The sequence below is a fragment of the Nesterenkonia sp. K-15-9-6 genome, from assembly GCF_052656005.1.
The window spans coordinates 1-56,372 of the sequence record NZ_JBQYEY010000021.1; the positions used below are offsets into that span (position 1 = coordinate 1).

49 protein-coding genes and 2 tRNA genes are annotated in these 56,372 nt (G+C 67.8%); 23 read left to right on the forward strand and 28 right to left on the reverse strand.

Features of this window, described 5'->3' with window-relative positions; translation table 11 throughout:
• Positions 1 to 288: 288 nt before the first annotated feature.
• The 5 genes from rplI to SD455_RS12625 form a co-directional block, all read right to left on the reverse strand.
• Positions 289 to 741 carry a 50S ribosomal protein L9 gene (gene rplI, locus SD455_RS12605; RefSeq protein ID WP_070159043.1) on the reverse strand — a complete coding sequence of 151 codons (453 nt, stop codon included), beginning with the start codon at positions 739 to 741 and terminating at the stop codon, positions 289 to 291.
• A gap of 33 nt (positions 742 to 774) precedes the next feature.
• The gene (gene rpsR / locus SD455_RS12610; protein ID WP_070159044.1) at positions 775 to 1,014 is read right to left on the reverse strand and encodes a 30S ribosomal protein S18; all 240 of its coding nucleotides are present in this window, start codon (positions 1,012 to 1,014) and stop codon (positions 775 to 777) included.
• Between the two features lie 78 nt (positions 1,015 to 1,092).
• On the reverse strand, positions 1,093 to 1,689 hold the full coding sequence (locus SD455_RS12615; protein ID WP_085437900.1) for a single-stranded DNA-binding protein: 597 nt from the start codon (positions 1,687 to 1,689) through the stop codon (positions 1,093 to 1,095).
• A gap of 63 nt (positions 1,690 to 1,752) precedes the next feature.
• Positions 1,753 to 2,052 (reverse strand): 30S ribosomal protein S6, encoded by a 300-nt coding sequence (rpsF, locus tag SD455_RS12620; RefSeq protein WP_070158535.1) that lies wholly within the window; start codon positions 2,050 to 2,052, stop codon positions 1,753 to 1,755.
• 217 nt (positions 2,053 to 2,269) lie between these two features.
• On the reverse strand, positions 2,270 to 3,616 hold the full coding sequence (locus SD455_RS12625) for a M18 family aminopeptidase (RefSeq protein WP_445508319.1): 1,347 nt from the start codon (positions 3,614 to 3,616) through the stop codon (positions 2,270 to 2,272).
• Between the two features lie 119 nt (positions 3,617 to 3,735).
• On the opposite strand from SD455_RS12625, the gene SD455_RS12630 reads away from it, so the two are divergent.
• Positions 3,736 to 5,211, forward strand: coding sequence for a sodium:solute symporter family protein (locus SD455_RS12630; protein WP_070158533.1), 1,476 nt, complete (start codon positions 3,736 to 3,738; stop codon positions 5,209 to 5,211).
• Positions 5,212 to 5,214: 3 nt separating this feature from the next.
• The gene (locus tag SD455_RS12635) at positions 5,215 to 6,468 is read left to right on the forward strand and encodes a metal-dependent hydrolase family protein (RefSeq protein WP_070158532.1); all 1,254 of its coding nucleotides are present in this window, start codon (positions 5,215 to 5,217) and stop codon (positions 6,466 to 6,468) included.
• A 7-nt stretch (positions 6,469 to 6,475) separates the two neighbouring features.
• Here SD455_RS12635 and SD455_RS12640 read toward each other — a convergent pair whose 3' ends face one another.
• The 6 genes from SD455_RS12640 to SD455_RS12665 all read right to left on the reverse strand — a co-directional run bounded on the left by SD455_RS12640 (position 6,476) and on the right by SD455_RS12665 (position 13,479).
• The gene (locus tag SD455_RS12640) at positions 6,476 to 7,348 is read right to left on the reverse strand and encodes a response regulator transcription factor (RefSeq protein WP_070158531.1); all 873 of its coding nucleotides are present in this window, start codon (positions 7,346 to 7,348) and stop codon (positions 6,476 to 6,478) included.
• Between the two features lie 103 nt (positions 7,349 to 7,451).
• On the reverse strand, positions 7,452 to 8,849 hold the full coding sequence (locus SD455_RS12645; protein ID WP_445508320.1) for a sensor histidine kinase: 1,398 nt from the start codon (positions 8,847 to 8,849) through the stop codon (positions 7,452 to 7,454).
• A gap of 47 nt (positions 8,850 to 8,896) precedes the next feature.
• The gene (locus SD455_RS12650; RefSeq protein ID WP_445508321.1) at positions 8,897 to 9,820 is read right to left on the reverse strand and encodes an ABC transporter permease subunit; all 924 of its coding nucleotides are present in this window, start codon (positions 9,818 to 9,820) and stop codon (positions 8,897 to 8,899) included.
• A gap of 1 nt (position 9,821) precedes the next feature.
• A complete protein-coding gene (locus SD455_RS12655; RefSeq protein ID WP_445508322.1) occupies positions 9,822 to 10,874 on the reverse strand; it encodes an ABC transporter ATP-binding protein in 1,053 nt (350 codons plus the stop codon).
• A gap of 157 nt (positions 10,875 to 11,031) precedes the next feature.
• Positions 11,032 to 12,339 carry a DUF418 domain-containing protein gene (locus tag SD455_RS12660; RefSeq protein WP_445508323.1) on the reverse strand — a complete coding sequence of 436 codons (1,308 nt, stop codon included), beginning with the start codon at positions 12,337 to 12,339 and terminating at the stop codon, positions 11,032 to 11,034.
• Between the two features lie 54 nt (positions 12,340 to 12,393).
• A complete protein-coding gene (locus SD455_RS12665) occupies positions 12,394 to 13,479 on the reverse strand; it encodes an inositol-3-phosphate synthase (protein WP_070161657.1) in 1,086 nt (361 codons plus the stop codon).
• Positions 13,480 to 13,614: 135 nt separating this feature from the next.
• On the opposite strand from SD455_RS12665, the gene SD455_RS12670 reads away from it, so the two are divergent.
• On the forward strand, positions 13,615 to 15,051 hold the full coding sequence (locus tag SD455_RS12670; protein ID WP_445508324.1) for a glycosyltransferase family 87 protein: 1,437 nt from the start codon (positions 13,615 to 13,617) through the stop codon (positions 15,049 to 15,051).
• A gap of 101 nt (positions 15,052 to 15,152) precedes the next feature.
• Here SD455_RS12670 and SD455_RS12675 read toward each other — a convergent pair whose 3' ends face one another.
• From SD455_RS12675 to SD455_RS12715, 9 genes are all read right to left on the reverse strand, one after another.
• On the reverse strand, positions 15,153 to 16,031 hold the full coding sequence (locus SD455_RS12675; protein ID WP_445508325.1) for a 5'-nucleotidase, lipoprotein e(P4) family: 879 nt from the start codon (positions 16,029 to 16,031) through the stop codon (positions 15,153 to 15,155).
• Between the two features lie 95 nt (positions 16,032 to 16,126).
• Positions 16,127 to 17,551: a CCA tRNA nucleotidyltransferase gene (locus tag SD455_RS12680; RefSeq protein ID WP_445508326.1), complete on the reverse strand. Its 1,425-nt coding sequence runs from the start codon at positions 17,549 to 17,551 to the stop codon at positions 16,127 to 16,129.
• A gap of 51 nt (positions 17,552 to 17,602) precedes the next feature.
• Entirely contained in the window at positions 17,603 to 17,812 is a 210-nt protein-coding gene (locus tag SD455_RS12685) for a tautomerase family protein (RefSeq protein WP_445508327.1), read from the reverse strand.
• Between the two features lie 11 nt (positions 17,813 to 17,823).
• Entirely contained in the window at positions 17,824 to 19,305 is a 1,482-nt protein-coding gene (locus SD455_RS12690; protein WP_445508328.1) for an aldehyde dehydrogenase, read from the reverse strand.
• Positions 19,298 to 20,056 (reverse strand): alpha/beta fold hydrolase, encoded by a 759-nt coding sequence (locus SD455_RS12695; RefSeq protein ID WP_445508329.1) that lies wholly within the window; start codon positions 20,054 to 20,056, stop codon positions 19,298 to 19,300. Before SD455_RS12695 ends, SD455_RS12690 begins: the two co-directional genes overlap by 8 nt.
• Positions 20,056 to 20,607 (reverse strand): amino acid synthesis family protein, encoded by a 552-nt coding sequence (locus SD455_RS12700; protein ID WP_445508330.1) that lies wholly within the window; start codon positions 20,605 to 20,607, stop codon positions 20,056 to 20,058. The genes SD455_RS12695 and SD455_RS12700 overlap by 1 nt, the downstream gene beginning before the upstream one ends.
• The gene (locus SD455_RS12705; protein ID WP_445508331.1) at positions 20,604 to 21,230 is read right to left on the reverse strand and encodes an amino acid synthesis family protein; all 627 of its coding nucleotides are present in this window, start codon (positions 21,228 to 21,230) and stop codon (positions 20,604 to 20,606) included. The genes SD455_RS12700 and SD455_RS12705 overlap by 4 nt, the downstream gene beginning before the upstream one ends.
• The gene (locus SD455_RS12710; RefSeq protein WP_445508332.1) at positions 21,227 to 22,378 is read right to left on the reverse strand and encodes an LLM class flavin-dependent oxidoreductase; all 1,152 of its coding nucleotides are present in this window, start codon (positions 22,376 to 22,378) and stop codon (positions 21,227 to 21,229) included. The genes SD455_RS12705 and SD455_RS12710 overlap by 4 nt, the downstream gene beginning before the upstream one ends.
• Positions 22,379 to 22,445: 67 nt before the next feature.
• The gene (locus SD455_RS12715; protein ID WP_445508333.1) at positions 22,446 to 23,129 is read right to left on the reverse strand and encodes a GntR family transcriptional regulator; all 684 of its coding nucleotides are present in this window, start codon (positions 23,127 to 23,129) and stop codon (positions 22,446 to 22,448) included.
• A 134-nt stretch (positions 23,130 to 23,263) separates the two neighbouring features.
• On the opposite strand from SD455_RS12715, the gene SD455_RS12720 reads away from it, so the two are divergent.
• From SD455_RS12720 to trxA, 7 genes are all read left to right on the forward strand, one after another.
• On the forward strand, positions 23,264 to 24,211 hold the full coding sequence (locus SD455_RS12720; RefSeq protein ID WP_445508334.1) for a flavin reductase: 948 nt from the start codon (positions 23,264 to 23,266) through the stop codon (positions 24,209 to 24,211).
• 57 nt (positions 24,212 to 24,268) lie between these two features.
• Positions 24,269 to 25,933, forward strand: a complete 1,665-nt coding sequence (locus SD455_RS12725) for a BCCT family transporter (protein ID WP_445508335.1) — start codon at positions 24,269 to 24,271, stop codon at positions 25,931 to 25,933.
• A gap of 138 nt (positions 25,934 to 26,071) precedes the next feature.
• Complete coding sequence (locus SD455_RS12730) at positions 26,072 to 26,617, forward strand: NUDIX hydrolase (RefSeq protein ID WP_442935366.1); 546 nt, start codon at positions 26,072 to 26,074, stop codon at positions 26,615 to 26,617.
• 9 nt (positions 26,618 to 26,626) lie between these two features.
• On the forward strand, positions 26,627 to 28,366 hold the full coding sequence (murJ, locus tag SD455_RS12735; RefSeq protein ID WP_445508336.1) for a murein biosynthesis integral membrane protein MurJ: 1,740 nt from the start codon (positions 26,627 to 26,629) through the stop codon (positions 28,364 to 28,366).
• Positions 28,367 to 28,487: 121 nt separating this feature from the next.
• Entirely contained in the window at positions 28,488 to 30,464 is a 1,977-nt protein-coding gene (locus SD455_RS12740) for a hypothetical protein (RefSeq protein ID WP_445508337.1), read from the forward strand.
• Positions 30,465 to 30,616: 152 nt separating this feature from the next.
• A complete protein-coding gene (gene trxB, locus SD455_RS12745; protein ID WP_311025573.1) occupies positions 30,617 to 31,621 on the forward strand; it encodes a thioredoxin-disulfide reductase in 1,005 nt (334 codons plus the stop codon).
• Positions 31,622 to 31,661: 40 nt separating this feature from the next.
• Complete coding sequence (trxA, locus tag SD455_RS12750; RefSeq protein ID WP_085437859.1) at positions 31,662 to 31,988, forward strand: thioredoxin; 327 nt, start codon at positions 31,662 to 31,664, stop codon at positions 31,986 to 31,988.
• 127 nt (positions 31,989 to 32,115) lie between these two features.
• On the opposite strand, the gene SD455_RS12755 is transcribed toward trxA, so the two are convergent.
• From SD455_RS12755 to rpmH, 8 genes are all read right to left on the reverse strand, one after another.
• A complete protein-coding gene (locus SD455_RS12755) occupies positions 32,116 to 33,735 on the reverse strand; it encodes a ParB/RepB/Spo0J family partition protein (protein ID WP_445508338.1) in 1,620 nt (539 codons plus the stop codon).
• A gap of 1,047 nt (positions 33,736 to 34,782) precedes the next feature.
• The gene (locus SD455_RS12760) at positions 34,783 to 35,676 is read right to left on the reverse strand and encodes a ParA family protein (protein ID WP_396954367.1); all 894 of its coding nucleotides are present in this window, start codon (positions 35,674 to 35,676) and stop codon (positions 34,783 to 34,785) included.
• A gap of 278 nt (positions 35,677 to 35,954) precedes the next feature.
• A complete protein-coding gene (rsmG, locus tag SD455_RS12765) occupies positions 35,955 to 36,725 on the reverse strand; it encodes a 16S rRNA (guanine(527)-N(7))-methyltransferase RsmG (RefSeq protein WP_445508339.1) in 771 nt (256 codons plus the stop codon).
• Positions 36,726 to 36,820: 95 nt separating this feature from the next.
• Positions 36,821 to 37,462, reverse strand: coding sequence for a Jag family protein (locus SD455_RS12770; protein WP_083277697.1), 642 nt, complete (start codon positions 37,460 to 37,462; stop codon positions 36,821 to 36,823).
• Positions 37,462 to 38,427, reverse strand: coding sequence for a membrane protein insertase YidC (yidC, locus tag SD455_RS12775; protein WP_311025569.1), 966 nt, complete (start codon positions 38,425 to 38,427; stop codon positions 37,462 to 37,464). The genes SD455_RS12770 and yidC overlap by 1 nt, the downstream gene beginning before the upstream one ends.
• Positions 38,428 to 38,457: 30 nt before the next feature.
• Positions 38,458 to 38,988 (reverse strand): membrane protein insertion efficiency factor YidD, encoded by a 531-nt coding sequence (gene yidD, locus SD455_RS12780; protein WP_070161644.1) that lies wholly within the window; start codon positions 38,986 to 38,988, stop codon positions 38,458 to 38,460.
• The gene (locus tag SD455_RS12785; RefSeq protein ID WP_070161642.1) at positions 38,978 to 39,415 is read right to left on the reverse strand and encodes a ribonuclease P protein component; all 438 of its coding nucleotides are present in this window, start codon (positions 39,413 to 39,415) and stop codon (positions 38,978 to 38,980) included. Before SD455_RS12785 ends, yidD begins: the two co-directional genes overlap by 11 nt.
• Positions 39,416 to 39,582: 167 nt before the next feature.
• Positions 39,583 to 39,720: a 50S ribosomal protein L34 gene (gene rpmH / locus SD455_RS12790; protein ID WP_083277696.1), complete on the reverse strand. Its 138-nt coding sequence runs from the start codon at positions 39,718 to 39,720 to the stop codon at positions 39,583 to 39,585.
• A gap of 510 nt (positions 39,721 to 40,230) precedes the next feature.
• Between rpmH and SD455_RS12795 the strand changes: the two genes are divergently transcribed.
• The 13 genes from SD455_RS12795 to SD455_RS12855 all read left to right on the forward strand — a co-directional run bounded on the left by SD455_RS12795 (position 40,231) and on the right by SD455_RS12855 (position 55,710).
• Entirely contained in the window at positions 40,231 to 41,049 is an 819-nt protein-coding gene (locus SD455_RS12795) for a TetR/AcrR family transcriptional regulator (RefSeq protein ID WP_445508340.1), read from the forward strand.
• Between the two features lie 95 nt (positions 41,050 to 41,144).
• Positions 41,145 to 42,077: an ABC transporter ATP-binding protein gene (locus tag SD455_RS12800; protein ID WP_070162338.1), complete on the forward strand. Its 933-nt coding sequence runs from the start codon at positions 41,145 to 41,147 to the stop codon at positions 42,075 to 42,077.
• Positions 42,078 to 42,083: 6 nt separating this feature from the next.
• Entirely contained in the window at positions 42,084 to 43,745 is a 1,662-nt protein-coding gene (locus SD455_RS12805; protein ID WP_445508341.1) for an ABC transporter permease, read from the forward strand.
• 390 nt (positions 43,746 to 44,135) lie between these two features.
• Positions 44,136 to 45,743, forward strand: coding sequence for a chromosomal replication initiator protein DnaA (gene dnaA, locus SD455_RS12810; RefSeq protein WP_070162334.1), 1,608 nt, complete (start codon positions 44,136 to 44,138; stop codon positions 45,741 to 45,743).
• A 737-nt stretch (positions 45,744 to 46,480) separates the two neighbouring features.
• A complete protein-coding gene (dnaN, locus tag SD455_RS12815; protein WP_070162332.1) occupies positions 46,481 to 47,608 on the forward strand; it encodes a DNA polymerase III subunit beta in 1,128 nt (375 codons plus the stop codon).
• 13 nt (positions 47,609 to 47,621) lie between these two features.
• A complete protein-coding gene (recF, locus tag SD455_RS12820) occupies positions 47,622 to 48,869 on the forward strand; it encodes a DNA replication/repair protein RecF (protein WP_445508342.1) in 1,248 nt (415 codons plus the stop codon).
• On the forward strand, positions 48,866 to 49,465 hold the full coding sequence (locus SD455_RS12825; protein ID WP_070162328.1) for a DUF721 domain-containing protein: 600 nt from the start codon (positions 48,866 to 48,868) through the stop codon (positions 49,463 to 49,465). Before recF ends, SD455_RS12825 begins: the two co-directional genes overlap by 4 nt.
• A 221-nt stretch (positions 49,466 to 49,686) precedes the next feature.
• Positions 49,687 to 51,891 carry a DNA topoisomerase (ATP-hydrolyzing) subunit B gene (gene gyrB, locus SD455_RS12830; protein ID WP_083277775.1) on the forward strand — a complete coding sequence of 735 codons (2,205 nt, stop codon included), beginning with the start codon at positions 49,687 to 49,689 and terminating at the stop codon, positions 51,889 to 51,891.
• Between the two features lie 38 nt (positions 51,892 to 51,929).
• Positions 51,930 to 54,590 (forward strand): DNA gyrase subunit A, encoded by a 2,661-nt coding sequence (gene gyrA / locus SD455_RS12835; RefSeq protein ID WP_070162324.1) that lies wholly within the window; start codon positions 51,930 to 51,932, stop codon positions 54,588 to 54,590.
• Entirely contained in the window at positions 54,587 to 55,237 is a 651-nt protein-coding gene (locus tag SD455_RS12840) for a DUF3566 domain-containing protein (protein WP_311025564.1), read from the forward strand. The genes gyrA and SD455_RS12840 overlap by 4 nt, the downstream gene beginning before the upstream one ends.
• 102 nt (positions 55,238 to 55,339) lie before the next feature.
• Positions 55,340 to 55,413, forward strand: a tRNA-Ile gene (locus SD455_RS12845).
• 62 nt (positions 55,414 to 55,475) lie between these two features.
• The gene (locus SD455_RS12850) at positions 55,476 to 55,589 is read left to right on the forward strand and encodes a DLW-39 family protein (RefSeq protein WP_237090258.1); all 114 of its coding nucleotides are present in this window, start codon (positions 55,476 to 55,478) and stop codon (positions 55,587 to 55,589) included.
• A 48-nt stretch (positions 55,590 to 55,637) separates the two neighbouring features.
• Positions 55,638 to 55,710, forward strand: a tRNA-Ala gene (locus SD455_RS12855).
• Positions 55,711 to 56,372 lie beyond the last annotated feature (662 nt).

Consider the following 56,372-nt stretch of genomic DNA (forward strand, 5'->3'; position numbering starts at 1 on the left):
GACTCGAGGACTAGGTTCAGTGGGCTCCACTGCGGCTCCTGATGAACAGGCCGGTGCAACCACCGATAGACCCCGCCGCGCGCAAGCGCTGCGAGATGTGCCGGAGAATGACCCCTCGATCCGAACACCCTGTGATCGGCGCGCCCCCAGGCTCGCGTGACCCCACCCCAGACACACGACAGGGCCCGGACACACGACAGGGCCCCGGGAGGATGTTCTCCCGGGGCCCTGTGGTGATGCGGTGTCCGTGGCTCGAGCCTCAGCGAGGCACGATGCGGACTGCGCGGGTCACTTGGCGGCGACGACCTGCAGGTCGAGCGCGGCGGTGACGTCAGCGTGCAGCTTCACCGTGGCGGAGTAGCTGCCCACGGCCTTGATCCGCTCGGGGATCTCGACGGTGCGCTTGTCGATGGAGCCCAGACCGGCGGCCTCGACGGCCTCGGCGATCTGCGCGGCACCCACGGTGCCGAACAGGCGACCGGACTCCCCGGTCTTCACGCCGATCTTCACCGGCTGCGACTGCAGCTTCTCAGCGATCGCCTGCGCCTCCTCGACGGTGGCGATCTCGCGAGCCTTGCGAGCGGCGCGGATACGCTCCACGTCCTTCTCGCCGCCCTTGGTCCACGTCAGCGCGTAGCCACGCGGCAGCAGGTAGTTGCGCGCGTAGCCGTCCTTGACCTCGACGATGTCGCCCGCGGCACCCAGACCGGACACTTCCTGCGTCAGGATGAGCTTTGCCATTGGTGTGTTCCTTTCCTTCCCAGACAGCCTGGATCAGCCGCGACCCGCGCCGGAGTACGGCAGCAGAGCCATCTCACGAGCATTCTTGATCGCCTGGGCGATCTTGCGCTGCTCCTGGACGGACACGCCGGTCACGCGGCGAGCACGGATCTTGCCTCGGTCGGAGATGAACTTCCGCAGCAGGGCGGTGTCCTTGTAGTCGATGACCTTGATGTCAGCAGCCTTCAGCGGGTTCGCCTTGGGCTTGGGCTTCTTGAGTTCAGCCTTTGCCATCGTGGTGCTCCTTCTCTAGATCGGAGCCCGCAGGTGCTTCCTGCGGGATGGTGAACAGGATTATGTGGTGGGCCTTCCTCAGAAGGGAGGCTCGTTGGTGTCAGGAGTGTCCCAGCCGCCGCCGGAGGGCTGTCCGCCCCACGGGTCGGAGGAGCCGCCGCCGGAGTCGCCGCCCCAGCCGCCGGAGCTCTGCTGGCCGCCGCCGCCACCGCCGAAGGAGTCTCCCCCTCCGCCGAAGCCGGCACCTGCCGCAGCACCGCCGCCGAAGCCGCCACCGCCGCCGCCATTGAATCCTCCGCCGCCGCCACCGCGGCCCTGACGCTGCACGCTCGCCGTGGCGAAGCGCAGCGACGGACCGATCTCGTCGACGTCGAGCTCCCAGGAGGTGCGACGCTCGCCCTCCTTGGTCTCGAAGGAGCGTGCCTTCAGGCGACCCTGGGCGATCACCCGGGTGCCTTTGGTCAGCGACTCGGCCGCATTCTCGGCCGCCTCACGCCACAGCGAGCAGCGGACGAAGAGAGTCTCTCCGTCCTTCCACTCGTTCGCCTGACGGTCGAAGAACCGGGGCGTGGACGCGATCACGAAGTTCGACACGGCCGCACCCGAGGGGGTGAAGCGCAGCTCCGGGTCAGCGGTCAGGTTCCCGACAACAGTGATGATGGTCTCGCCGGCCATGTACAGCTCCTCCTGGGTTCATGCCTGACAGGGTTCGGGCCTGACGGCCCGTCCACCGGAGGATCAGGCGATGCGCTGGTCCTCGGGGCGGATGATCTTGGTGCGCATGATCGTCTCGTTCAGGCGCAGCAGTCGGTCGAGCTCGGCAGCCGAGTCGGGCGTGGAGTGGAAGTTCACGACGGCGTAGATCGCCTCGTTCTTCTTCTTGATCTCGTAGGCCAGGCGACGACGTCCCCAGACGTCGATCTCCTCCACGGAGCCGCCGTCCTTCTTGACGATCTCCATGTACTTGCCGAGAGTCGGCTCCACAGTGCGCTCATCAACCTCGGGGTCGACGAGCACCATCAGTTCGTAGTGACGCATGTGTGAACCCACCTCCTTCGGTCTTGCGGTCACGGGCTTTCCGTAACAGGAGGTTCATTGCATCGTGCGTATCTGCGCGGCCCAGTTCCGACGACCGGGAGTCCCGGTGTCGACCCGCAGGCGGGCACACTGAACCAGCGTCAGACAACCTGCCCTATGCTACCGGCTTTGCGTCTCCGACACTAACCGACCCCTCCGACAGGAGGAACGGCCGCGTTCACACCGTCAGCTCGGCCGTGAAGAAGGCCGCCGCCGCGTCACGCAGATGAGCGACGTCGTCGACCCCGCACATCTCCCGGGCCGAGTGCATGGACAGCAGCGGGATCCCGACGTCGACGGTGCGGATCCCCAGCCGCGTGGCGGTGATGGGGCCGATCGTCGAGCCGCAGGGGACGTCGTTGTGGGAGACGAACTCCTGGCTGGGGATGTCCGCGGCCCGGCACACCTGCGCCCACATGGCCGCCCCCGGGGCGTCGGTGGTGTAGCGCTGGTTGGCGTTGATCTTCAGCAACGGACCGGCATCGGGCAGCGGGCGGTTGGCCGGGTCGTGACGCTCCGCATAGTTCGGGTGCACCGCATGGCCGGCATCCGAGGACAGGTGCCAAGAGGCGGCGAAGGCTCGGGCCCGCTGGCCCGCGCTCGCGCCCAGCCCTTCGTAGACGCGGTCCAGGACCTCCTCCAGGAACGGACCCGCGGCGCCGGAGCGGGAGGCGGATCCCAGCTCCTCATGGTCGAAGGCCGCGAGCATCGGGATCACCGCGCCGCCGTCGGCGGAGGACGCCACCTGCTCCAGCGCGACGAGCCCCGCGTGGACGGAGGAGAGGTTGTCCAGCCGGCCGGAGGCGAAGAACTCCCCGGCCCCGTCGCGCCCGGCGCCGAAACGCGCCGGTGCCTGGGCATCGGCGACGACGACGTCGTAGCCGTCGACCTCATCCGCCGCGACGCCTGCGGCCTCGGCCACCACGGCCAGCACGTCCGCCGCCGCGGCAGCCTCCGACGAGCCGGCCAGGCCCAGGATCGGAGCGGTGTGCTCCTGCCTGCCGAGCGTGAGCCCGTCATTGACCTTCCGATCCAGGTGGATGGCCAGCTGCGGGATGCGCGCCACCGGGCCCGTGGCGGCCAGATGGGTGGCGCCGTCGCGGGTGACGAGCCGCCCCGCCAGGCGCAGCTCCCGGTCCAGCCAGGAGTTCAGCAGGGGCCCCCCGTAGACCTCCATGCCGGCCTGCACCCAACCGTGGCTGACCACGGTGGACTTCGGCTTCAGCTTGAACCCCGGGGAGTCGGTGTGCGCACCGAGGATGCGCAGCGGCGTGGTGGCGTCCGCCCCCTCCGGGACCACCCAGGCCAGCACCGCGCCGTCGCGGACCACCACGTACCGGCCGGGGGCGGCGGGCCAGTCCTGGTGCTCGCCGAGCTGGGTGAATCCCGCCTGCACCAGGCGCCGGGCCGCCGTCACGGCGGCGTGATACGACGACGGCGAGGCGGTCACGTAGCCGGCGAGGTCGTCGAGGAGCGCGTCGCCGGTGAGGGCGGTGGTCTGCGGGGTGGAGGAGGTCTCAGGCATGACCTCATCCTACTGTTCGGTCGGGAAACCTGTCCGACCATCGGGGCGTGTGCTGTGCCCTTCGCCAGGAATGCTCGCCTACAGTCGGCAGTGACGACGACCACTGCTGAGGAGGGGCCGTGAACCTGGTCCACGTGAGCATCCTGATCCTGTACCTGCTGGGCCTCATCGCCACCGGCATCTGGTTCAGCCGATCCAAGAAGATCTCCACCGGGGATGACTTCATCTTCGCGGGACGCCAGCTGCCGACGGTGGTCATGGTGGGGACGCTGGTGGCCACCTGGGTCGGCTCCGGAACCATCATCGGCGGCGCCAGCTTCGTCTACAGCTACGGCCCGCTGGCCTCCCTGATCTTCTTCGCGGGCACCCCGCTGGGCATCCTGGTGCTCTACGTGCTGGCCCGCCGGATCAGGGTCGCCGGGTCCTACACGGTGCCGCAGATCCTGGAGATGCGCTTCGGGATCTCGGTGCGGATGCTCGCCGCGGCGATCACCATCCTCGCCTACATCGGGATCGTGGCCTATCAGTTCACCGGCGGCGGCAGCATCATCGCTCTGGTGACCGGGCTGACGCCCGGCCAGGGCGCGATCATCGCCACCTTGATCATCACCTTCCTGGCGCTCGGCGGCGGGCTGAAGTCCGTGGCCTGGTCCGACTTCTTCTCCGCGGCGATCATCGTCACCGGGCTGCTCATCGCCGTGCCCCTGGTGCTGGGGCACACCGACGGCTTCACCGGCTGGTGGGAGAACCTGCCCGAGGACGCCACCACGTTCTCCGGCGGGCTGAGTGCCCTGGCGCTGCTGGGCTACTTCCTGCCGACCTTCCTGCTCATCATCGCCGATCAGAACATGTATCAGCGGCTGGGTGCCTCCAAGGATCCGGCCGCGGCCCGGCACGCCATGGCGGGCATGTTCTTCGCCTCCTTCCTGATCTACTTCCCCGTGATCGTCCTGGCCACCGCGGCGATCACGCTGCTGCCCGACGGCGACCCGGGCGACGCGGTCCTCGGGCTCGCCTCGGCGGGGCTCATGCCGACCGTGCTGGGCGGGCTCATCCTCGCCAGCGCGCTGGCGTTCATCATCACCACCGGATCCAGCTTCCTGCTCTCCGTGGGCAGCAACATCGTCTACGACGGCTTCGCCCGCTTCTCCCGCGGCGAGCTCTCGGACCGGCGTCGGATCGTGACCCACCGGCTCACCATCTTGGTGATCGCCGTGCTGGCCTATGTGCTGGGGACGTTCTTCCCCACCGTGCTGGAGCTGCAGATGTACTCCTACACCGTCTACGGCGTGGCTCTGGTGCCCCCACTGATGGCGGCCTTCTTCTGGCGGCGGGCCACCACACCCGCGGTGCTGACCTCCATGGGTCTCGGGGTGCTGGTCACCATCGGCTGGGAGCAGCTGGCCGACAGCGAGCTCAACGCCGTCATCGTCTCGCTGCCGGCCGCCGTCGTCGCCCTGGTGGTGGTCAGCCTCGTGACCACGCCGCGCGCGGAGGCCCTGCCGGATGAGCTGGCCGACGCCGAACCCGGCGGCTCCGGCCCCGACGCCCCGGACTCCGGCACCACCGACCCGTCCACCCGCAAGGAGCCCTGACCGATGACCGATCTTCCCGCCGCCGCTCCCGGATCGACCCCGCTGGTCATCCGTGACGCCACCGTGGCCGACGTCGCGGCCGGGTCCCTCACGGAGAACCAGACGCTGGTGCTGGCCGAGGGACTCATCCAGGACATCGGCTCCGCCCCGGACCTGCCCTCCGACGCTCGGGAGGTCTCCGCCGGGGGCCGCATCGTCATCCCCGGCCTCATCGACGCCCACGTGCACGTGCTGGCCGGCACCGCCGACCTGTTCCGCCAGGCGGAGGAGTCGCCGTTCTACGTGGGCGCCCGAGGGTCGCAGATCATGCGCTCCATGCTGCGGCGCGGCTTCACCACGGTCCGCGACGTCGGCGGGGCCGACCACGGCGTCAGCCGTGCCGTGGCTGAAGGGCTCTGGGAAGGTCCCCGGGTGGTGTTCGGCGGCCGGGCGCTGTCACCCACCGGGGGACACGGCGACGGACGCGCTCCCAGCCGTTTCGCCTCGGACGACACCTGCTGCGACATCGGGCTGGTCTGCGACGGCGAGTCGGAGGTCCGCCGTGCGGCCCGCCACCAGCTCCGCACCGGAGCCCACCACGTGAAGATCATGCTCTCCGGAGGCGTGGCCTCCCCCACCGACCGAGTGGACTCCCTGCAGTTCAGCGACTCCGAGATCACGGCCGTGGTGGAGGAGGCCGAGGCCGCGAACCGCTATGTGGCCGGGCACGCCTACACCGCGCGCGCCGTGAACCGCGGGCTGCGGCTGGGCGTGCGCAGCATCGAACACGGCAACCTCATCGACGACGACTCCGTGGAGCTCTTCCGAGCCCATTCCGCCTTCCTGGTGCCCACGCTGGTGACCTACGACCGGCTGAAGGCCGAAGGCGCCGCGGCAGGGCTTCCCCCGGCGAGCCAGGAGAAGGTCGACGTCGTCCTCGAGGCGGGTCTGCGTGCCTTGGAGAGGGCGTGGCGCGGCGGTGTGGACGTCGTCTTCGGCACGGACCTGCTGGGGGCGATGCATCCGCATCAGTGCGCGGAGTTCCGCATCCGTGGGGAGGTGATGCCGGCTCGGGACGTGCTGCTCTCCGCCACCGAGACGGCGGCCCGCCTGCTGAACGCCGAAGGGCGCCTGGGCGTCCTGGCTCCCGGTGCGGCCGCCGACCTGCTGGTGGTCGACGGGGACCCCCTGCAGGACCCGGGCGTGCTCGCCGACCCGGACCGTCACCTGCGAGCGGTGGTGCAGGCCGGCCGGCTCGTCACCTCCTCGCTGCCCTGAGCCGGACTCAGCCCACCAGGCCGGTCTGGTACGCGTAGACCACGGCCTGGACCCGGTCGCGCAGCTGCAGCTTGGTGAGGATGCGGCGCACGTGGGTCTTCACCGTGGCCTCGGAGAGGAAGAACCGACCGGCGATCTCCGCGTTGGACAGCCCTTCCGCGACGGCGAAGAGCACCTCGGTCTCGCGCTGGGTGAGCGGCTCGCGCACCACGCCGTCGTCGAGGGCCGCGGCGATCTGCTCGCCGGTGGGTCGCTCACCGCCGGACTGCCCACCCCCGGACTGCTGAGTGGCGGACTGCTGGGTGCCGGACTGCTGGGGAGCCGCGCTCGACGAGGCGACGGGCGGGGAAGCCGGCCCCTGCTGGGACGCGGCCGGTGAGCCGTCGTCGGACCCAGCAGGCCGGCGCACGTAGGTCTCCAGCAGCCGCTGGGTGATGCGGGGCGCGACGACGGCGTCGCCTTCGGCCACCACCCGCACGGCGCCCACCAGGTCCTCCGGGGCGACGTCCTTGAGCAGGAAGGCGCTGGCGCCGGCCTGCAGCCCGGAGAAGGCGTACTCATCCAGGTCGAAGGTGGTCAGGATGATCACTCGGGCGCAGGGGTGGTCGGAGACGATCCGTCCGGTGGCCTCGATGCCGTCCATGCGCGGCATGCGCACATCCATCAGGACCACCTGCGGGAGCTGCTCCTCCGGCAGGGTGCGCATCAGCTCCAAGGCCTCGACGCCGTCGGCGGCCTCCGCGACCACCTCCAGGTCCTCCTCGCCCTCCAGGATGAGGCGGAACCCCATGCGCAGCAGGTGCTGGTCGTCCACCAGCATCACCCGCACCGGCCCGGTCCGCTCGGTGGCCTGCTCGAGCGCGTCAGCGTGCTGATCCATCCTGCTCCTCATCCTCGGTGCCCCTCATTCTCCGCGCCGCTCGTCCGCGGCGCCCCTCATCACGGTCATTCCCCCACGGCGACGGCCCGTCCGTCCAGTCTCCTCAGCCGGACTCGCCGGACGCCCATGACGGCGTCGAGGAGCTCGGCGGCGGCTCCAGCACCGCGCGGACCATCCATCCACGATGCCGGCCGGGCCCGGCATAGACGGACCCGTTGTAGAAGGCCGCCCGTTCGTTCATCCCTCGCACCCCCTGGCCCGAGCCCACCGAGGGGGCCCGGTGGCCCACCTCCGGGGAGAGGCCGTCGTCGGTGATGGTGAGGACCACCTGCCTGGCGCTGCTCATCCCCAGCGCCGCCTGCTCCTGCTCGTCCAGACCCTGGGCGCGCAGCTCCTCGACCTCCTCGGCGGTGCGGCCCGGCTGGTGCTCGATCCGGACCTCCACCGCGCTGACCTGCCGACCATAGCGCAGCACGTTGGTCAGCGACTCCTGGATGATCCGGTGCACCGTGAGTCCGAAGGCGGCATCGTCGGGCAGCGGCGGACCCTGCATGGTGACCGTCAGGGGGAGTCCCGCCTGCCGGAAGCCCTCGTAGAGCTCTTCCAGGGACTCCTGCGCCGGACGCAGCGCCTGATCCACGCCGTCGCCCTGCTTGAGGACCCCGATGACCCGGCGCATGTCCGCCAGGGCGGTGCGGCCGGTGCTGGACACCTCGTGGAGGACCTCGGCGGCCCGCTCGGGGTCCCGGCGGACCACCACCCGGGCGCCGTCGGCCAGGGAGATCATCACCGACAACGAATGGGCCACCACGTCATGCATCTCCCGGGCGATCCGGTTGCGCTCGGCGACCTGCGCCAGCTGACGGGTGTGACCGGCCCACTCGAGGATCTCCCGCTCATGGCTGCGTCCGCGACGCACCGCGGCTCCGATGCCCGCGGCGATCCCCGCGGAGAGCACCATGATGATCACCAGCGGCACGAGAGACTCCTGCGGGGAGGAGTAGACGCCGAAGACCTCCTCCCAGTAGTTGAACTCATAGCGGTCCAGCCAGGCGTCCACCCGCAGCAGAGGGAGGTAGGCCGCCAGGGTGGCGGGCAGCCCGACACCGAGACCCCAGGTCAGACCCCGGTGCAGACCGATGCAGTACACGACGAAGCACAGGCCCAGCATCTGGGAGCCCTGCCAGGGGTAGATGAAGACCCCGGCCGCCTCGCCGAGCATCACCACCGCGGCGGTCCCCAGCGGCCACCGGTGGCGGAACAGCAGGACGACGGCGATGATCACCTGGACCACACCCACCCACCAGCCGTGCGCGCCCATGTCGATGAACGCGCTGGGCAGGGTCCAGGCCGAGAACAGCAGGTAGATCGCGGAGACGACGACGTTCATCGTCCGGGGGTGACGTCGGAACCAGCCGCGCATCCCCCGGCGGCGGACCAGGCCGAGGTCCTGCCACCCGGGGGGCTGCTCGGCGGGCGTCTCCGGCGGCGTCGTGCTCATGGTCTCGAGCCTACGCGTCCATGCAGTCGGCACAGGGTGCCTGTGCCTCAAGCATCACGACGCCGGAACAGCAGGCCGCCGGCGACCGTCGCCGCCGCCGTCCAGGCCACCATCCCCAGGCCCGCGGTCAGGGTGCTCATCTGGTCGGAGAGCTGCGGGTCGGGCACGGTGAAGCTGGTCATCAGGTTCGCGAACTGCCACCGGTGCAGGGTCTCGATCAGCGCGGAGTCCCCGGCCATCGCCAGGAGGATCTCCAGGGACATCGGGAGCACGAACAGCAGGATCGCCAGGGTGACGATCCCTCCGGCCGTGCTGCGCAGCACCGCACCGAGCCCGAAACCGATGAGACCGGCCAGCACGACGCCGGCCCAGTGGGTGATGAGCCGATGCCAGGTCTCGCCGGCGGTGAGATCCGGCGCCAGCCCGTGGGTGGCGGCGGTGGGCACCGCGATCAGCAGGATCCCGAGGATCAGCACCGCGGTGAGGGCACCGAGCACGAGCGCCACGGCGAGACCCTTGGCCGTGTACAGCAGGGTCCGCCGCGGCACGGCGGCCAGTGAGGAGCGCAGGGATCCGGTGGCGTGCTCCGAGGTGATCGCGATGACTCCGATGCAGCCGACCAGGATGGCGGCGAAGGCCAGACCGGTCAGCGGGGTCTCGAGGGCCATGTCGCGCATGACCCGCTCGGGAGGGGCGGAGAGCGGGTCCTCCTGCTGCCAGCGGAGCATGCTGCTGAGGCTGATGGCGGAGATCCAGGCGAAGAGCAGCACCAGGAGCAGGGCCCCGACGCCGAGCCACCAGGCCGCCCGCATCGTGAGGATCTTCTGCAGCTCGGAGCTCAGCACCCGGAGGTGGCTGAGGCCCTTCAGGGTGGGGTCGACGTCGTGCTGGCGTCGGGTGGGCCGCGGGGCCGTGCCGTTGGCGGTGTTGAGACGTGGGTGCTGGGCGGCGGCGGAGGTCTCCGGGGTCATGTCAGTGCTCTCCGTCCTGCTCGGCGGTTCGGTCCGCCGTCGCGGGACCGGTGAGGGCCGGGCTTGTGAGGGCCGGGACTGTGCCGGCCGCATTCGTGGCGCCCGGGCTTGTGAGGGCCGGCTTGGAGGGGGTGAGGCCGCCGCTGCGGTGCTCCACGGCGTCGTGGGTCAGCCGGAGGTAGGACTCCTCCAGGGAGGTGCGCAGCGGGGTGAGCTCATGCAGCGCCGCGCTGATCTCGCGGGCGCGCCGGCCGATGGTCCGCGCGTCGAGCCCGACGACCTCGAAGGTCTCGGCGTCATGGGCGGTGACGGTGACATCCTCCGCCGAGAGCGCCGTCATCAGCTCAGTGGCGTCTTCGCTGCGCACCAGCACCCTGGTCCCGCCGGCGGCGTCGATGAAGTCCGCCAGGGGCATGTCGGCCAGAATGCGGCCCCGGCCGAGCACGATCAGGTGGTCGGCGGTCTGCGACATCTCCGACATCAGGTGGGAGGACAGCAGCACAGTGCGGCCCTCGGCGGCGAGCTGCCGGGCGAGCTGCCGGACCCAGCGCACCCCTTCGGGGTCGAGCCCGTTGACGGGCTCGTCGAAGATCAGGGTGGCAGGGTCACCCAGCAGCGCGGCACCGATGCCGAGACGCTGATTCATCCCCAGGGAGTAGCCCTTCACCCGACGGTCGGCCACCGAGCCCAGTCCAGTCATCTCGATGACCTCGTCCACACGGCGTCGGGCGATCCCGTGCGTGCTGGCCAGCACTCGCAGATGCTGGCGACCCGTGCGACCCGGGTGGGTGGCGCCGGCGTCGAGCACCGCGCCGACCTGACGCAGCGGGGCGGCATGCCGTCCGACGGGGAGGCCGTTGACGGTGATGCTGCCCGAGGTCGGCCGGTCCAACCCCATGGCCAGGCGCATGGTGGTGGTCTTGCCCGCCCCGTTGGGGCCCAGGAACCCGGTCACCCGTCCGGGCTCGGCGGTGAAGCTGATGGCGTCCACGGCCCGGTGAGGTCCGGACCGTCCGGCCCGATACACCTTGGTCAGCGCCTCGGCGGTGATCATCGGGACCCTCCCTGATGGTGGTGATGGTGTCCCTCACGCTACGGGCCGGTGGGCTGGCAGGCTTCAGCCTGTGGGGTGATCTTCTGCGTCTCCGGTCCGCGACGACGGCGGGCGGGTCATCCTTCCGGCTGAGGGGACCTCCGTGGGCCGCGTCGCCTCACCGCCAGCGGGGAGCCCGGCCGTAGGTGATCGCCCGCAGCGGGGCCTCGAGCGGCCCGGTGCGGAAGCCGGCCATCCAGAGCCGGGAGAGCAGCAGCTGGACGGCCCACAGCCCGAGCACGATCACGCCGATCTGCAGCGCGGTGAGCTCACCGGCCAGGCCGAGGCCCAGCGCGGAGAACACCACGGCGAGCACCAGGGACTGGCCGAGGTAGTTGGTCAGCGACATGCGTCCGGCGGGAGCCAGGGCGGCGGTGAGCCAGCCGAAGGCCGGGCTGCGGAAGACCAGCAGCGCGAGGATCACGTAGCCCAAGGACTGGACCGGCCCGCCGGCCAGGGTGAGGGCCTGGGCCAGGAGCATCACTCCCATGCCGGGTTCTTCCGTGGGCACCGACCCCGGGGCACCCCAATCGATCCAGGCCGCAGCCCCGGAGATCAGCAGGCCCACCACCAGTGCAGGCAGCATGATCGCCACCAGGCGGCCGGTCGGCACGTCCCGGCCGACGATGCGCTCCAACAGCTGCGAGCGCCCCACCACCAGTCCGATGAGGAACGCGGCGAAGGCCATCAGCCCCTGCCCGAAGATGATCATGGGAGCCATGGTGGCGTAGGCCTCCAGCTGGAAGCCCAGATACGAGCCGATGGTCCCGGTGTAGGCGGCGACGGCGGCGTCGGCGTCACCGGGCAGCGTCATAGCCTCGTCGAAGCCGGGGGTCCCTTCGGCCAGCAGCACCAGCGCCGCGATGCCGAACAGGAACAGGGTGACCGCCCCGTAGAGCACGCCGGCGACGATCAGCGCGGTGCGGGTGCGCACCCGCCGCATGCCCAGCAGCGCGAAGCCCAGCAGCGCGTAGGCCAGCAGGATGTCGCCGACGAAGAGGAAGATGCCGTGCAGGACACCGAGCACGGCCAGCATGACGAAACGGCGCACCGAGCGGCCCACTTCGGAGACCCCGGCCCGGTGGGCCGAGGCCCACTGCATCACGAAGGACAGCCCGAAGAGGAAGGAGAAGACCACATAGGACTTCGCCTCGAAGAGCAGTGTGGCGGTGAAGGCCGCCAGCTGGTCGCCGGGGCCCTGGATCTCCCGGTGGAACTCGCCGGTGGTCAGCTGCCCGGGCTCCGCGAAGAACCAGATGTTGACCGCCAGGATGCCCAGCAGCGCCACGGCTCGCAGGGCGTCGACGGCGACGAGCCGCGGCGGCCGTGCCGGCTGGGCGGGCTCACCGGCGGCCCGCGGCGCGCCGCCGTCGTCGGGGGTGTGGGGCTGCGTGCCGAGGGGGCCGTCCGGCTGCTGTCCGCTCATGGCACTCAGCCTAGGCAGGCTGCCACCGCGGCTCATCCCTCCGAAGGATGATCCTCAGCGCTCCACCTCTCCACGGATGAAGGCCTCCACCCGCTCCCGGGCGACCGTGTCGTGCAGCTGCTCGGGCGGAGACTTCATGAAGTAGCTCGACGCCGAGACCAGGGGGCCGCCGATGCCACGGTCCAGGCCGATCTTGGCCGCCCGCAGCGCATCGATGATCACGCCCGCGGAGTTCGGCGAGTCCCAGACCTCCAGCTTGTACTCGAGCGCCACGGGGGCGTCACCGAAGTTGCGGCCCTCCAGGCGCACATAGGCCCACTTGCGGTCGTCCAGCCACTGCACGTAGTCGGAGGGTCCGATGTGCACATCCTCGGCCTGCAGGTCCGCGCTGGTGTTGGAGGTGACCGCCTGGGTCTTGGAGACCTTCTTGGACTCGAGCCGGTCGCGTTCCAGCATGTTCTTGAAGTCCATGTTGCCACCCACGTTGAGCTGATAGGTGCGGTCCAGGATGACCCCGCGGGACTCGAACAGCGCGGCCAGCTCACGGTGGGTGATCGTCGCGCCGATCTGGGACTTGATGTCGTCACCGACGATCGGCACGCCGGCGTCGGTGAACCTCTGCGCCCATTCCTCGGTGCCGGCGATGAACACCGGCAGCGCGTTGACGAAGGCGGCGCCGGCGTCGATGGCGGCCTGCGCGTAGTGCCGGGCGGCCTCCTCGGAGCCCACCGGCAGGTAGCAGACGACGACGTCGACCTCGGCGGCCTTCAGCGCCTCGGCCACGTCCACCGGCGCGGCGGAGGACTCGGTGATGGTCTCCCGGTAGTAGCGGCCCAGCCCGTCCAGGGTGGGTCCGCGCTGGACCGTCACACCAGTGGGCGGGACGTCGGCGATGGTGATGGTGTTGTTCTCGCTCGCACCGATCGCCTTGGAGAGGTCCAGCCCCACCTTCGCCTCATCGACGTCGAAGGCCGCCACGAACTGCACATCCGAGATGTGATAGTCGCCGAACTGGACGTGCATCAGGCCCGGCACCTGCTGGTCGGCCGGGGCGTCCTTGTAGTACTCCACACCCTGGATCAGGGAGGCGGCGCAGTTGCCGACGCCGACGACGGCGACGCGGATGGGGTTGGTGGCCACAGGTATGCTCCTCAGGAAACTCGGCTCAGGTCTCAAGGCGTCATAGACGGACGCCCGTCGAGCCGCCATTATTCCTCATCAGCACCGGCGCCCGGCGGAGGACCACGGACGTGACCGAGTCATAGAGTGGTGGCGATGAGACCCCCTCCAGCAGCCCGCGCCAGCGACGACGACGACGACGTCCGCGTCGGCGTCGGCGTCGGCGCGACCGTGGCCCCCACCCGGTCCGACCCGCTGCTGCGGCTGCTCTCCGACCGGCTGGGCGGCCCGGCCGGTGCCCGGCTCCGGCCCTCGCGTCATCGAACCGTGACGCGCGCGCTGCTGGTGATGACCGCCGTGGCCGTGCTGCTCTCGGTGCTGACCATGCAGCACTGCCGCGCCGAGGGTTGGGTGGGCGTGGGCGTGTACCACCATGGCTGCTACTCGGACGTCTCTGCGCTGTATGTGCAGCGTGGGCTCGCGCAGGACCCGTGGGCGCCGTTCGTCGACGGCGCCTGGTTCGAGTACCCGGTGCTGACCTCCCTGCTGGCCTCGCTGGCCGCCCTGGTCACCCACGGGGTGGACGCCGTGACGAGCACGCTGGCGCCGTCGCTGGTGTATTGGGAGGGCCGCCTGTCCCTGCTGTACTGGGACGTGACCTTCCTGGGTGCCGCCCTGGCCTGGTTCGTGCTGGTGCTGGCCGTGATGCGAGCGGCCGGGCGACGCCCCTGGGACGCGGCGATCGTGGCCACCTCCCCGGCGATCATCTACGGAGCGGGCATCAACTGGGACCTCTGGGCCACGGCCGCGCTGGTGCTGGCGCTGCTGGCGCACCAGCGCGGACAGCACCTGACCGCCGGCGCCCTGATCGGAGTGGGAGTCTCCTTCAAGCTGTTCCCCCTGTTCCTGCTGGGGGCGGTGTTCGTGCTCGCCGTGCGCCGCGACGGCCTGCCGTGGAGCGCGTTCGGGCGCACACTGGGCGCCGCCGTCCTCGCCTGGGTGACCCTGAACCTCCCGGCCATGCTCGTCAGCCCGGAGAACTGGTCCCAGTTCTGGGCGTTCTCCGCCGAGCGCGGCGCTGGGTACTCCTCCATCTGGCACATCTGGCAGGTGCTCGCCGAGGGTCAGGGCGGCAGCGGGCCGGCGCCGGAGCTGATCTCCACTCTGAGCCTGGCGCTGTTCGTGGCTTGCTGCCTCGGCGTGCTGATCCTCGGCGCGAAGGCTCCCGTCCCGCCGCGGACCGTCCAGCTGCTCCTGCTGATCGTCGCGGCCTTCGCGCTGGTCAACAAGGTCTACTCGCCGCAGTTCATGATCTGGCTGATCCCGCTGATCGCCCTGGCCGCGCCTCGGTGGCGGGACGTGCTGATCTGGCAGGCCGCGGAGTTCCTGCACTTCTGGGCGGTGTGGATGTACCTGGCCGGCGTCGTCGGGGACCACCAGCCGCAGCACAGCATGGCCGACGGCGTCTATGTGCTGGCCGTGCTGGGCCACATGGCCGCGACCCTGTGGATCATGGCCGTGGTGGTGCGGGACATGTACCGGCCGGAGAGCGACGTCGTGCGGAACCCGCCGGTGCTGGATCAGCGGCGCTGACGGACGTCACGTCGCGGCCCGGCCACAACCCACGGGGCGATCCGGTCTCCGGCCGAGAGATGCCCCGGCCGGAGACCAGCGAGGTCAGCGACGTCAGCCCCTCAGTGGTTGCCCTCTTCGTCGTAGGTGCCGAACTCCATCTCGGCGTCCCATTCGTCGAGCTCGGCCTCCTGCCAGGAGCCGTAGGTCGGGTTGGGCAGGACGAACCAGTCGTCGCCCCACCGGTCGGCGTGCTCCTCGATGAGGTCGTGCTGCTCCTCCAGGTCGGCGCCGGCGTACCCCTCATGGAAGTCATGCAGAGTGTCGCCGAGCTGCATGATCAGCTCGTACTCGGCCTCCACGGACTCCCGGCGCTCCTGCTTGGGCGGACCCAGCAGCAGGACCTGGTCCTCCTCCACCTGCGGGAACTCCAGCTCCTCCAGCATGGCGAGAGTGTCATCGAGGTTCTCCTCCGTGCGGTCGGAGAGGTAGACGATCGTCACGCCCAGCTCATCGGCACGCTCGAAGAACTCCAGGGCGCCGGGGATGACGCGGGCCGTGCCTTCGCGCTCCCAGTGGTCCCAGGTCTCCCAGTCGGTGTAGTCGTGGCACTGGGCCATGTCCCGAGCGAGCAGCTCGGAGTTGTCCACTGCCGTCTCGTCCAGGTCGGTGATGAGCGCCAGATCCTCGCCGTCGGCCTCGTCGACGAGCTCCTCCAGGCGCTGCTCCGCCAGGCGGTAGGTCTGCGCCTGCAGGGCCTTGGCCTCCGCGCTCTGCTGCTGCCAGCGCAGACCCATGGCATGTTCGAGGACCGCGCAGTCCTCATCCGTCTCCGCATCCTCGGCAGCCGCGTCGTCCGACGTCGCGCCGTCGTCGTCGGTGTCAGCGGCCTCAGCGGCGTCGTTGACGTCCTCGTCGACGTCCGCGCCGTCCTCCCCTTCAGCGCAGGCCGTGGTCGCCAGCAGTGCGAAGGCCCCCAGGCCAGCCAGTGTCTTCTTCATGAGTCGACTCCCCTCGTGCGGTATACCAAGTCCGTTCTCAGGTTCTCACAGGGTGCGTCTGGAGGGAATGGAAGTCGGCTGGGGAGGCTTCGACCTCACTCCTGCTCCGCCCACCACTCCTTGAGCACCAGCACAGCCTCGTCCTCTGCGACCGGACCGTTCTCCATCCGGTGCTCCAGCAGGAAGGAGTACGCCTTCCCCACCTGCGGTCCGGGCGGGATCCCCAGGACATCCATGATCTGCTCGCCGTTGAGGTGTGGCCGGATCTTGGCCAGTTCCTCCTGCTCGGCGAGCACCGCGATGCGCTCTTCGAGGTCGTCATAGGCGTGGGCGAGCCGCTCGGCCTTGCGCCGATTGCGGGTGGTGACGTCGGAGCGGGTCAGCCGGTGCAGCCGTTCCAGCTGATCGCCGGCGTCGGTGACGTAGCGCCGCACCGCCGAGTCGCTCCAGCCGGCGTCGCCGTAGCCGTAGAACCGCATGTGCAGCTCCACCAGCCGGGTGACGGCCTTGATGGTGTCCTTGTCGAACCGCAGCGCCTGCATCCGCTTCCGCGTCAGCTTGGCCCCGACCACGTCGTGGTGCCGGAAGCTGACCCCGCCGCCGGGTTCGAAGCGCCGGGTCTTCGGCTTGCCGACGTCGTGCATCAGGGCCGCGAAGCGCAGGATGAAGTCCGGGCCGGGGACGGGACCGTCGTCGTCGGTCTCCAGGCCGGCGGCCTGCTCCATGACCTGCAGAGAGTGCTGGTAGACGTCCTTGTGCCGACGGTGCTCGTCGTCGGTGCGCTTCAGAGCCGGAACCTCGGGGATCACGACGTCGGCCAGCCCGGTCTCCACCAGCAGGTCCACTCCGATCCGTGGATGCGCCCCGCAGATCAGCTTGACCAGCTCCTCACGCACCCGCTCCGCGGAGACGATCTCCAGCCTTCCGGCCATCGCGGTCATGGCCGCGCGGACGTCGTCGGCGACGTCGAGCCCCAGCTGGGAGGCGAAGCGGGCGGCACGCATCATGCGCAGCGGATCGTCGGAGAAGGACTCCTCCGGCGTGGACGGAGTCCGCAGCCGCTGGGCCACCAGGTCCTTCACCCCGCCGTGCGGATCGACCAGCTCCCAGGACGGCAGCCGCAGCGCCATCGCATTGACCGTGAAGTCGCGGCGTACCAGGTCATCGGCCAGGTTCGTGCCGAACTGCACCTGCGGCTTCCGGGAGGCCGGATCATAGGCCTCCGCCCGGTAGGTGGTCACCTCGATGGTGTCGTCGCCCTTGCGGATCCCGATCGTGCCGAAGTCCCGGCCGATGTCCCAGTGCGCATCCGCCCAGCCGGCGACGGCGGCGATGATCTCATCCGGGGTGGCGTCCGTGGTGAAGTCCAGATCGGGGGAGGTGCGCCCCAGGAAGAGGTCACGCACGGGCCCGCCCACCAGGGAGAGCTCATGGCCGTGGGAGGCGAACTGTTCACCGAGTGCGACGACGACGTCGGGCAGCCAGGCGCCGTCGGGAAATCCAGCAGGGAGATAAGGCATGACAGAGACAGTTTCCCACAGGCTGATCCTGCTCACGGGCGCGCGGCAGTGTCATGGACCCGCGGCAGGCTCGGACCTGCGTTCCTCTATGGTCCTGTCCGCCTTCGACCAATGCGTGGTCGGCACCTCCCGCAGGATCACCGTGGTGTTCTCCGGGGCGGCTCCCACCTCCTGCTCGGCGCAGCGGTGCAGCGCGGAGATCAGACTCCTCAGCTGTTCCGGCGATCGGCCGACAGCGATGGACACCTCGATCAGCGGCATGTCAACTCCTGTCAGCTGCGCATGACGAAGGGATCCGCCACGGGACCTTCGTCGGTGTTGACCCACACGCTCTTCAGGCGCGTGTAGTCACGGATTGTTTCCGTGCCGTGCTCGACGCCAACCCCGCTGGCTTTGAACCCCTGTCGCGGAGACGTCGGCGACATTGCGCGGTACGTGTTGACCCACACGGTGCCGGCATCGAGCCCCCGGGACATCCGGTGGGCGCGGGCGAGATCGCGAGTCCAGACCCCGGCGGCCAGCCCGAACTCGGTGTCGTTGGCCAGGCGGAGGACCTCCTCTTCGGTGTCGAACGGCATGACCGCTGCGACCGGGCCGAAGATCTCCTCGCGGACGACTCGCATGTCGTGGGTGACGTCGGTGAGCACGGTGGGGGCGTAGAAGTAGCCGGGCAGCTGGGTATCGGGTCGGCATCCGCCGGTGTGCACACGGGCGCCTTCCGCCACTCCTGCTTCCACGTAGGAGGCGACCTTGTCCCGCTGAGCTGCGAACGCGAGGGGGCCCAGTTCGGTCTCATCCTGCAACGGGTCACCGATAATGATGCTCTGAGCTCGCTCGGAGACCTTCTCCAGCAGCTCGTCGTAGACGCTCCGGTGCGCAAAGACCCTGCTGCCGGCGATGCAGGTCTGCCCCGCGGCCGCGAAGATACCGGCCACGACTCCCATGGCGGCGTTCGAGACGTCCGCATCATCGAAGACGATATTGGGACTCTTGCCGCCGAGTTCCAGAGTGCAGCCGATGAACCGGGACCCGGCGGAGGCACCGATCGCTGAGCCGGTCGCTGTGGATCCGGTGAACGAGACCTTCGCGATCGTCAGGTGGTCCACGAGGGGCTGCCCTGCCTCGGCCCCGAAGCCGGAGACGACGTTGACGGCTCCCGCGGGGAACCCTGCCTCCAGGGCCAGCTCCGCCAGGCGCAGAATTGACCGGGTCGTGTGCTCAGAGGGTTTGATGACCAAAGTGTTCCCCGCCGCGAGCGCCGGAGCTAGTTTCGACGTCGTGAGTGTCAATGGTGAGTTCCACGGGGTGATCGCTCCGACCACGCCCAGCGGTTCACGCATGGTGTAGTTCAGCATCAGCGGCGAACTGGTCGGGATCTGGTCGCCCTGGATCTTGTCGGCCAGGCCCGCATAATAGTAGAGGTACTCCGGCAGAGATCCCATCTGACCGCGCATCTCGCGGAGCAGCTTGCCGTTGTCCAGGGATTCGTACCGAGCCAGCTCGTCGGCGTTCTCGGCGATGAGATCGCCGAGCCGTCGCAGCAGATGCCCGCGCCGGGTCTGCGAGAGATCCCTCCATCGCTGGTCGGAGTACGTGGCATGGGCTGCCCGGACAGCCCGGTCCACGTCCGCTGCGGTCCCGCGAGCCGCCTCATAGAGAATCTCCAGGGTCGCGGGGTTCCGGCTCTCGAAGTATCCGCCCTCGATCGGATCGACCTGCTCGCCTCCGATGAAGTGTCCGTGTCGTTCAGTCATGGCGTGCTCCTGTCCTGTCGTCGAGGAATCTCATCAGTGTCTCGGCCAGCTGGTCGGGGCGTTCGACGGGCAGCATGTGTCGGGCTCCCTCGACGACGACGACGCGCCCGTCGACTGCGGCCGCGGCCAGGCGTCTGCTCATGTCAGGGGTGGACCCGGGGTCCTCTGACCCGGTGATCGCCAGGATGGGGATCTCCAGCTGGGGGACGTCCTGGACGATCTGCTGATCCGCGGAGGCGAAGACCTCGTAGACCCTCAGATACGACGTGACGTCGTTGGCCAGCAGGACCTGGCGGGTGGCCTCGATCCGATCGGACGGGACCGGGGTGCCCCTCGGGTACCAACGACGCAGCGAGGCCTCGACGCTGCCCTCGAAGTCCCGGGCGGCGTGGTCGAGCCGCTCACGCACCGAGCTGACCTGCTCAGGGGTTCGGCCATAGACCGAGCTCATACAGGTCAGACTCAGGACTCGCTGCGGGTGACGCCGAGCGAAACGCGCTGCGATGAGCGCTCCGATGGAGAAGCCGACCAGATGCATCCGATCGGGCAGTCGCTGCGCCAGGTCCTCGACGAGATCGTCCAACGTCACAGATGCGTCAAGCGGCGGCTGGACCCCATGACCGGGCAGATCGACCGTCTCCACTCTGCGGCGACCTCTGGCGGCCAGTGCCGCCTGGAGGTCGCTCCAGATCAAGCTGTCCAGTCCGACGCCGTGGAGCAAGACGATGGGGATCGCCTCGTCGTCGACCATCACTGCTCCGTCGACAGGTCCGCGAGTCGCTGCTGAGGACGCCCCTGAGCTGCTGCTGCGAGCGCGATGACGATCTCTCCGGGGTGTGGCGCATCGGGGACCCGCACTTCGATCGTCTGATGATGGGATCGGATCGTCGCATCGGTGATGTGTTTGAGCGGAATGTCGAAGAGGACACCCGCCGGCCCCCGTTTCTCGACAGCTGGCAGCAGGGTGCTCGCCTGGGTCGCCTGACGGAAGTGGTCCCCGAACTTCAGCGTGTGGATCAGCGCTGAGCCGTGTTCCACCTCACCGTCCAGCCCGACGATCGCGGCCTTTCCATAGGCCTCGACCGTCTCTCCGAGCGCGTCGACGACCCGGGGGGCCAGCAAGGCGCCGATCTCTGAGGCCGTGGCTTCGATGCCCGGCTGAAGGTCGTCGACGAAGCCCTGCCCGCGCCAAGGGTTCTCGATGACAGCGGCGACCACCGCGACGCGCGCCGCAGGTTCGACTACACGCCCGCCTTCGTGGTGGATCTCTTCGATGATGGTGGTGATCTTCCGGATGGTCATTCCTGGACTCCTCTGAGGATTTCTGATGTGACGACGGGGTCAGTGGTGCGGTCACCGAGCCGTGGATGGGGACGTGGTCCGGTGGAGGCGGCGACGACGAGGACGATCTCCTCTGGTGACGGGGCGTCACCGACCCTGACGCTGGTGGTCTGATAGTGGCTGCGACTGGTCGCGTGGGTCTTGTGCCACATCGGCACCACCAGCGGCTGGCCGGCCTCAGCGCGCTCGTCAGCGAAGCACAGCACCGAGGTGCCCTCTAGATGCTCACGGACGATGTTGCCGAAGTAGGGGGTGTGGATCAGTGCCCCCGCATGCTCCAGCTCTCCACCGAGCCCGACGACGGCGGCTTTGCCGAACGCCTCGATGCGGTCACTTCCGCCGAGCCTGCTGATGAGCTGACCGGTGAGCAGCTGTGCGAGACGGGGGGCGACCCGGCGTGCTTCCGGTCCGAGGTCCTCTGCGTGGCCCGTGCCGATCCAGGGGTTACGCAGCACCGCGGCGGCTGTGGCGCGTAGAGCCGGCCGGTGGGGCGGCTCTCCAGCCTCGGAGAGTGTCTCCTCGATGTGGCACACGATCTTCCGGACTCCGAGGTCGGCTGCGTCCGGCACGGGGATGACGCTCATCGAGGCTGTCCTGCCTCGGCGGTCTGCTGGACGAAGTGCGGCATCACTTCAGTGGAGAAGAGTTCCAGGCTCCGCATCGCATGCTCATGCTTCAGGCCCGGGTGCGTGGTCCAGAGCATCAGGTGTTCGAGCCCGACCTCTCGCTGAAGCTCCTCGATCTTCTCCCGCACGTATTCGGGGGTGCCGACAAGCATGTTGCGCTCCATGAGCATGTCGAAGTCGAGGGTGTGCTCCTCAGTGAGCTCCTCGTCCGCCTCCATGAGGTTGCCCAGGCCCCTCCAGTGCGTCACCCAGCGGTAGGTGTTCATGACCGCCTCTTCGAACTCGCGACGGGCCTGCTCCATCGTGTCGGCGACGTAAACATCCCTGACCAGCGCAATGCCTTCACCCAGTTGAACCTCACGCCCCTGAGCTTTGGAGGCCTTGTCACGATAGAGCTCGAAGCGCCCCTTAAGCTCGGAGACCGGCGGCATCCAGAAAATCGCCTGGGTGCCCTCTGCGGCAGCGTTGATGATGGACCGCGGCGAGTCGATGACCTGCCAGATGGGCGGATGCGGCTGCTGCATCGGCCGGGGCACCAGCTGCAGCCGGGTGATCTCCCCCTCCTGTGTGAACTCCGGCGTGGCCGGGGACATCGGGTGGCTCCACTGCACCCCCGGAGCGGGGAACTCGAAGAACTCGCCGGTGTGGCTGAAGAACTCGTTGCCCCAGGCCTTTTTGAGGACCTCCATGGTCTCCTCGAAGAGGGCCCGGTTCTTCTGCTGGTCCCGCGGGTCGGCGGCAGGGTTGAGGTTGACGGCCTCTCGTCCGTACAGCCCACGTCCGACACCGACCTCAAGACGTCCTCCTGAGAGCTGGTCCAGCAGCGCGAGGTCCTCGGCGAGGCGCAGCGGATGCCAGAATGTGACGATGGAGGCGGCCTGGCCGATTCTGAGCGTGGTGGTACGGGCAGCGATGTCCACCCCCATCAAGATCGGGTTGGGCATCAGCTCCTGCCCCTCATGCCCGAAGTGGTGCTCGGTGTACCAGGCTGACCAGAATCCCGCCTCTTCGGCGGCCATGGCATACTCTCGGGCGTCGCGCATGTGCTTCTGGTAGTTCTGCAGGTCGCCGGGGGCTCCCTGTCCGTGAAAAACGGAGAATCGCATCGTGGATCCTTTCTGCCGGTGTGCACCGGCGAGGTCTGGGGCCGGCTCAGCTCACGAGTCGCCCAGGTCAGTTCTCCTGTGTAGCGGTCCGCGGATCGGTGAGGACCTCACGGACTGAGGCGTAGACGTGATTGCGCATCGCGGACTCCGCTGCAAAGTGATCCTTCGCCCGGATCATCTCCACCACCGTCCGATGTTCGGCGGTGGACGCTCGGATCCGTCCGGGATGTTCCGCAGTCCTGATCACCATGCGGTGGAACGCCAGCTGATTCATCAGCAGCTCGTAGTGCTCGTGGAGCTTGCGGTTGTCCGCCCCGTGGATGATCGTCCGGTGGAATTCGTCCACTAGATCTGCGTACCTCGCAGCATCGTCGGCCGCAGCAGCCTCATCAGACTCCTCGATGTTCTTGTCGAGGATGTCCAGTTCGGGGACGGGGCCGCGCCGCGCCATGAGGCCGGCGGCGAGGCCCTCCAGACTCTCCTTGAGCTGGAACAGCTCGACGATCTCCCGGCGGGTGGGCTCCCGGACGAAGGTGCCGACCTTCGGTCGGATCTCGACCAGTCCCTCGAGCTGCAGCTGTTTGAGGGTCTCCCGGATGGGGGTGCGGCTCACCTCGAACTTCTTCGCCAGGGAAATCTCGGAGACCGAGGCTCCTGGCGGCAGGACTCCACTGACCACGAGGCCACGCACCTTCTCCAGCAAAGTCGACTCCGAGGAGTCGACAGCGGGCTCGGATGTGAGATCTGTCATGCATGCAACATAGCTGGCCAGATTCCCAGGGGTCAAGCGAGCGCGGTTGGCCAGTTTGCTTTGTTTGCGCGCATTCTGAGCGATCTACCCTCGATCATTGACGGACGATTGTGATCTGGCTTACGGTCTGTTGCATGCAACAGTTGACGACACATCACCTTGAGTACGCCTGGCAGCAGGCCTGGACCCACGGCGACGTCTCCGCCCTGACTGACCTGATGGCCCCCGACTACAGACGCGTGAGCCGCTCCTCCGGCGCGACTCTCACCGCAGCAGAACTCGAAGAGGAGATCCTCAGCATCCGCCAAGGGTTCCCTGACATCGAGACGACGATCGACTCCCTCGTGGCCGAGGAGGAACGACTCGTCGTCTTCTGGTCCACCCGCGGCACGCACACGGAGTCCTTCCTCGGCGTCCCTCCGACAGGCCGGACAGTGAAGACCTACGGCACTAACCTGATCACCCTCCACGACGGCCAGATCGTCCACGAGGAAGTCACGTGGGACGGCACCGAGATGCTGCACTCCCTCGGAATCCGTCACCTCAGCGACGCAGGATCACCGGTCCAACCGGTCCGCACGGACGATCTCAGCGGCTCGCCGGACCCGGAGATTCTCAAGACCTTCAACCGACAGTTCGTCACCGGGGTCACCGTGGTCACCACCCAGGACGACGAAGGCCGCCCACGGGGCCTGGCAGTCAACGCCTACACCTCTGTGTCGCTGGAACCACCGCTCGTTCTGGTGTGCATCCAGAAGAGCTCCTCGACCTACCCGGCGTTGTTCTCTGCCACGCACCTGGGGATCAACATCCTCGGCACCCGGCAGCGCGAGACCATCGCGACGTTCGCCTCCAAGGCTTCAGACAAATTCGCCTCGGTGGACTGGCACCCGGCTCCCGCGGGCAGTCCGCTCATCGATGGATCCCCAGCCTCCCTAGAGGCGGAGATCCGCGACCGGTTCCAGGCCAAGACCCACACCGTGTTCATCTGCCGCGTCGGCCATGCCGAGGTGACGGACGCAGACCCCATGCTCTACAAGGCCGGAAGCTTCTTCGACAGCGACGGACTGACCCAGATCTGACCTCGTTCTCGCGTCCGTCGGCCGAGACCCCGTGCAGCCACAGAATCGGAGACCCTCATGTCCCGTGACACCAGCACTCCCGCCCGAGGGCAGAACACTCCTACCCCACCCCGAGGAAGACCTTCGACGGCGGTGTTCTCCGTCGCCGTCACCCTCATCCTCATGTTCATCCTGGTCGGCGCGCTGCTGCCCGATCGGCTCGGCGAGGTCTCGAACATCGCCCTGGGATTCGTGACGAGCACGACAGGGTGGTCGATGCTGCTGATCCCCCTGGCATTGATCGTTCTGCTGTTCGTACTGGCCGTGACGCGGTTCGGCCGCATCCGGCTGGGGCCGGACGGGTCCCGGCCGGACTACCCGACATATGCCTGGATCGCCATGCTGCTGGGCGCAGTCATGGGCATCGGACTGATCACCTACGGCGTCGCACAGCCGATATCTCACCTGTTCACTCCACCTCATGGGCTGTCCGAGCCAGGCACCCAGACCGCTGTGGTGGACGCACTGCGCTTCACCTTCCTCGACTGGGGCATCCACGCCTGGGCGGTCTTCGCCCTGTTCGGACTGGCGATCGGCTACTCGACCTATCGGCTGGGGAACAAGGGACTCGTCTCGGCGGCGCTGAGGCCTCTGCTGGGGCGGCATGCCGACGGTGCCGCAGGCAAGGCCATCGACGTCCTGGTGATCATCGCCACCCTCTTCGGGACGACGACGTCACTGGGCCTGGGTGCCGCACAGATCAGCCAGGGACTGACTCTCATCACCGGTGTGGACATCACCTCGACCACCTCGCAGATCGTGATCATCGCCATCGTCACCGTGGTGTTCACCGCTTCGGCCGTCTCCGGGATCAGCCGCGGCATCCGGTATCTGAGTGAGATCACCATGGTGATCGCCGGTGCGCTCCTGATCTTCGTGTTCATCGCTGGTCCCGGCACTTACCTCATCCACATGTTCCTGCGCTCGATCGGCAGTTACATCAGTGACTTCACCGCACTGAGCATGATGATGCCTGCCACCGAGACTGACCTGGAGTGGATGCAGTGGTGGACCTACTTCATGATGGCCTGGTGGATCAGCTGGGGCGCGTTCGTCGGCATCTTCCTCGCCCGCATTTCGCGAGGGCGGACCATTCGGCAGTTCGTCTTCGTCGTGCTGGGTGTCCCTGCACTGGTGTTCGCCGGCTGGTTCACCGTCTTCGGCGGCAGCGCCATGTACATGGACATCAACGAGGGCACCGCCATCGGAGAAGCGGCTGCGGAGAACGTCAATCTGGCATTCTTCACCCTGCTCGATCAGCTCCCGCTGACCCAGATCACCTCGGTCGTCGCCGTCGTGCTCGTGGTGCTGTACTTCGTCACCGGCGCCGACTCGAACACCTATGTGCTCTCCGTGATCTCCTCGGACGGCACGATGCAGCCGCGCCGAAAGGTGCTGCTGGTCTGGGGCGTGCTGACCGGCGCAGTGGCCGCCGTCCTCCTCTACTCAGGCGGCCTTCAGGCCCTGCAGACGACGGTCATCCTCACCGCCGCACCCTTCATCTTCGTAATCCTGGCACTGGCGGTGGCCACAGTCATCCAACTCCGTCGAGATCCGCTCATCGAGGCGCTGTCCACCTCGACACGCGAGGTCGCCATGGTGCAGCAGGCTCAGCACACCGCAGCGGAGATCTCCCCGCCATCTGAAGGAGACCAGGGAGGCGAACAGCCAGATAGGCGCTGAGGCGCCAGCTGCTGCCCGCGCTAGGCGCCCACTGCCCCCAGCAACAACGAGAGGCCCCGGCGCTCCCGCTGTCCGACACCCCAGCACGTGTTCCTGGATGATCGGTAGGCGCCTTCCACCGACGCTAGAGTAGTCACCATGAACGGAACGGAGACCGGCGACGAACCCCAGACGCCGCTGACGGTGTCGATGGGCTCCCGTCGTGTGCCGGTCCCGAAGCCGCCGCGCGGCGGCGGGCACCTCCCCACCGTGGAAGAGGTCAGCGCCGGCGGCGTCGTGATCCGCCCGGCCGCACAGGGCTTCGAGGCCGCCATCATCGCCCGGTACAACCGGGGAGGTCGGCTCGAATGGTGCCTGCCCAAGGGGCACCCGGAGAACGACGAGGACTTCGAGCAGGCCGCCGTCCGTGAGGTGGAGGAGGAGACGGGCATCGCCGGTTCCATCCTGACCTCGCTGGGCAGCATCGAGTACTGGTTCACCGTCCCCACCCACCGGGTGCACAAGACGGTGCACCATTTCCTGCTGGAGGCGGTCGGCGGCGAGCTCACCACGGAGAACGACCCGGACCACGAGGCCGTAGACGTCGCCTGGGTGAACCTGGACGACCTGGAGCGCACCCTCTCGTTCCCCAATGAACGACGCATCGTCAACGCTGCCCAGCAGGTCATCGCGGACACGTTATAGTCGTCGCCGATGCCGCACACCTCCGAGGACCAGGACCGCCGCCAGCACGACGGCGACAAGCCCGCCGACACCCACATCCCCCAGGGCGGCATGGCGCGCGCCAGCGCCCTGATGGCCTCCGGCACCCTGATCTCCCGCGTCCTGGGCTTCATCCGCACCGCCCTGCTGGCCGTGGCGATCGGCTCCACCGCCCTGGTGGCCGACGTCTTCGAGAAGGCCAACACGATCCCCAACGTGATCTACATGCTGCTGGCCGGCGGCATGTTCAACGTGGTGCTGGTCCCACAGCTGATCAAGGCCGCCAAACGCCCCGACCGGGGAGCGGACTATACGTCCCGCCTACTGACCCTCTCGGTGATCGTCCTGGGGGCGTTCACGATCCTGCTCACCCTGGCCGCCTACCCGCTGATGGTCGCGCTCACCAAGGACTGGACGGAGCCGATGCTCGCCCTGGGCACCGCCTTCGCCGTCTGGACCCTACCCCAGGTGTTCTTCTACGGCCTCTACGCGGTGATCGGGCAGATCCTCAACGCGAATGCCAAGTTCGGCTGGTACATGTGGGCCCCGGTGCTGAACAACCTGATCGCCATCGGCGTCATCGGCAGCTACATCGTGATGTTCGGCCGCTTCACCGCCGGCACCGATCAGGCAGCCGAGTGGACCACTCAGCAGACGGTCTGGCTGGCCGCCGGGCACACCATCGGCATCGCCGCCCAGGCCGTCATCCTCATCTGGCCGTTGATGAAGATCGGCTTTCCCATCCGCCCGAAGTTCGGGTGGAAGGGCATGGGCCTGCGCTCCACGGGGCAGATCGCCGCCTGGACGTTGGCCACCATGCTGATCAGCAACATCGCCAACCTGCTCTACATGCGGCTGATCTCCGGCGCCACGGCCAGCCGTGAGCAGATGCTCGACGGCGGCGCCTCCGTCCCCGGCGAGTACGCCGCCAACACCGCCCAGCTGATCACCGTGCTGCCGCATTCGGTGTTCGTGCTGTCCCTGGCCACCGTGCTGTTCAACCAGCTGGCCCGCTCCATGGATCTGGCTCGGTATGGCCGCGCCCGGGAGATCATCAACGAGGGGCTGCGGCTGTTCGCGATCCCGGTCATGTTCTCCATGGTGGCGGTGATCGTCCTCGCGGGCCCGCTGGGACGGCTCTTCGGAGGCTCCGCCGAGACCGCCCACCTCTCCGGTGCGGCCATCGGTCAGCTGCTGATCCTGCTGGCGCTGGGCATGCCGTTCCGCTCGGCGAACTTCTACCTGATGCGCGTCTTCTACTCAGCTGAGGACGCCCGCACCCCGATGCTGGTGCACACGATCATCGCCGCGCTGTGCTTGGGCTGCGCCTACGGCGGCGCCCTGGTCCTACCCAATGAGGTGCTCCCGTTCCTGGTGATCGGCCTGTTCTCCTTGTTCCACGTGGTCCAGTACGTGCTGTGCCACATGTGGGTGGTCCGCCGGTGGGGCGACTATGACGTGCGCACCGTCGTGGCGGCCTACGCCCGCTCCGGGTGGGCCGCCGTCATCGCGGGACTGGCTGGCGCCGCAGTGTTGTGGGCGATGGGCGGATACTCCTGGGGCTTCGCCTGGCAGTCCATCCCGGCCGCCCTGGTGACCTGCGCCGTGGTGGGTGCGGTGATGAGCGTGGTCTTCGTGCTCATGCTGCGCACCATGCGGGTCAAGGAGTTCGCCGACGTCATCGAGCCGCTGTCCCGCAGAATCCCGGCTCTGCGACGTCTGAGCCGGTAGGCTGGCCCCAGAAGGGCGCACCTGGAGGGGCGCCGGCGTGCCACGGCCGCCAGGCGCCTCCAGACGGCGGCGCCCGCCCCGTGGAGCGCTCGCATCGAGCATCACTGACGCAGGAGGATTCGTGGCCCAGCCGTTCGGCATCGGCGATGTGGTGGGAGGTCGCTACCGCATCACGCACCATGTGGTGACCTCTGCGGACCAGGACATCGTCTTCGAGGGCATCGACCAGGTGCTGAACCGCGGAGTCAGCATCCTGCTGGCGTCCACCCAGAACGCCAAGCAGGTGGCCACCTCCGCTCGAGAGCTCGCCACCGGGGAACGCAGCTCGGAGGTGCAGGTCCTGGACCTCGGCCTCACCGAGGACCGCACCTACCTGATCTCCACTCAGACCCACCCCAATGACCTGCTGGATCTCGTGGTTCCGGATGCCGCACCGTATGTGGAGCCCTTCTTCACCGATTCGCTCGGATCGGAGATCTTCGGTCAGTCCCGCGTCATGGAGCCGGAGACCTTCGAGGACGACGCCGAGTACTACGCCGGCCTGCAGGACGTGGCGCCCGAGGCGGACGAGGCCCCGGAGGAGTCCGGGGCCCGCTCGCGCCGTCGTCCTGCGTTCCTCAACAAGGTCTCCGAGTCGCTGAACCGTCGGCTGGGCACTGACCGCGACGCCGACAGGCGGCAGGCGGCCCAGGAACCCTCACCCTCCGACGCCGCCCAGTCGTCTCCAGACGCCCCGGCACCATCAGGGCCGGTCTACTCCGGCGCCGCCGCCCTCCGCGGCCCGACCTCGCCTCAGGGGTCGGCTCCCAGCGGGCACTCCCCCAGCGAGTCCTCCCTCAGCGAGCCGACTGCCTCTGCCGCGGACGATCCGGCCCGGCCCTCAGAGCCCACAGAGGTTCCGCAGCCGCCCGCGCTGGACCTCCATGCGGACATGGAGGTCGTGGAACCCAGCCCTGAGGCCGACGCTCACGACCAGTTCGGCGTCGCCGCTGACGCCACCGGCGCCCTGCGTCCCTTCGGTTTCGAGGAGGACGCGGCCCAGGCGTCGGCGGCCCCTGCCCCAGCACCTGTCTCCCTTGCTCCAGCGGAGGACGACGGCGAGGAGGTCGTCGACGACCCGCCGGAGGAGCCGGTGCCGGGTTATGGCCCTGCTGACCCGCAGGCCTCGGATCAGCCGGCGGGCACCGCCGCCGCACCGGCACAGACCGAGGGCAGCCCCAGCTTCACCGGTCTCATCTCAGCAGTCTCCGAGGACCGCCGTACCTCGTTCCCCGCAGCTGGCGCGCCCGCGGGCGCGCCTGCGCCGGACGCCAGCTCTGCGGAGCTCCCCCCGGAGGACGCCGCCGCTCCCGGGGCCGCCGGGGCCGCCGGGGCCGATGACACGGAGTCGAAGGACAGCGCCGGGGCAGGGCGCTGGATCGGGCTGGGTCTGCTGGTCGCCGTGGTCCTGGTCGCCGCCGTCGTCGCCTTCCTCGCGCTGCGCGGGGGAGACGACCCGCAGACCACCGCCGACGACGACGCCGCCCAGGAGCTGGAGGAGAGCGGCGAGGACGACGCCCCCGCGGAGGAGGATGACGAGACCGCCGAGGGCGGAGACGGCGCGGACGAGGGTCAGGACGCGGAAGACGAGAGCACCGATGGCCCGATCGCGGTGAGCGAGGCGACCCGCCTGGTCACTAGCGATCCCGGGCTGAACGATGAGACCGACGCGCTGCTGCCGAACCTCATCGACGACGACACCTCCACCTCCTGGAACACGCTGAACTTCGGGTCAGCCGGCTTCGGCGGCATCACCTCCCAGATGGCGCTCGTCCTGGAGCTCGAGGAGCCTGCCGAGGTCTCCGCGGTGACCATCACCCAGCAGGGCGACGCCGAGGGCGGCTCCTTCGAGGTGCTCGTCAACGACTCCGCCAGCCTCGACGGCGCCCAGCAGGTGGGATCGGGCACCTGGAACTGGAACGAGACCACAGTGGAGCTCGACGACGGCGCCGAGGGCCAGTACGTCATCATCAACACCACCGAGCTGCCGCAGCGTGCCGAGCCGGACAACCCGGAGCTGCCGTACAACCTCCAGGTGGCGCAGATCGTCGTGGAGTGACCTTCCGAGGGCCCTGACATCGCGCTCCTGCTCAGGGCTGGGCGGGACACCGCCTGGAATTTTCATGCCCACCGGGCGGTTTCACCACTCGGAACAGATCCCGGACCGGTGCCCTGCCCCGGCGCACTTTCGACGCGAAGGACTCAGCAGACGTGACTGAACAGATTCCCGACCAGGTCCACGATGTGGTCATCGTGGGCTCCGGCCCCGCCGGCTTCACCGCCGCGGTCTACACCGCCCGAGCCAACCTGAACCCGGTGATGCTGGCCGGCTCCGTCACGACCGGCGGCGAGCTGATGAACACAACTGATGTGGAGAACTACCCCGGCTTCCCCGAGGGCGTCATGGGCCCGGATCTGATGATGAAGATGGAGGAGCAGGCCGCTCGCTTCGGTGCCGACGTCCGCCGTGAGGACGCCACTGAGCTGAAGCTGGACCAGCCGATCAAGGAGATCACGATCGGCTCGGGCGAGGTCATCCACGCCCGTGCGGTCATCCTGGCCACCGGCTCCGCCTACCGCGAGCTGGGTGTCCCCGGCGAGAAGGCGCTCTCAGGCCACGGTGTCTCGTGGTGCGCGACCTGCGACGGCTTCTTCTTCCGCGAGCAGAACATCGCCGTCGTCGGAGGAGGCGACTCCGCCATGGAGGAGGCACTGTTCCTCACGAAGTTCGCCTCCAAGGTGACGGTCATCCATCGCCGGGATGAGCTGCGGGCCTCCAAGATCATGGCTGACCGCGCCAAGGCCAACGAGAAGATCGAGTTCCTCTGGAACCACGAGGTCACCGAGGTGCAGGGTGACGGCAAGCTGACGGGCCTTCAGCTGCGCAACACGGTCGACGGCACCGAGTCCTCCCTCGAGGTGACAGGACTGTTTGTAGCTATCGGACATGACCCCCGAGTTGAGCTGTTCACGGACCAGCTCGAGCTCACGTCCGAGGGCACCGTGAAGGTCCAGGGACGCTCCTCGAAGACCTCACTGCCTGGCGTCTTCGCCGCCGGCGACGTCCTGGACCCCACCTATCGTCAGGCCATCACCGCGGCGGGCTCCGGCTGCGTCGCCGCTCTCGACGTCGAGCACTGGCTCGCCGACGCGGCGGACTCCGACGCCGCTGATGCCGCAGGGCTGGTCGGCGCTGGTGCCGAGTCCGCCTCCTGACCCCCAAGACAATCCACCGATCAACGGAAGGACAGACACCATGGCAGAGTTGAAGAGTGTCACCGATGCAAGTTTCGACCAGGACGTGCTGCAGGCCGACAAGCCTGTGATCGTCGACTTCTGGGCCGAGTGGTGCGGTCCGTGCCGCATGGTCGGCCCGGTGCTCGAGGAGCTCGCGACTGAGCACGCGGACAGCGTGGAGGTCGTGAAGGTCAACGTTGATGAGAACCCGGCCATCGCAGCCAAGTTCGGCATCACATCGATCCCGGCGATCTACGGCTTCAAGGATGGCGCGCACGTGATCTCCTCGATCGGTGCCAAGCCGAAGCAGGCGCTCGAGACGGAGTTCGCCGACTTCCTCGGCTGACCCCGCCTCCGCCAGGGTTCCCTGGCATCACACAGAGGGCCCGCAACAACCTTTGAAGGTTGTTGCGGGCCCTCTGTCGTGGGCTTGCCCTTCGAAGCTCATCCCTCGTGGGACGCACCTCGCGGGATCAGCTCACCTGCTCTCGCTGGCCGATCATCTCCATCAAGCGATGCAGGTCTTCGATCGAGCCGAAGTCGATGGCGATCCGTCCCTTCTTCGCTCCCAGAGTGATCTTCACCTGGGTGTCCAGACGATCCGTGAGGGCGTCGGCGTACTCATCGAGCTGCTGGTAACGCGCGGTGGACGGCAGCCGTGTGGTTCCACGTGAAACACCGTTCCCCTGGTTCTGCTGCGCCATGGTCACAGCTTCCTCCGTCGCCCGGACCGACAGGCCCTCAGCCACGATCCGCTTAGCGAGCTCTTCCATCTCCTCAGCACTTGAGAGTCCCAGGAGCGCCCGCGCGTGACCGGAGCTCAGGACCCCTGCGGCTACCCGGCGCTGGACCGCCGGAGGCAGCTTCATGAGCCTCAAGGTGTTGCTGATCTGCGGACGTGAGCGACCGATCTTCTCCGCCAGTTCATCCTGAGTGCAATTGAAGTCGTCCAGAAGCTGACGATAAGCGGCAGCCTCTTCGAGGGGATTGAGCTGGGATCTGTGGATGTTCTCCAACAAGGCATCACGGAGGAGGTCGTCGTCCCGAGTGGACCGCACGATAGCGGGGATGGTCGTGCGCTCGGCGGCCATGCTCGCGCGCCAGCGACGCTCTCCCATCACCAGCTCGTACTGCTCAGGGCCCACCTCGCGGACCACGATCGGTTGCAGGACACCGATCTCGCGGACGGAATGCACCAGCTCCGCCATGTCCTCTTCATCGAACTCCGTGCGGGGCTGTCGCGGATTGGGCTGGATGGCCCCCACGACGACGGAACGGAACTCGGCACCATCCACGCTGCCCCCGTGGCCATTCTGGCTGACGGCCTCCGTCCAGGCATGCTGGGGCTCCACCGCCGACTCGACCCGTTCCTCGGCCTCTGGCGCCCCAGATCCGCGTCCGCCGTTGTGGTCGATCGTGCTGGCATCAGAGCCAGCAGCTGTAGGTTCCGGACGGACCGTGGCTGAGGGCGGCAGGGAGGCGCTACTCACGGGAGAGTCAGCGGATCCGGCCGTGCGTGCGGACTGGCGTTCACTCATCACGTCCGGCATCTGGGCACGACGCGCTCCAGATCGTCGGCTGGTGGTCGTGGGCTTCGTTCCGGGACGTGTTCCACGTGAAACCCGCTGGGTGCCCAAGTGCGACTTCGCAGAGAAGAAGACGTCAATGGGTCGTTCCGGCGTCTCAGCGACACTCGCCCCCTGAGATGCGTCATCATCCACGCGGTCGGGGGTCTCCGGAGCGGATGGACCGTCACTCTGCCGCGCAGCGCCGATGTCATGATCGTCGCCCGACTCCTCGTCGACTCGCCCATCCAGAGGGGCCGTCGCCTCATGCCCTCGCTCAACGGGGGATCCAGCAGGCTCAGCACCTGATGGCGCCTGACCGGGGGAGGTTTCATGTGAAACGTCGTCCGCACCGGGGTTCTGACCGGCCAGTGCCTCCTGTTCCTGGGAGTCGCTGTTGATCAGGGCGCCCAGACCCCGACCCAGCCCCCGCCTCTTCCGCTCTGCCATTGCAGGCCACCTTCCTCGTCTCGCCGGCTCACCACGTTCCGGACCGTGGACTATTCTACGGCCCGAAGCAGAGATCATTCCTGAAGCCTTCAACCCAGCGTTTCACGTGGAACGATGTCACAGCCGGCGGGGCTGACATGACGGGAGGGCCGCACCAGCAGAGATGGATGCCTCTTCCGAGGCCCGCAGCCTTCTCGGAGGTCCTCCTGTGTGGGTTGCGCGACCCGGAAGGGCGCTTCATGTCGCCACCAGAGACGACTCCCAGGTCCGTATACTGAGCCGCGACAGGCGTCACCCCCGGGGGATCGCGCACCTCTCCGCTCTGCCATGGATCGCAAGGTTTCACGTGGAACCGTCGGCCTCGGATCAGCCCGCCGTTGCGCCGCGTTCGCCACCGCCTGTGCCGCGGTACCCCTCCGGCAGTGTCTCCGCACGAGCGGACCATCATCTCAGGACTTCTCATGAGAAGCGCCGAATCGCATCGTTCCACGTGAAACAGCCTCGACTGAACACCCGACGTCCTGGGCGCCCTGCGCCCGGCACAGCACCCCTCACTGTTCACGGCGAGCGGACGCTGGTGTGATGGCCCCTGATCTTCGACGGGCAGCGTTCGGGACGAGGCAGCGCAGTCGATCCGGCCGCACGGCCAGGGATGCGATGGCGTTCCACGTGAAACGGGCCTCCAACTAAGCGTCACGTCTCACCGTCCAGCTCCGGAGGTGCAGGGGTGCCGGGGTGCCGGGGACCGCAGCATCCGATTCTGATCCGCTCCCTCTTTCCCCCGGCCAGATCGGTAGGCACCCTAGTGCACAGGCTCCCAGCGCACAGAACACGACACCGCCGCGGCCACCAGCTCCGAGGACGTCCTGGGAATCGGGGTATCGCATGGGACGATCTGATATCCCGCCAGTCCTGTTCCACGTGGATCGCGTGCGCCTTCGCGGGGACTGGCCCGGGCACACGAGACGCGGTCAGAGCTCTTGGGTCACCCCTCGCCCAGGCCGCTCGTGGGGACAGGATCCAAAAGAAGATGACTCATGACAATGTGAGCCGACGCCAGCGACCGTCGTTTCACGTGGAACTCTCGGGGCCACGCCCATGAAGGGACCCATGACGGGGCCGTCATCAGCGCTGGGAGGCTGCTCCCCGCGTCACGATCTCCGCAGCGGCCTCCAGGTACGCCAGGGCGCCCGTCGAGGAGGGATCGTAGGAGATCACGCTCTGCTGGTAGGAGGGGGCTTCCGAGATCCGCACATTGCGAGGGATGAGGGTGTCCAGCACGGCCTCCGGGAAATGCTCGCGGACTTCCTCGGCCACCTGTGAGGCCAGACGTGTGCGACCGTCGTACATCGTCAACACGATCGTCGAGACGGTGAGTGGGGGATTCAGGTGCTTCTGAATCATCTGAATGTTGTTCAGCAGCTGGCTCAAACCCTCCAGCGCGTAGTACTCACACTGGATGGGAATGAGCACCTCCCGCGCCGCCACAAAGGCGTTGACGGTCAGCAGGCCCAAGCTGGGAGGGCAGTCGATGAACACATAGTCCAGACGCTCCAGCCCCTGCTCCTCGCGGTACCGGTGGTACTGGTCCAGTGCGCGCTGGAGACGCTGCTCCCTCGCCACCAGCGAGACCAGCTCGATCTCTGCGCCGGCCAGGTGGATCGTCGCCGGGACCACCTGCAGCCGGTCCAGGTCAGGACAGTCGGCCACGACGTCGGCCAGGGAGAGGTCGTCGATCAGGACGTCATAGATCGAGTCCGTGTCTGCCGAATGGGGGACTCCCAGTGCCGTAGAGGCATTGCCCTGGGGGTCGATGTCGATCACCAAGACCTGGAATCCCTGGTCAGCCAGAGCCGCGGCGAGGTTCACCGTGGTCGTGGTCTTCCCCACCCCACCCTTCTGATTGGAGACCGTGATGGTGCGGGTGGTCTCGGGGCGCTGGAGCTCGGTCGCAGAGAGGACCTGCCGCCGTCGCCGTTCGTCAGCCAGCTCCGCCGCCAGCGGCGATGACGCGTCCATGCCGTCGAGGATCGATGATCCACGGGCGGTCTCGGCGGCCTGCTGCGCCGCTTCGCCCGTCGACGCGCCGGTGCCGCGTGTTCTGTCCTGGCTCGCCACAGGTCATCCCTCCCAAGGATCCGACGATCATCGGCGCCGACCCAGCGGTCAGCGCCTCCAGCAGTCTAGGACACGCCCCTGACCGGAGGCATCCGCAACTTCCAGGTGAGGTCGAGGTCGGCCGCCCGCGCGTCCTCGCATTCCGGTGACGGTGCGCTCCGGTGACGGACACGCCGATATCAACGTCGCGGGCAACGCAGCACCGTCGTCGTCTCCTCCAGAAGTCCCTCTCCCAGCTGCTCCACCACGGGACGGCCCAGACGATGCTTGGAGAACAGCTTGCGTGCCGCCGTGATCTCCTGGTCCACGCTGCGGCCCTTCAGGAGCAGAAGCTCACCGTCGTCCGCCAACAACGGAACTGTCAGGGGAATGAGCTTCTTCAGGGCTGACACGGCGCGGGCGGTGACGACGTCGGCCATCACCTCGTCGGTGACCTCCTCGGCACGCGCCCGGATCAGCTCCACATTGTCGAGCCCGAGGTCCTTCACCACCGTGTCCATCCACTGGACACGGCGTTCCATCGGCTCGATCAGCTGGAAGTCCACATCGGGCCGGGCCAGGGCCAGGGCGATTCCGGGCAGGCCGGCTCCGGAGCCGACGTCGGCCACGGTGCCGCCGGCCGGCAGCTCCGGACCCAGCACCGCACAGTTGAGGACATGCCGGGACCACATGCGTGGCACTTCCCGGGGACCCAGCAGGCCGTGCTCGATCCCCGTGCCGCACAGGTGCTCCACGTACCGTTCCGCCAGCGGCAGACGTTCCCCGAACAGCACCTCCGCGGCACGACGCTCCGCCGCGGTCAGCTCCGGGGGCTCCTGGGCGGGCCCGTGGGCCTCCTGGGCACCGGACAGCGCAGGCTCGTCCCCGTGTGCGTGTGCGGCGGCCTCAGCGTCAGCGGCACGTCGCCGAGCCTCGACGTGGCCGAGGTCCTCATGCTGCGGTCGAGTCATCCTGCGTCCCCCTGGTGTCCGCCGGGTCATGCCGGCTGCCGGTCTGCTGATCGATCGATGCGCGCGATGCCTTCCGTCGGTGGAGGCCCGCTCCCTCAGGAGGCGGAGACCACCACGTGACGACGCTTGCCCTCACCTTCGGATTCGCTGACGAGTCCCGCCTCGGCCACGAAGTCGTGGACGATCTTGCGCTCGTAGGCGCTCATCGGCTCCAGATGGACGTCCTCACCGTGCTCGCGCACCTCGGCGATGGCGTCGTCGGCCTGCTTCTTGAGCTCCACCTGGCGTCGCTCGCGATGGCCTGCGATGTCGAGCACCAGCCGCGTGCGTTCGCCGGTGGCGGTCAGCACGGCCAGCCGGGACAGCTCCTGCAGCGCGTCGAGCACCTCGCCCTGGGGGCCGACGAGGTCGTTGAGCTCATCTCCGCCCTCCTCGGCGACGATGGAGATGAACGTCCGGTCCCCACGGATCTCGATGTCGATGTCACCGTCGAGGTCCGCAATGTCCAGCAGCTCCTCGAGGTAGTCCGCGGCGATGTCACCTTCGTCCATGTCTCCGCCGTCTGCCTCGTCTCCGCCGTCCTCACCCTGGGCGTCGTCGGCGTCGTCGGCGTCCACCTGTGGCTCCGAAGGGGCCCCTGCGGAGGAGTCGGCCACCTCCACGGTCTGCTCGGCGGCCTCGTCTGCCGGCGGCACGTCCTCGGACTCCACGGGGTGCTCAGTCTGCATCTGGCTCATCACTTCTTCTTCCTCTTCTTCTTCGAAGGCTGCGCCTGCTGACCGCGGTGCTTGCCGGTCGGCTTGGGCTTGTCCTCCTGCGTGGACTCGGGCTTCTCATTGATGGGCGGCAGACCCTTGGCCGCGCGGCGCAGGTTGAGCTCCTTCTCGGCCAGCGACCCCGGGGTCGGGTTGTTCCGGATGACCCACCACTGCTGTCCCATCGTCCAGAAGTTCGTGGCGGTCCAGTAGATCAGCACACCGACGGGGAAGTTCACACCGCCGATGACGAAGACGAGCGGCAGCATGTAGAGCATCATCTTCTGCGTCTGGGCGAACTGGCCCTGGAGGGCGGCCTCAGACATGTTCTTGCTCATCAGCTGCTTCTGGGTGAAGAACTGGGTGAGCACCATAGCCACGATCATGATCGAGGTCATGATCACCACATGCCATTCGGTGGGGTCCGACTGGAAGGAGGGCAGGAAGATGTCGGACATGCCGACGCCGAGCAGCTCCGAGCCGTCGAAGCTCTGCACCTCACCAGCGCTCAGCGCCCCATAGCCGTCCTGCTGGTACTGCTCCTGACGCATGCGGTTGAGCATCCAGAACAAGGCGAAGAACACCGGCATCTGAGCCAGCAGCGGCAGGCAGGTCATGAAGGGGTTGACTTTGTGCTTCTTGAACAGCGCCTGCTGCTCCTGGGCCATCGCCTGCCGGGAGACCGGGTCCTTCTTCCCCTTGTACTTCGCCTGGAGCTTCTGCACCTCCGGCTGGATGATCTGCATCCCGCGCTGGGACTTGATCTGCCGCACGAACAGCGGGATCAGGATCACACGGATGACGATCACCAGCAGGATGATCGAGATGGCCCAGTTCCAGCCGGACTCGGGGTCCAGCCCCAGGAAGGTGAGAGCTGTGTGGAACAAGCTCAGGATGAAGGAGACCGCCCAGGTGAACGGCGTCATCAGTGTGTCGAAAAAGCCCATATGTCTCTCAAGTCGTCGGCCCGGGCATGGTCAGCGCTGCCCGGAGTCTGCTGGATGCACGCCTTCACCCTGCGATGCGGGCGCCTCCGCATCGCTCGGTGCGCGCCCGTCGTCGGCGCAGTCGTGGTCCAGGGGGATCGGCGGATGGTTTGTCTCTATGATCGACGGTGCCGACCCCCGGGGCCAAATCCGCCGGCCCACCGGCACGTGGTCCACTCCGCCACCGGTGAAGGGATTGCAGCGCAGGATCCGCCAAGCGGTGAGCAGCGAGCCCCTGACCGCCCCATGCACCGTGACCGCCTCCAGCCCGTAGGCCGAACAGCTGGGGTAGTAGCTGCAGACCTGACCGTACAGCGGAGAGATGACGCGGCGGTAGCCCTTCAGGAGGGCTCCCAGCAGCTGCGACGGCAGGCGGCGCAGCCTGCCCCAGTGCTGGCTACGGACCTCGTGGGCGTTCGGCTGCGTCCGGGGGAGACCAGGGGTCTCCCCGACGGCCACGTAGTAGTCGCTGTGCCGAACCCACTCCGGATCCGCATCGCGGCTCAGACGCTCATCCCGCATCGGGCTCCCCCTCCCGACGACGGCGGCGAGCCTTGCGCACCGCACGCAGCAGCGTCGACCGCACTTCCGAGATCAGCTCGTCGTGGGCCGCCTCCACGGCCGCCGGCAGGGCACGGACGACGACGTCGAGCCGCGCCCCCTCGGGCACCTCCACCGAACCTTCGCGCATGATGTCCCAGATGATGTGCCGCAGGCGCCGTTGGGTACGGTGCCGGACCACGGAGTTGCCCACCGCCTTGGAGACGATGAATCCACAACGCCATGCCGCGGCGTCGGGGCCGACCCCCGGCGCTGGATCACCGGGATGGTTCGGCCGGTCCGCCAGCCGGGCGGAGATCACCACACATGATCCTCCCGCCCGTCCACCGGCCCGTGTGACGGCACGGAAGTCCGACGCCACGGTGACACGATGACGGCGGGGAAGCATGCGCGATGTCCTCCGGTCGGTCGGGCTGGGGCTGGCCTTCGGGGCCGGGCGATCCGGATCCGAGGCCCCAGATGCACGAACGGCCCGTACCCTCGAACGGGACGGGCCGTGGGTGCGGCGACGCGAAGGCGCCGCCCTGAGCCGTCGGGCGGCTCAGCTGACGTGGATCAGGCCGAGAGCGTCTTGCGGCCCCGGCTGCGGCGTGCCGAGATGATGGAACGGCCGGCACGGGTGCGCATACGAGAACGGAAGCCGTGCTTGCGGCTGCGACGGCGGTTGCTCGGCTGGAAAGTCCGCTTGCTCACTGTGTACTCCCACTGGATGGTTCGAAGTCTTCGGTGGAGACCGAACCGTCTGGTCGGCTCCAACTGCGGCGGGCCGAAAGTCTCGTCCCCGCACGCCTGAGTCGGTGTCTCCTCGGTCCGGGCACGCCAGAGGGCATGCGCCATTCAGAGCGACCTGTCAACACTAGACGCCGCATCGGCGCGTCGTCAAGTCGGGCCCTGCCGACAAGCGGACGGCCTCGCATCTGCGGAGGGCGCACCCTACACCACTTATCCACTGCTGTGCATAAACCTGTGCAGAACCTCGGCGTTCTCCACACGTCGTCCACAGTCGTGGAGAGGCCCCACCATACGGATCCAGGACCTTCGGCAGGGACGTCACAGCAATTTCTGGCGCCGGGCTCTTGTGCACTGAATGAACGTTAAGTTAGCGTCGTTCCAGCAGGGCTGAACGTACGTTCAGTCGATGATCCGCCCGGCGCACCGCGTTCGTTCCTCAGCATGCGTCGCCCCGCTCCCGAGGAGGTCCTCATGGTCACCCCGAGCACGGACTCAGAGCGCGACGGGCTCGACCCCCGGACCGCCGCCGCCAGTCACAACGTCACCGGCACCGGCAACACCTCCCCGCCCGCACAGGACACAGAAGCTGCGGAGTCTTCCGGCGCCGATCGCATCCTGGACGCGGCCATCGAGCTGTTCGGCGAGCATGGCTTCTCCGGGACCAGCCTGAAGGCGATCGCCCAGCGGGCCGACGTCTCCGCGCCCCTGGTCATCCACCACTTCGGTTCCAAGGCCGGTCTGCGCAAGGCGTGCGACGAACGGGTCGCGGAGCTCTTCTACCAGTTCAAGAGCGAATCGATCGCCCGGTCTCGGCCCGCCCTTCCGCGGAACTACGTGATGGAGGCCATCCAGGCCTCGGGCCCGATCATCCACTACCTGCTGCAGGCCTTCCTGGCCGGCGGCGACGAGATCGACGCCCTCATGGACCGTCTGGTGGAGGACTCACTGGAGTACACCGCGGAAGCCGAACGGATCGGCCTGATCCACCCCAGTGCGAATCCCAGGAACCGAGCCGTGGTGATGCTCCTGCAGTCTTTCGGCGCCCTGATGCTGCACAAGCAGATGAAGCGCCTGCTGGGCGCCAGTCCGCTGGAGGACTCTCCCGAGGATCTGGCTCCCTACATGTCCGCGGTCCTGGAGCTCTACACCCGCCCGGTGCTCAACGCCGAGGTGTACGGGGAGCTCGCCCGGCAGCTCCGCGAGACCCAACCCGAGCCGACCGCCGACGACACCCCAGTCGACGACACCCCCGTCGACCACACTCCCTCCGACATCGACCACCAGCCCTGACCCGGCCGGCTCCCCACCACAGGACGCCGTCGTCGCCAGGTCCGGGAATCACACTCCGCCCGCCACCCGCGGGCCCCACGAAAGGACCAGGCGTGATGAGTGAGAACCCTCCGGTCATCCGCACCGAGAAGCTCGTCAAGCGCTTCGGCGCCGTGCGCGCCCTCGACGAGCTCGATCTGACCATCGCCACCGGCGAGGTCCATGGCTTCCTCGGCCCTAACGGGGCCGGGAAGTCCACCACCATGCGCGTGCTGCTCGGTCTGCTGCGCGCCGACTCCGGCACCGTCGAGATGTTCGGGCGGGACCCGTGGCGCCACGCCGTCGCCCTTCACCGACGGCTGGCCTATGTGCCCGGCGACGTCGAGCTGTGGCCCAACCTGACCGGTGGTGAAGTGATCGACATGTTCCTCCGGCTGCGAGGTCCGTACTCCACCGCCCGCCGGGACGAGCTCATCGAGCGCTTCGCGCTGGACCCCCGGAAGAAGACCCGTACCTACTCGAAGGGCAACCGTCAGAAGGTCGCACTCATCTCCGCCCTGGCCTCCGATGTCGACCTGCTGCTGCTCGACGAGCCGACGGCCGGTCTCGACCCTCTGATGGAGGTCGTCTTCCAGCAGACCATCAAGGAGGCCACACAGAACGGTCGGTCCGTCCTGCTCTCCAGCCATATCCTGGCTCAGGTGGAGGCCCTCTCGGACCGAATCTCGATCATCCGCGCCGGCCAGGTGGTCGAATCCGGCACGCTCTCTGAGCTCCGACACATGACCCGCACCACCATCGAGGTGGAGACGGCCCGGCCCGCCGGGGAGATCGCCGGGATGTCAGGAGTCCATGACTTCCGCACCGAAGGGGAGCGGATCATCTTCGAGGTCGACGGCGAACGCGTCGAAGACCTCATGCACCAGCTCGCACCGCTCGGGGTCCGGTCGCTGGTGGCCCATCCGCCGACGCTCGAGCAGCTGCTGATGCGTCACTACGGCGAGGACCTCGGCCACCGCAGTGTGGCCGAGGGCGCGCAGAAGGGGTGACACGCCATGCCTGAGACCACGAGCGGCACCCTGCCGCACACCTCCGTCTCCCCAGCTCCGACCGATGTCGCACCGTTGGCCCGCACCGGGTCGCTGCTGCGCTTCATGCTGCGCCGGGATCGCATTCGGCTCAGCATCTGGGTGCTGGGCATCGGCCTGATGGCCCTGTACTTCTCCAACGCCATCCAGGTCATCGCCGACGGCGTCGAGGAGCTCGCGCAGATGGCGGTGCTCTTCAGCGACCCCGTCGGCCGCATGATGACCGGTCCCGCCTTCGGCATGGACGAGCCGTCCTTCGAGCGGTTCTACGCCGCCGGGTACGTGCTCTTCCTGTACATCCTCTTCGCCCTGATGAGCGTCTTCCTGCTGGTCCGCCACACCCGGACGGAGGAGCAGACGGGTCGGGCCGAACTGGTGCGGGCCAATGTGGTGGGTCGGCATGCGACGCTGACCGCCGCCCTGCTGCTCACCGGCGGGGCCAACGCCGCCGCGGCCGTCCTCGTCTGGGTGGCCTCCGGTCCAGTCGCCGGCTATGACGCGGCGGGAACTGCCCTGGTCGCCGCAGGGGGCTTCTCCGTGGGCCTCTTCTTCATGGGAGCCGCCGCGGTGGCCGCCCAGCTGAGCCAGTCCTCACGGGGAGCCTCAGCCATGGCCGGGGGACTCCTGGGCCTGGCCTATCTGATCCGCATGGGCGGTGACATGGTGGAGCAGGGCGGCAGCGCGCTGTCCTGGTTCTCCCCGCTGGCGTGGTCCCAACAGACAGCCCCCTACGTGGAGGACCGCTGGTGGCCGCTGCTGCTGCCGCTGGTCGCGGCGGCCGGGATGGTCGCCCTGGGCTTCTGGCTCAGCACCCGGCGTGACGTGGGCGCCAGCCTGGTGCCCCCTCGGCTCGGACGGGCCACCGCCCGGCCGTCGTTGGGCACCCCGGTCGGCATGGCCCTGCGGGTTCTGCGCGGGATGCTCCGTGGCTGGGCCATCGCCCTGGTCCTGGCCGCCCTGATGTTCGGCAGCTATGCCGAATCGATGGTCGACGCCGCAGACGGGCTCCCTGAAGAGGTCGCGATGATCATGACGGGGGACGACCTCATGTTGGGCTACCTGGCCTACATGTCGCTGTTCCTGGCCATCTTCGTGGCCGCCGCAGGAGTGAGCGGCCTGCAGGTCCTGCGCAGCGAGGAGGTCCACGGCCGCGCCGAGTTCGCCCTCTCGCTGCCCATGAGCCGCACCACGTGGCTGGGGGCGCATCTGGCGGTCCTCCTCGGCGGGCTGCTGGCCCTGACCCTGCTGGTGGGTCTGGGGACTGCTGTGGGGGCGGGCGCCTCGCTCGGCGACCTGGAGCACACAGGGAGCCTGCTGCTGGCCGGGCTGCATCAGTTCCCCGCGGTGCTGGCCGTGGTGGGCATCGTCGTCGCCCTGTTCGGCTGGGTGCCGCGGATCGCGGGCACCGTGGGCTGGGTGATCATCGCCTTCTCCGGCATCGCCACGAACTTCGGTCCGATGCTGGACCTGCCGGACGCGGTGCTGAACCTGAACGTGTTCGGTCACTTGGCTCAGCACCCGGTGGAGGACATCACCCTGGCCCCGGTCCTCTGGCTCAGCACCCTCGGCGTGGCCGGCCTGGTGCTCGGCCTGCTCGGGTGGCGTCGACGCGAGGTCAACCGAGTGTGAGCCGCTGACCGTTCTCCACATTTCCACAGCCCATTCCACAGGACCGGGGGCTGCTCGTCCCCTGCGCGGAGGAGCGGCCCCCGGAGGCTGTGCGGGGACATGTCTCCCCGCATCATCCGTCACCCATCACGTGGCCCCACCGCCCGCATGATCACGGGGATCTCCCCACCCTTCCGACTGACGGCTCAGCGTCCAGGGCAGTAGACTCGACGCACCGCCGGGCCGGGTCCTGCACGGTCCGTGCCAGCGGCGGTGTGCACATCGACTGCACATTCTCTGCACACCACGGAGGCAGAAATCCACAGGTGCGCGCGATACAGTCGACAAGCACAGGGACGGCGGCCACGCCGCGGCCCACAGCATTCATCGTCGTCGCAGGAGGGGAGCAGCGTGTCTGCCGACTCGGAAGTCAACGTGCCGGTCAAATGGCAGCAGGTGCTCACGGAACTCCGCGAGAACCACGGCATCACCGGACTCAAGCTGACCGACGTCGGCCGGGCCGTCCCCCAGGGTGACCAGCTGATCGGGGACACCCTGCTGCTGGCCGTTCCGCACGAGCGGGTGCGCGAGCTCATGCAGTCCACGCTCCAGCAGCAGCTCTCCGAAGCGCTGCGTGCCGTGTTCGGCAGGGACATCCTGTGCGCCTACGTCATCGACCCCGGCCTGGCCGCACGTCAGAAGGCCGAGTCCTCCGAGGCGCCCTCCGGGGAGCGGCCGGGCCCCGGCGTCCCCCTCTCGGGACGCGGCGAGTCAGCAGTCTCGGCGGCCTCGGCCTCGTCCACGGCCGTCGACGACGTCTACCCCGCGCCCGGCGAGTCCTTCGCCGATCCGCGGACCCAGCTGCGGCAGGATCCTCCCGCTCCGACGCGAGGACATGCTCCCCAGATGCCCGTGCCGCCGTCGGGCCTGGCCGGCAACGGGACCATCCCGCCGACGCCGTCGGACCCGCGACCCAGCGAGAGCTTCGAGACTTCCCGGCTGAACCCGCGCTACACCTTCGACACCTTCGTGATCGGGTCCTCCAACCGCTTCGCCCATGCCGCGGCCAACGCGGTGGCCGAGGCGCCGGCGAAGGCCTACAACCCGCTGTTCATCTATGGCGACTCCGGTCTGGGCAAGACTCACCTGCTGCACGCGATCGGTCACTACGCCCAGCGGCTCTACAGCGGGATCCGAGTCCGATACGTGAACTCGGAGGAGTTCACCAATGACTTCATCAACTCGATCCGCGACGACGAAGGCGCCAGCTTCAAGCATCTCTACCGCAATGTGGACGTGCTGCTGCTCGACGACATCCAGTTCCTGGCGGACAAGGAACGGACGGTGGAGGAGTTCTTCCACACGTTCAACACGCTCTACAACAACAACAAGCAGGTCGTGATCACCTCGGATCTGCCGCCCAAGCAGCTCTCCGGGTTCGAGGAGCGGCTGCGCTCCCGTTTCGAGTGGGGGCTGATCACCGACATCCAGCCGCCCGATCTGGAGACCCGCATCGCGATCCTGCGGAAGAAGGCCACGGCCGAGAACTTCTCCTGCCCGGACGACGTCCTGGAGTACATCGCCTCGAAGATCTCCACGAACATCCGCGAGCTGGAGGGCGCACTGATCCGCGTGACCGCCTACGCCTCGCTGAACAAGCAGCCGGTTGACCTCCCCCTGGCGGAGCAGGTGATGCGGGATCTGATCTCGGACGACCATGTCCAGGAGATCACGGCGGAGCAGATCATCAACGCCACTGCCGAGTACTACAGCTTCACCGTGGACGACCTGATGTCGAAGTCGCGGAACCGGACCCTGGTCACGGCCCGACAGATCGCCATGTACCTGCTCCGTGAGCTCACGGAGATGTCCCTGCCCAAGATCGGCCAGGCGCTGGGCGGCCGCGACCACACCACCGTCATCTATGCGGAGCGGAAGATCCGCGAGCTGATGGCCGAGCGGAGGGCCGTGTTCAACCAGGTCACCGAGCTGACGAACAAGATCAAGCAGCAGCGCTGACGCTGCCGCCCTTCCCCGGACCCTCCAGGGCGCATGTCGCGCAGGTCTCCATCGACCTGCTGTCAAGTCCATGGTCCACTGCTGTGGAGAATGTCGTCGTGCACAGCTCACATGGATGTAGTTCCGCAGGATGAGCGCGATCCGCGGCTGCGGCGAATCTCGTCATCCACAGTTTTTCTCACATATCCACAGGTATCGGTGGAGTTTGTCCACTGCCGTTCCCACACCTGTGGATAACCCAGTGGAGAGAGCAGTGAAGAACTGACGCCACCCTGGGGATGAATCGCCCTGTCCTGCGGAGATCGCGAATCCGACCGCTGCGAGAATCCACCGCACGCCCACAGCACAAGCGGAGAGACTTCACTTAACTGTGCACACCGAGATCCCGGCGCATTCGCCGATCGAGGCAGTTATCCACAGAATCCACACCAGTTGTTAACACTGCTCCACTCCACCAGAGAGAAAAGAGAGAACATCACAGGGCGGGTCGGCCCACGGTGACGACGACAGCGCCGCCGGCGACACGCCGTGCACAAGATATGGGGCCGAAGCGGCCTTGACTCGGCACATATCGTGGTGGATGCGGTGGCATCAAGCCCGGGCCAGCAGGTAAGCTCGACACTCGACACAGCAGCCGTGATGCTTGACAACTGCTCCACAGACGCTCAATGCGTCGATCCAGCGGTCCGAGCTCCCGACGGCTGGTCCCGACCGGCAGCACCGAAAGGCGGAGATCAGTGAAGTTCACTGCGGAGCGCGACGTCCTCACCGAGGCGGTCTCCTGGACGGCTCGTTCCCTCTCCCCCAGGCCTCCGGCCCCTGTGCTCTCGGGTCTGCTGATCACAGCTGAGGACCAGACCGTGACGATCTCGAGCTTCGATCACGAGATCTCCGCTCAGCTGCACATCGAGGCCGAGGTCGAGCAGCAGGGCACCGTTCTGGTCTCCGGACGTCTGCTCAATGACATCGTCAAGGCTCTCCCGGACGCTCCGGTCACCGTGGAGCTCCAGGACTCGAAGGCTGTGGTGACCTGTCGGTCCTCCCGATTCACCCTCGCGACCATGCCTGTCGACGAGTACCCGGAGCTCCCTGGTCTCCCGGAGCTCTCCGGAACCGTCGACGGCGCGGCATTCGCCCGTGCCGTCTCCCAGGTCAGCACTGCGGCCTCGAAAGACGACACGCTGCCGATCCTCACCGGGGTCAAGGTCGAGTTCGAAGGTGACAGGATGACGTTCCTGGCCACGGACCGGTACCGGCTGGCCATGCGGGAGATCACCTGGGCCCCCACCCAGCCGGACATCTCCACCTCCGCGCTCATCAAGGGCAAGACCCTCAACGATGTCGCGAAGTCGCTGGCAGGCTCAGGCGAACTGTCGATCTCGTTGAGCCAGGACACCGACCTGGTCGGCTTCAGCTCGGGAGGCCGACGCTCCACGAGCGTCCTGGTCGACGGTGACTACCCGAAGATCCGCCAGCTGTTCCCCGAGGAGACTCCGATCCATGCCGTGGTCCGGACTGCGGAGCTGATCGAGGCGGCCCGGCGCGTGTCCCTGGTCGCCGAGCGGAACTCCCATGTGCGGCTGCAGTTCACCGAGGAGGGTCAGGTCGTCCTGGACGCTGGCGCTGACGACGCGGCAGCCGCCTCCGAGGTCATCTCTGCGGAGCTGACCGGGGAACCGATCACCGTGGGGTTCAACCCCAGCTACCTCAACGAGGGTCTCAACGTCATCGACACCGAGTATCTGCGCTTCTCCTTCGTCTCTGCGCCGAAACCTGCCATGATCACGGGTCAGGAGACTCCGGACGGCGAAAACTCCACCGACTTCCGCTATCTGTTGATGCCGGTCCGGCTGATCAACCAGTAGCCCACGAGCGCCGATGCGGCTCTCCACCCTGAACCTGAAGGACTACCGCAGCTACGCCGACGTCGAGCTGACGCTCCACCCGGGCCCGAACGTCCTGCTGGGGTACAACGGCGTGGGCAAGACGAACATCGCCGAGGCGATCGGGTATCTCTCCACCCTGGGCTCCCATCGCGTCTCCCAGGATGTCCCGCTGGTGCGCCACGGCTGCACACAGGCGGTCATCCGAGCGCAGGCGCATCGGGGCTCCCAGGAAGCCATGCTTGAGGTCGAGATCAATCCCGGCCGCAGCAACCGAGCGCGGATCAATCGCGGTGCGCCGGTCAGGGCCACCGAGGTCCTCGGCATCCTGCGCACGGTGCTCTTCGCCCCGGAGGATCTGGAGCTGATCAAGGGAGCCCCCGCAGTACGTCGTCGGTTCTTCGATGACCTCACGGTGCAGCTGCGTCCTGCGCTCGGCCGGGTGCGGCTGGACTATGAGAAAGTCCTGCGGCAGCGCAACGCGCTGCTGAAGTCGATCCGCCATGAAGGGTTCACCCCCACCCACGAGTCCACTCTCGCGGTGTGGGACCATCAGCTCGCTGACGCGGGATCTCGGCTGATGCGTGCCCGGTTGGAGGTCCTGGCGGCTCTGCGACCCCATGTGGCGGAGGCCTACCGCCAGCTCTCGGGCAGTGTGCGGACGGCACGGCTGCGCTATGAGTCGTCGCTGGTCGCACCGGAGGCGGGCTCCGAGATCTCGCCGCTCGAGACGGCTGACCGGGCGCAGCTCGCGGATCTGTTGCGCGACGGTCTCGAAGGTGCCCGCAAGGAGGAGCGGGACCGAGCGCAGACGCTGGTGGGACCGCACCGGGATGACATCGCCTTCACCCTGGACGACGTCCCCGTGAAGGGATTCGCCTCGCACGGAGAGACCTGGTCGTTCGCCTTGTCTCTGCGCTTGGCGGCCTACCGGACGATGGTCGACGACGACCCTGCCGACGGGGCACGCCCGCTGCTGATCCTCGACGACGTCTTCGCAGAGCTCGACGCTCGCCGACGTCGTCGCCTCGCAGAACTGGTGGGGGAGGCGGAGCAGCTCATCGTCACCGCCGCCGTCGACGACGACGTCCCCGAGAGCCTGCTCCAGCACGGCCTGCGGGTCGAGTCGGTGGACCAGATCAGCCAGGTCAGCGAACTGAACACCCCCGCTGATCCGAGCGGTTCGGACGCCCCGGATGCCTCGGACACCCCGGAGCATCCTGACCGGGAGCTCGACGGATGAGCGGCTCAGAGGCCGATCCCGGCGACTCCCCCGAGCTGGAGCCCAGCCCGGACGGGGTCCCGGCCCATGAGATTGAGGACGCGGCATCCCTCATCCTGGCCCGCATGCGCCGGGCGGCTGAGGCGCGCGGTGAGCATCGGATGCGGGGCATGCCGCGAGGCAGCTCATTGGCGGGCAATCCGCGGGCCCCAGGTGCTCAGATGTCCGGACGCAGTGCCGGAACAGGCCCCGGCGCCAGCCGCCGTGACCCGAGTCTGCTGGGGTCGGTGGTGGACGGACTCATCAGCACCCGGGGATGGTCCTCCCCGGTAGCCGTGGGCTCGGTCATCGCCCGATGGGACCAGCTGGTGGGGCCGCAGGTCGCTGCGCACTGCCGGCCGGAGAGGTTCGAGGACGGGGTGGTCGACGTCGCCTGCGACTCCACCGCCTGGGCCACGAACCTGAAGCTCATGCAGCCGCAGCTGATGGACATGTTCACCCGGGAACTGGGCCGCGGAATCGTCACGGGTCTGCGCATCCGGGGCCCGCAGGCGCCGAGCTGGAAGAAGGGTCGCTGGTCGGTCCGTGGGCCCGGTCCGCGGGACACCTACGGGTGATCGGATGCTGCGAGCTCGCAGACGCGCTCCTGCCGCGTCGAGGGCCTAAGGGTGGAATGGGGCCTCATCGACGGCCCCGCCAGAGCGTCCCAGTGGGCCTCTGCGGCCTTCTGGGCAAAGATTCTGCGGTGTCCACCGCAGGGAAATCGGGATCTCGGGCCACGAAGCGGTAGAATGAGGGCCTGACCCGAGTACGAGAGGTTCTCGGGTCAGTCCATGTCATGACCCGGCCGCTCCGCGCGGTCGCACCCCTGGTGATAAAGGAGACGGCAGAGCCCGTGACCTCGGAAGACAACTCCCTCCCGTCCGACGCCGAGCAGCCAGAGCAGCCGGCCCCTGCACCGCCCGGCGGATCCGCAGGATCGCCGTCCAGCCCGGCCGAGTACGGGGCCTCGGACATCACCGTCCTGGAGGGCCTCGAGGCCGTACGGAAACGTCCCGGGATGTACATCGGCTCCACCGGTGAACGTGGCCTGCACCACCTGGTCTACGAGGTGGTGGACAACTCGGTGGACGAGGCCCTGGCCGGCTACTGCACCCACATCGAGGTCACGCTCCAGGACGACGGCGGAGTGCGCGTCACCGATGACGGCCGCGGCATCCCGGTGGACATGCACCCCACCGAGGGACGTCCCACGGTAGAGGTCGTCATGACGGTTCTGCATGCCGGAGGAAAGTTCGGCGGGGGCGGCTATGCGGTCTCCGGGGGGTTGCACGGCGTGGGCATCTCGGTGGTCAACGCGTTGTCGACCCGTGTGGACACCACCGTGCGGCGGCAGGGCCACGAGTGGTCGATCTCCTTCGCCGACGGCGGCAAACCGTCCAAGGAGCTCTCCCAGGGCGCCCCCACGGAGGAGACCGGCACCACGCAGGTCTTCTACCCGGACCCGGAGATCTTCGAAAGCACTGAGTTCGACTTCGAGACGCTGCGCGCGCGCTTCCAGCAGATGGCGTTCCTGAACAAGGGACTGCGCATCACGCTTTCCGACGAGCGTCATATCGCGGCGAATCAGGTCGTCGTCGATGAGATCGTCGAGGGGGAAGGCTCATCGTCCGAGGGTGCCGAGGCCACTCCGGCGGAGCCCGGGGAGGGCGCCGAGGCGGTGGCCGAGACCCAGGCGGGCCGCGTCGTCGTCTACCAGTACGACCATGGCCTGCTGGACTATGTGAACCACCTGAACTCGGCGAAGAAGGCGGAGAACGTCCACGAGGACGTCATCGCCTTCGAGGCCGACGACGACGCCCGCGGCATCACCGCGGAGCTGGCGATGCAGTGGACCATGACGTACTCGGAGTCGGTCCACACCTATGCGAACACGATCAACACCCACGAGGGGGGCACCCACGAAGAGGGCTTCCGCGCGGCGATGACGAGCTTGATCAACCGCTATGCGCGGGAGAAGCAGATCCTGCGCGAGAAGGATGACAACCTCACCGGCGAGGACATCCGCGAGGGTCTGACGGCGGTGATCTCCGTGAAGCTCTCGGAGCCGCAGTTCGAAGGGCAGACCAAGACCAAGCTCGGCAACACGGAGGCACGCGCGTTCGTCCACAAGGTGGTCAACGAGCACCTGGGGGACTGGCTGGAGCGGAATCCCGGCCCGGCCCGGGACATCGTGCGCAAGGCGCAGTCCGCGGCACAGGCGCGCATGGCCGCTCGTAAGGCCCGGGAGAACGCCCGCCGGAAGTCTCCGTTGGAGACCCTCGGCATGCCGGGCAAGCTGTCCGACTGCTCGTCGAAGGATCCCTCGCGCTGCGAGATCTACCTGGTGGAGGGCGACTCCGCGGGTGGGTCGGCCAAGCGGGGCCGGGACCCGGAGACGCAGGCGATCCTGCCGCTGCGCGGCAAGATCCTCAACGTGGAGCGGGCCCGCCTGGACAAGGCTCTGGGCAACCAGGAGATCCAGTCGATGATCACCGCCTTCGGCACCGGCATCGGCGAGGACTTCGACATCGCGAAGCTGCGGTACCACAAGATCGTGCTGATGGCCGACGCCGACGTCGACGGCCAGCACATCACCACCCTCATGCTGACCCTGCTGTTCCGCTACATGCGGCCTCTGATCGAGCACGGCCATGTGTTCCTGGCGCAGCCGCCGCTGTACCGGCTGAAGTGGTCCAATGCTCCGCATGACTATGTGTTCACCGACGCGGAGCGTGATCACGCCCTGCAGGAGGGCTTGGCCGCGGGGCGCAAGCTGCCCAAGGAGCTGGGCATCCAGCGGTACAAGGGTCTGGGCGAGATGGACTACGGGGAGCTGTGGGACACCACGATGGACCCGCAGAACCGCACGCTGCTGCAGGTGTCCATGGAGGACGCCGCCGCCGCTGACGAGATCTTCTCGATCCTCATGGGAGAGGACGTGGAGTCCCGCCGCGGCTTCATCCAGCAGAACGCCAAGGACGTCCGCTTCCTCGACATCTGATCGTCTGATCGTCACCTTCCCAAGGGAGAGCACCACACGTGAGCGACACCACCGAGAACCCTGAGCAGCCGCAGCCCGAGGAGGGCGTCGAGGGGGCCGTGCTGACCGACCGGATCCGCCCCGTGGATCTGCAGACGGAGATGAAGCGGTCGTACCTGGACTACGCGATGGCCGTGATCGTCGGCCGCGCGCTGCCGGACGTCCGCGACGGCCTGAAGCCGGTGCACCGTCGGGTCCTCTACGCGATGTACGACGGCGGCTACCGACCGGAGCGCTCCTTCAACAAGTGCGCCCGTGTGGTCGGCGACGTGATGGGCAACTACCACCCGCACGGCGACTCGGCCATCTACGACGCCCTGGCGCGCCTGATCCAGGACTGGGTGATGCGTTACCCGCTGGCCTCCGGTCAGGGGAACTTCGGCAACCCGGGCAATGACGGCCCCGCCGCTCCGCGATACACCGAGACCAAGATGGCCCAGCTGGCCATGGAGATGGTCCGGGACATCAACGAGAACACCGTCGACTTCCAGGACAACTACGACGGCAAGCAGCAGGAACCGGTGGTCCTGCCCTCGCGCTTCCCGAACCTGCTGGTCAACGGATCGTCTGGCATTGCCGTCGGCATGGCCACCAACATCCCTCCGCACAACCTGCGGGAGGTCGCCGACGGCGTCAAGTGGTACCTGCAGAACCCCCAGGCGTCCCGAGAGGAGCTGTTGGAGGCTCTCCTGCAGCGGATCAAGGGCCCGGACTTCCCCACCGGGGCACAGATCCTGGGCACGCGAGGCATCGAGGACACGTATCGGACCGGCCGCGGCTCGATCACGATGCGTGCGGTGGTCAACGTCGAGGAGATCCAAGGCCGGACGTGCCTGGTGGTCACCGAGCTGCCCTACCATGCCAACCCGGACAACCTCGCGATCAAGATCGCCCAGCTGGTCAAGGACGGCAAGGTCAGCGGCATCGCCGACCTGCGGGACGAGTCCTCCGGCCGCACCGGTCAGCGACTGGTGATCGTGCTCAAGCGTGACGCCGTCGCGAAGGTGGTGCTGAACAACCTCTACAAGCATACCCAGCTGCAGGAGAACTTCTCGGCGAACATGCTCGCCCTGGTGGACGGCGTGCCCCGCACCCTGAGCCTGGACGCCTTCGTGCACCACTGGGTGACCCACCAGATCGACGTCATCGTGCGCCGCACCCAGTTCCGTCTGGCCAAGGCCGAACGGGAGGCGCACATCAAGGTGGGTCTGCTCAAGGCGCTGGACGACCTGGACCGCGTCATCTCGACGATCCGCGAGTCCTCCACCGTCGAGGTGGCCCGCCAGAACCTGAAGGCTCTGCTGGACATCGATGATGAGCAGGCTCAGGCGATCCTGGACATGCAGCTGCGCAAGCTGGCCGCCCTGGAACGTCAGCGGCTCCAGGAGGAGTACGACGAACTGATGCGCCAGATCGCCGAGTTCCAGGCGATCCTGGCCTCGGAGGTGCGTCAGCGCGAGATCATCGGCGAAGAGCTGGACGGCATCGTCGAGAAGCACGGCGATGATCGACGCACCCACATCGTGCGTGGCTATGACGGCGACATGTCGATGGAGGACCTGATCCCGGAGGAGGACGTGGTCGTCTCCATCACGCGCGACGGTTACGTCAAGCGCACCCGCATCGACAATTACCGCGCACAGAACCGGGGCGGCAAGGGAGTGCGCGGTGCACAGCTCCGAGCAGACGACGTCGTCGAGCATTTCTTCGTCACCACCACGCACCACTGGATCCTGTTCTTCACGAATCTGGGGCGGGTCTATCGGACCAAGTGCTACGACCTCATGGAGGCCGGGCGGGATTCGAAGGGTCAGCATGTGGCCAACATCGTCGCCTTCCAGCCGGATGAGACGATCGCCGGGGTCCTGCCGCTGAAGTCCTACGAGGACGCGCCCTATCTGGTGCTCGCCACCCGCAACGGCCTGGTGAAGAAGACCCCGCTGACGGATTACGACTCTCCGCGGCAGGCGGGTGTCATCGCGATCAACCTGCGCGACGACGACGAACTGGTCTCTGCGAAGCTCGTCTCGGCCGAGGACGATCTCATGCTCGTCTCCCGGCGTGGCCAGTCGCTGCGCTTCACCGCCGCGGATGACGCGCTGCGCCCGATGGGCCGTGCCACCTCGGGTGTGACGGGCATGAAATTCCGGGAGGACGACGAGCTCCTCACCGCGGACGTCGTCACCGAGGACTCCTATGTCTTCGTCGTCACGGAGGCCGGCTACGCGAAGCGTTCACATGTGGACGAGTACCGGGTGCAGGGTCGCGGCGGTCTGGGGATCAAGGTCGGCAAGCTCGTAGAGGACCGTGGGGATCTCGTGGGAGCCATGGTCGTGGAGGACGACGATGAGGTCCTCGTGGTCATGGAGTCCGGGAACGTGGTCCGCTCCGCTGTGGAGGGTGTCCCGTCGAAGGGTCGGGACACCATGGGTGTGATCTTCGCCAAGCCCCGGGGCAAGGACCGGATCATCAAGGTGGCTCGCAGTTCGGGTGCCGCACTGGCGGCCACGGGCGAGGACCAGGCCGCCGAGGAGGAGGGTCCCAGCTCCGCTGAGTCTGGCACGACAGAGACGTCTGAAGCTGACGTCGAGGCGGTGCAGGCTTCCGCCCAGCAGGATGGAGTAGCGTTGGACTCTGACAGCGATGGAGGTCATCAGTGAGCGCGAACACCCCTGAGGGCCGGTCCGGCTCCTCCTCGGCAGGGCAGACCGGCCGCTTCCCGGCGCCGCGTCCCCGTGCCCAGAGCACCGCCGCCGAGGACAGCGGCACCATCACCGCTACCCGTACGGGCTCCGGCTCTGGCAGCGCGCCGGCGCGGCCCAAGGCGGGGCCGGCCCGCCCGCAGGCGGCCCCTCGGCCGTCCTCTGGCGCGGCGGCTCGCCCCCAGGCTCCGCGCGGCGGATCACGGCAACCCGGTCTGGTGCGTCCGACGCCGAAGGCCAAAGTCCGCAAGGCACGCCTGCTGATCTCGAAGGTCGACCCGTGGTCGGTGCTGAAGATGAGCTTCCTGCTGTCGGTGGCGCTGGGCATCATGACGGTGGTCTGCGCGGTGATGCTGTGGTCCGTGATGGATCTGACGGGGATCTTCGACCGAGTCAACGACCTGCTGGCTCAGGTGCTGGGCACCGAGGGTGAGGGCTTCGCCATCGAGCAGATGGTGACCCTGGGCCAGATCGCCTCCTTCGCCACGATCATCGCCGTGATCAACGTGGTGCTGCTGACCGTGCTGGCGATGCTGGCAGCGATCCTCTACAACATCTCTGCCTCCCTGGTGGGTGGCATCGGTGTGACGCTGACGGATGACTGAGGCTCCGATTTGGAACCACTTCTGAAGCTGGTGTAATGTGGAGTGGTCGTCCTGAGGAGGACAGGCTCGTTGAGAGTTCATTCCCTCGGTGACGGCGTTCCAGGGCGTATAGCTCAGGCGGTTAGAGCGCATCGCTGATAACGATGAGGTCCGAGGTTCAAGTCCTCGTACGCCCACTCCTGATCCTGGATCACCGAACGACTCCGGAGCAGCAGGAATGCTCCGAGAGGAGAGTTCTATGCGACGTCTCGCTGTGACGGCCCTGCTCGTGGCCGGCATCCTCGGATATCGTCGATGGAAGCAGGCAGAAGATGGTCGTCAGGTGTGGCGAGAGGCCACGGACTCCCTCTGATCTGCGTTCCTGGTCAGGGTATGCGGTATCGACAACTTCACATCTCGCGGGGGCATGGCGCAATTGGTAGCGCATCTGCTTTGCAAGCAGAGGGTTAGGGGTTCGAGTCCCCTTGCCTCCACCGACAGAGAAGCCCCTGGGCCGGATTTCCGGTCCGGGGGCTTCTCACATCTGTGGGTGCTGGGAGTCGGACCGTCGTGGCCAGGGCAGCCATTCCGCAGAGTAGTTTCCTGAATCACAGAATATTCACAGGAAGATCACGACCCGCCTGGAGGTCACCGGGAGATGACGGCCCGGGGACATGAATGAGAGCTTTCAGGACTGGTTTCATGGGCGCTTCGGGAGAGTCACGTGACGGGCGGATCGCCGTCTTTCCAGGTCAGAAGCGCTTTAGTTTCGAGGCGCCAACCGCGATGCATGCCTTCGCGGCACAGATGGCACCAACTATAGGCCCCGGTCGTTGGTGCCGGCAACTATCACTGCCCGGTTACGGACAGGCGGCGGTGTGTGTGGCGAGAAGCCTCCAGTGGCCGGCTCGTAGAAGCCTTGAGAGAACCTTGACAGAGCCCGAGCGGTTGGATTGGCTGATACGGGGACATGGCCCGACCGCGCGCCGGTGACCAGGTCTCTCGCCAACCACCTGATTGGAGAGGAAGGCATGCAAGGGGAATCCATGCATCATGCACAAGGGGGGAAACCGCGACCCCCATGGAGAGGCGTTCTGAAACGTGCTCTCGCGGTCGGTGCGGCATCGACGATCTCGGTCGGTGCTTATGCGCTGCC

Excerpts from the sequence above, each read along its gene's own strand:
- SD455_RS12700 (WP_445508330.1), bottom strand. The coding sequence starts at position 20,607 with ATGACCATCCGGAAGATCACCACCATCATCGAAGAGATCCACCACGAA.
- trxA (WP_085437859.1), top strand. The coding sequence starts at position 31,662 with ATGGCAGAGTTGAAGAGTGTCACCGATGCAAGTTTCGACCAGGACGTG.
- SD455_RS12760 (WP_396954367.1), bottom strand. The coding sequence starts at position 35,676 with ATGGACGCGTCATCGCCGCTGGCGGCGGAGCTGGCTGACGAACGGCGA.
- SD455_RS12800 (WP_070162338.1), top strand. The coding sequence starts at position 41,145 with ATGAGTGAGAACCCTCCGGTCATCCGCACCGAGAAGCTCGTCAAGCGC.
- SD455_RS12660 (WP_445508323.1), bottom strand. The coding sequence starts at position 12,339 with ATGAGCGGACAGCAGCCGGACGGCCCCCTCGGCACGCAGCCCCACACC.
- SD455_RS12650 (WP_445508321.1), bottom strand. The coding sequence starts at position 9,820 with ATGACCCCGGAGACCTCCGCCGCCGCCCAGCACCCACGTCTCAACACC.
- SD455_RS12655 (WP_445508322.1), bottom strand. The coding sequence starts at position 10,874 with ATGATCACCGCCGAGGCGCTGACCAAGGTGTATCGGGCCGGACGGTCC.
- SD455_RS12755 (WP_445508338.1), bottom strand. The coding sequence starts at position 33,735 with ATGATCTCTGCTTCGGGCCGTAGAATAGTCCACGGTCCGGAACGTGGT.
- SD455_RS12625 (WP_445508319.1), bottom strand. The coding sequence starts at position 3,616 with ATGCCTGAGACCTCCTCCACCCCGCAGACCACCGCCCTCACCGGCGAC.
- SD455_RS12685 (WP_445508327.1), bottom strand. The coding sequence starts at position 17,812 with ATGCCGCTGATCGAGGTGTCCATCGCTGTCGGCCGATCGCCGGAACAG.
- gyrB (WP_083277775.1), top strand. The coding sequence starts at position 49,687 with ATGACCCGGCCGCTCCGCGCGGTCGCACCCCTGGTGATAAAGGAGACG.
- rsmG (WP_445508339.1), bottom strand. The coding sequence starts at position 36,725 with ATGACTCGACCGCAGCATGAGGACCTCGGCCACGTCGAGGCTCGGCGA.
- SD455_RS12680 (WP_445508326.1), bottom strand. The coding sequence starts at position 17,551 with ATGCCTTATCTCCCTGCTGGATTTCCCGACGGCGCCTGGCTGCCCGAC.
- murJ (WP_445508336.1), top strand. The coding sequence starts at position 26,627 with ATGCCGCACACCTCCGAGGACCAGGACCGCCGCCAGCACGACGGCGAC.
- SD455_RS12730 (WP_442935366.1), top strand. The coding sequence starts at position 26,072 with ATGAACGGAACGGAGACCGGCGACGAACCCCAGACGCCGCTGACGGTG.
- SD455_RS12675 (WP_445508325.1), bottom strand. The coding sequence starts at position 16,031 with ATGAAGAAGACACTGGCTGGCCTGGGGGCCTTCGCACTGCTGGCGACC.
- SD455_RS12795 (WP_445508340.1), top strand. The coding sequence starts at position 40,231 with ATGGTCACCCCGAGCACGGACTCAGAGCGCGACGGGCTCGACCCCCGG.
- SD455_RS12785 (WP_070161642.1), bottom strand. The coding sequence starts at position 39,415 with ATGCTTCCCCGCCGTCATCGTGTCACCGTGGCGTCGGACTTCCGTGCC.
- yidD (WP_070161644.1), bottom strand. The coding sequence starts at position 38,988 with ATGCGGGATGAGCGTCTGAGCCGCGATGCGGATCCGGAGTGGGTTCGG.
- SD455_RS12770 (WP_083277697.1), bottom strand. The coding sequence starts at position 37,462 with ATGAGCCAGATGCAGACTGAGCACCCCGTGGAGTCCGAGGACGTGCCG.
- SD455_RS12850 (WP_237090258.1), top strand. The coding sequence starts at position 55,476 with ATGCGACGTCTCGCTGTGACGGCCCTGCTCGTGGCCGGCATCCTCGGA.
- SD455_RS12715 (WP_445508333.1), bottom strand. The coding sequence starts at position 23,129 with ATGACAGATCTCACATCCGAGCCCGCTGTCGACTCCTCGGAGTCGACT.
- SD455_RS12825 (WP_070162328.1), top strand. The coding sequence starts at position 48,866 with ATGAGCGGCTCAGAGGCCGATCCCGGCGACTCCCCCGAGCTGGAGCCC.
- SD455_RS12670 (WP_445508324.1), top strand. The coding sequence starts at position 13,615 with ATGAGACCCCCTCCAGCAGCCCGCGCCAGCGACGACGACGACGACGTC.
- rpsR (WP_070159044.1), bottom strand. The coding sequence starts at position 1,014 with ATGGCAAAGGCTGAACTCAAGAAGCCCAAGCCCAAGGCGAACCCGCTG.
- rpsF (WP_070158535.1), bottom strand. The coding sequence starts at position 2,052 with ATGCGTCACTACGAACTGATGGTGCTCGTCGACCCCGAGGTTGATGAG.
- SD455_RS12635 (WP_070158532.1), top strand. The coding sequence starts at position 5,215 with ATGACCGATCTTCCCGCCGCCGCTCCCGGATCGACCCCGCTGGTCATC.
- SD455_RS12615 (WP_085437900.1), bottom strand. The coding sequence starts at position 1,689 with ATGGCCGGCGAGACCATCATCACTGTTGTCGGGAACCTGACCGCTGAC.
- SD455_RS12645 (WP_445508320.1), bottom strand. The coding sequence starts at position 8,849 with ATGAGCACGACGCCGCCGGAGACGCCCGCCGAGCAGCCCCCCGGGTGG.
- SD455_RS12805 (WP_445508341.1), top strand. The coding sequence starts at position 42,084 with ATGCCTGAGACCACGAGCGGCACCCTGCCGCACACCTCCGTCTCCCCA.
- SD455_RS12720 (WP_445508334.1), top strand. The coding sequence starts at position 23,264 with ATGCAACAGTTGACGACACATCACCTTGAGTACGCCTGGCAGCAGGCC.
- yidC (WP_311025569.1), bottom strand. The coding sequence starts at position 38,427 with ATGGGCTTTTTCGACACACTGATGACGCCGTTCACCTGGGCGGTCTCC.
- rplI (WP_070159043.1), bottom strand. The coding sequence starts at position 741 with ATGGCAAAGCTCATCCTGACGCAGGAAGTGTCCGGTCTGGGTGCCGCG.
- SD455_RS12710 (WP_445508332.1), bottom strand. The coding sequence starts at position 22,378 with ATGCGATTCTCCGTTTTTCACGGACAGGGAGCCCCCGGCGACCTGCAG.
- SD455_RS12695 (WP_445508329.1), bottom strand. The coding sequence starts at position 20,056 with ATGGTCGACGACGAGGCGATCCCCATCGTCTTGCTCCACGGCGTCGGA.
- SD455_RS12690 (WP_445508328.1), bottom strand. The coding sequence starts at position 19,305 with ATGACTGAACGACACGGACACTTCATCGGAGGCGAGCAGGTCGATCCG.
- SD455_RS12725 (WP_445508335.1), top strand. The coding sequence starts at position 24,269 with ATGTCCCGTGACACCAGCACTCCCGCCCGAGGGCAGAACACTCCTACC.
- SD455_RS12705 (WP_445508331.1), bottom strand. The coding sequence starts at position 21,230 with ATGAGCGTCATCCCCGTGCCGGACGCAGCCGACCTCGGAGTCCGGAAG.
- SD455_RS12640 (WP_070158531.1), bottom strand. The coding sequence starts at position 7,348 with ATGGATCAGCACGCTGACGCGCTCGAGCAGGCCACCGAGCGGACCGGG.
- recF (WP_445508342.1), top strand. The coding sequence starts at position 47,622 with ATGCGGCTCTCCACCCTGAACCTGAAGGACTACCGCAGCTACGCCGAC.